Annotated in this window: 51 protein-coding genes (1 of these 51 running past the window's edge); 19 read left to right on the top strand and 32 right to left on the bottom strand. The window is 61.0% G+C overall.

All coding sequences use genetic code 11. From position 1 onward, the window contains the following. From BN1134_RS18860 to BN1134_RS07295, 5 genes are all read right to left on the bottom strand, one after another. On the bottom strand, positions 1–464 hold a 464-nt coding region (locus BN1134_RS18860), incomplete at its 3' end, for a hypothetical protein (RefSeq protein ID WP_198133151.1). Next, complete coding sequence (kwaA, locus tag BN1134_RS07280) at positions 457–1065, bottom strand: anti-phage protein KwaA (protein WP_042046264.1); 609 nt, start codon at positions 1063–1065, stop codon at positions 457–459. The genes BN1134_RS18860 and kwaA, both read right to left, overlap by 8 nt. Before the next feature lie 582 nt (positions 1066–1647). Then, positions 1648–2715 (bottom strand): lipocalin-like domain-containing protein, encoded by a 1068-nt coding sequence (locus tag BN1134_RS07285; protein ID WP_042046266.1) that lies wholly within the window; start codon positions 2713–2715, stop codon positions 1648–1650. Next, positions 2712–5138, bottom strand: coding sequence for an ABC transporter permease (locus BN1134_RS07290; RefSeq protein WP_042046267.1), 2427 nt, complete (start codon positions 5136–5138; stop codon positions 2712–2714). The genes BN1134_RS07285 and BN1134_RS07290 overlap by 4 nt, the downstream gene beginning before the upstream one ends. A gap of 21 nt (positions 5139–5159) precedes the next feature. Continuing rightward, positions 5160–5840 (bottom strand): ABC transporter ATP-binding protein, encoded by a 681-nt coding sequence (locus BN1134_RS07295; RefSeq protein WP_042046268.1) that lies wholly within the window; start codon positions 5838–5840, stop codon positions 5160–5162. 193 nt (positions 5841–6033) lie between these two features. Between BN1134_RS07295 and BN1134_RS07300 the strand changes: the two genes are divergently transcribed. Then, positions 6034–6501, top strand: a complete 468-nt coding sequence (locus tag BN1134_RS07300) for a DUF4357 domain-containing protein (protein WP_042046270.1) — start codon at positions 6034–6036, stop codon at positions 6499–6501. A gap of 64 nt (positions 6502–6565) precedes the next feature. Here BN1134_RS07300 and BN1134_RS07305 read toward each other — a convergent pair whose 3' ends face one another. The 8 genes from BN1134_RS07305 to BN1134_RS07340 form a co-directional block, all read right to left on the bottom strand. Further along, on the bottom strand, positions 6566–7741 hold the full coding sequence (locus BN1134_RS07305) for a Bcr/CflA family multidrug efflux MFS transporter (RefSeq protein WP_042046271.1): 1176 nt from the start codon (positions 7739–7741) through the stop codon (positions 6566–6568). A gap of 18 nt (positions 7742–7759) precedes the next feature. Further along, positions 7760–9106: a hypothetical protein gene (locus BN1134_RS07310; protein WP_198133152.1), complete on the bottom strand. Its 1347-nt coding sequence runs from the start codon at positions 9104–9106 to the stop codon at positions 7760–7762. Then, the gene (locus BN1134_RS07315; protein ID WP_042046272.1) at positions 9103–9657 is read right to left on the bottom strand and encodes a hypothetical protein; all 555 of its coding nucleotides are present in this window, start codon (positions 9655–9657) and stop codon (positions 9103–9105) included. Before BN1134_RS07315 ends, BN1134_RS07310 begins: the two co-directional genes overlap by 4 nt. Positions 9658–9679: 22 nt before the next feature. Beyond that, on the bottom strand, positions 9680–11104 hold the full coding sequence (locus BN1134_RS07320) for an FAD-dependent oxidoreductase (protein WP_042046274.1): 1425 nt from the start codon (positions 11102–11104) through the stop codon (positions 9680–9682). A 10-nt stretch (positions 11105–11114) separates the two neighbouring features. After that, positions 11115–11948: an FTR1 family iron permease gene (locus BN1134_RS07325; protein ID WP_042046275.1), complete on the bottom strand. Its 834-nt coding sequence runs from the start codon at positions 11946–11948 to the stop codon at positions 11115–11117. Further along, positions 11948–14842 carry an NHL repeat-containing protein gene (locus tag BN1134_RS07330; RefSeq protein WP_042046276.1) on the bottom strand — a complete coding sequence of 965 codons (2895 nt, stop codon included), beginning with the start codon at positions 14840–14842 and terminating at the stop codon, positions 11948–11950. The genes BN1134_RS07325 and BN1134_RS07330 overlap by 1 nt, the downstream gene beginning before the upstream one ends. A 3-nt stretch (positions 14843–14845) precedes the next feature. Continuing rightward, a complete protein-coding gene (locus tag BN1134_RS07335; RefSeq protein ID WP_042046277.1) occupies positions 14846–15295 on the bottom strand; it encodes a hypothetical protein in 450 nt (149 codons plus the stop codon). A gap of 109 nt (positions 15296–15404) precedes the next feature. After that, positions 15405–15914, bottom strand: coding sequence for a YqhA family protein (locus BN1134_RS07340; protein ID WP_042046278.1), 510 nt, complete (start codon positions 15912–15914; stop codon positions 15405–15407). A gap of 149 nt (positions 15915–16063) precedes the next feature. Between BN1134_RS07340 and BN1134_RS07345 the strand changes: the two genes are divergently transcribed. Beyond that, the gene (locus BN1134_RS07345) at positions 16064–17407 is read left to right on the top strand and encodes a potassium channel family protein (RefSeq protein WP_042046280.1); all 1344 of its coding nucleotides are present in this window, start codon (positions 16064–16066) and stop codon (positions 17405–17407) included. Between the two features lie 88 nt (positions 17408–17495). On the opposite strand, the gene rnt is transcribed toward BN1134_RS07345, so the two are convergent. Continuing rightward, on the bottom strand, positions 17496–18149 hold the full coding sequence (rnt, locus tag BN1134_RS07350) for a ribonuclease T (protein WP_042046281.1): 654 nt from the start codon (positions 18147–18149) through the stop codon (positions 17496–17498). A 141-nt stretch (positions 18150–18290) separates the two neighbouring features. On the opposite strand from rnt, the gene BN1134_RS07355 reads away from it, so the two are divergent. From BN1134_RS07355 to ylqF, 4 genes are all read left to right on the top strand, one after another. Further along, on the top strand, positions 18291–19160 hold the full coding sequence (locus tag BN1134_RS07355; protein WP_042046344.1) for a flagellar protein MotY: 870 nt from the start codon (positions 18291–18293) through the stop codon (positions 19158–19160). Positions 19161–19295: 135 nt separating this feature from the next. After that, positions 19296–20624: a polyamine export protein PaeA gene (gene paeA, locus BN1134_RS07360; protein WP_042046282.1), complete on the top strand. Its 1329-nt coding sequence runs from the start codon at positions 19296–19298 to the stop codon at positions 20622–20624. Then, positions 20625–21158, top strand: coding sequence for a hypothetical protein (locus tag BN1134_RS07365; protein ID WP_042046283.1), 534 nt, complete (start codon positions 20625–20627; stop codon positions 21156–21158). It abuts the gene before it with no gap. Positions 21159–21265: 107 nt separating this feature from the next. After that, positions 21266–22204 carry a ribosome biogenesis GTPase YlqF gene (ylqF, locus tag BN1134_RS07370; protein ID WP_042046284.1) on the top strand — a complete coding sequence of 313 codons (939 nt, stop codon included), beginning with the start codon at positions 21266–21268 and terminating at the stop codon, positions 22202–22204. A gap of 35 nt (positions 22205–22239) precedes the next feature. Here ylqF and BN1134_RS07375 read toward each other — a convergent pair whose 3' ends face one another. The 3 genes from BN1134_RS07375 to dinG form a co-directional block, all read right to left on the bottom strand. Continuing rightward, positions 22240–23148 carry a histone deacetylase family protein gene (locus BN1134_RS07375; protein WP_042046285.1) on the bottom strand — a complete coding sequence of 303 codons (909 nt, stop codon included), beginning with the start codon at positions 23146–23148 and terminating at the stop codon, positions 22240–22242. Positions 23149–23187: 39 nt separating this feature from the next. Continuing rightward, entirely contained in the window at positions 23188–23853 is a 666-nt protein-coding gene (locus BN1134_RS07380) for a YccT family protein (RefSeq protein WP_042046287.1), read from the bottom strand. 103 nt (positions 23854–23956) lie between these two features. Beyond that, positions 23957–26032, bottom strand: a complete 2076-nt coding sequence (gene dinG, locus BN1134_RS07385; RefSeq protein ID WP_042046289.1) for an ATP-dependent DNA helicase DinG — start codon at positions 26030–26032, stop codon at positions 23957–23959. A gap of 381 nt (positions 26033–26413) precedes the next feature. Here dinG and BN1134_RS07390 point away from each other — a divergent pair, with 381 nt between their 5' ends. Both BN1134_RS07390 and nfo read left to right on the top strand, forming a co-directional pair. Further along, positions 26414–27493, top strand: coding sequence for a porin (locus BN1134_RS07390; protein WP_042046290.1), 1080 nt, complete (start codon positions 26414–26416; stop codon positions 27491–27493). Between the two features lie 157 nt (positions 27494–27650). Next, on the top strand, positions 27651–28493 hold the full coding sequence (gene nfo, locus BN1134_RS07395; RefSeq protein ID WP_042046291.1) for a deoxyribonuclease IV: 843 nt from the start codon (positions 27651–27653) through the stop codon (positions 28491–28493). Between the two features lie 66 nt (positions 28494–28559). On the opposite strand, the gene mfd is transcribed toward nfo, so the two are convergent. Beyond that, the gene (gene mfd / locus BN1134_RS07400; protein ID WP_042046292.1) at positions 28560–32012 is read right to left on the bottom strand and encodes a transcription-repair coupling factor; all 3453 of its coding nucleotides are present in this window, start codon (positions 32010–32012) and stop codon (positions 28560–28562) included. Between the two features lie 9 nt (positions 32013–32021). Then, on the bottom strand, positions 32022–32603 hold the full coding sequence (locus BN1134_RS07405) for a PilZ domain-containing protein (protein ID WP_042046293.1): 582 nt from the start codon (positions 32601–32603) through the stop codon (positions 32022–32024). A gap of 75 nt (positions 32604–32678) precedes the next feature. Here BN1134_RS07405 and BN1134_RS07410 point away from each other — a divergent pair, with 75 nt between their 5' ends. Genes BN1134_RS07410 through lolE form a run of 3 tightly spaced genes read left to right on the top strand, consistent with a single transcriptional unit; the run spans position 32679 to position 35852 of the window. Then, complete coding sequence (locus BN1134_RS07410; protein WP_042046295.1) at positions 32679–33914, top strand: lipoprotein-releasing ABC transporter permease subunit; 1236 nt, start codon at positions 32679–32681, stop codon at positions 33912–33914. Further along, a complete protein-coding gene (gene lolD / locus BN1134_RS07415; RefSeq protein WP_042046296.1) occupies positions 33907–34611 on the top strand; it encodes a lipoprotein-releasing ABC transporter ATP-binding protein LolD in 705 nt (234 codons plus the stop codon). The genes BN1134_RS07410 and lolD overlap by 8 nt, the downstream gene beginning before the upstream one ends. Then, positions 34611–35852 carry a lipoprotein-releasing ABC transporter permease subunit LolE gene (gene lolE, locus BN1134_RS07420; protein ID WP_042046297.1) on the top strand — a complete coding sequence of 414 codons (1242 nt, stop codon included), beginning with the start codon at positions 34611–34613 and terminating at the stop codon, positions 35850–35852. The genes lolD and lolE overlap by 1 nt, the downstream gene beginning before the upstream one ends. 66 nt (positions 35853–35918) lie before the next feature. Here the strand turns inward: lolE and yfbR are convergent, their stop codons facing one another. From yfbR to minC, 5 genes are all read right to left on the bottom strand, one after another. Next, entirely contained in the window at positions 35919–36509 is a 591-nt protein-coding gene (gene yfbR / locus BN1134_RS07425) for a 5'-deoxynucleotidase (RefSeq protein WP_042046298.1), read from the bottom strand. 98 nt (positions 36510–36607) lie between these two features. Further along, the gene (locus BN1134_RS07430; protein ID WP_042046300.1) at positions 36608–37042 is read right to left on the bottom strand and encodes a YccF domain-containing protein; all 435 of its coding nucleotides are present in this window, start codon (positions 37040–37042) and stop codon (positions 36608–36610) included. Between the two features lie 146 nt (positions 37043–37188). After that, complete coding sequence (minE, locus tag BN1134_RS07435; protein WP_042046301.1) at positions 37189–37452, bottom strand: cell division topological specificity factor MinE; 264 nt, start codon at positions 37450–37452, stop codon at positions 37189–37191. 2 nt (positions 37453–37454) lie between these two features. Next, positions 37455–38267, bottom strand: a complete 813-nt coding sequence (minD, locus tag BN1134_RS07440) for a septum site-determining protein MinD (RefSeq protein WP_042046302.1) — start codon at positions 38265–38267, stop codon at positions 37455–37457. Between the two features lie 18 nt (positions 38268–38285). Next, on the bottom strand, positions 38286–38981 hold the full coding sequence (minC, locus tag BN1134_RS07445) for a septum site-determining protein MinC (RefSeq protein WP_042046303.1): 696 nt from the start codon (positions 38979–38981) through the stop codon (positions 38286–38288). A 106-nt stretch (positions 38982–39087) separates the two neighbouring features. Here minC and BN1134_RS07450 point away from each other — a divergent pair, with 106 nt between their 5' ends. Then, the gene (locus BN1134_RS07450) at positions 39088–39366 is read left to right on the top strand and encodes a YcgL domain-containing protein (RefSeq protein WP_042046304.1); all 279 of its coding nucleotides are present in this window, start codon (positions 39088–39090) and stop codon (positions 39364–39366) included. An 83-nt stretch (positions 39367–39449) separates the two neighbouring features. Beyond that, positions 39450–39884, top strand: coding sequence for a YcgN family cysteine cluster protein (locus tag BN1134_RS07455; RefSeq protein WP_042046345.1), 435 nt, complete (start codon positions 39450–39452; stop codon positions 39882–39884). Between the two features lie 55 nt (positions 39885–39939). On the opposite strand, the gene dsbB is transcribed toward BN1134_RS07455, so the two are convergent. Both dsbB and nhaB read right to left on the bottom strand, forming a co-directional pair. Further along, the gene (dsbB, locus tag BN1134_RS07460; protein WP_042046306.1) at positions 39940–40461 is read right to left on the bottom strand and encodes a disulfide bond formation protein DsbB; all 522 of its coding nucleotides are present in this window, start codon (positions 40459–40461) and stop codon (positions 39940–39942) included. 86 nt (positions 40462–40547) lie between these two features. After that, complete coding sequence (gene nhaB / locus BN1134_RS07465; RefSeq protein WP_042046308.1) at positions 40548–42125, bottom strand: sodium/proton antiporter NhaB; 1578 nt, start codon at positions 42123–42125, stop codon at positions 40548–40550. Between the two features lie 265 nt (positions 42126–42390). On the opposite strand from nhaB, the gene fadR reads away from it, so the two are divergent. Then, positions 42391–43104 carry a fatty acid metabolism transcriptional regulator FadR gene (gene fadR / locus BN1134_RS07470; RefSeq protein ID WP_042046347.1) on the top strand — a complete coding sequence of 238 codons (714 nt, stop codon included), beginning with the start codon at positions 42391–42393 and terminating at the stop codon, positions 43102–43104. A gap of 58 nt (positions 43105–43162) precedes the next feature. Here the strand turns inward: fadR and BN1134_RS07475 are convergent, their stop codons facing one another. The 3 genes from BN1134_RS07475 to BN1134_RS07485 are packed head-to-tail and all read right to left on the bottom strand — an operon-like array spanning position 43163 to position 47914. Continuing rightward, positions 43163–44686 (bottom strand): SpoVR family protein, encoded by a 1524-nt coding sequence (locus BN1134_RS07475; protein ID WP_042046310.1) that lies wholly within the window; start codon positions 44684–44686, stop codon positions 43163–43165. Between the two features lie 10 nt (positions 44687–44696). Next, positions 44697–45968: a YeaH/YhbH family protein gene (locus BN1134_RS07480; protein ID WP_042046311.1), complete on the bottom strand. Its 1272-nt coding sequence runs from the start codon at positions 45966–45968 to the stop codon at positions 44697–44699. Between the two features lie 23 nt (positions 45969–45991). Continuing rightward, a complete protein-coding gene (locus BN1134_RS07485; protein ID WP_042046312.1) occupies positions 45992–47914 on the bottom strand; it encodes a PrkA family serine protein kinase in 1923 nt (640 codons plus the stop codon). Between the two features lie 576 nt (positions 47915–48490). Here BN1134_RS07485 and BN1134_RS07490 point away from each other — a divergent pair. From BN1134_RS07490 to rplT, 5 genes are all read left to right on the top strand, one after another. Then, positions 48491–49078 carry a tetratricopeptide repeat protein gene (locus tag BN1134_RS07490; protein ID WP_042046313.1) on the top strand — a complete coding sequence of 196 codons (588 nt, stop codon included), beginning with the start codon at positions 48491–48493 and terminating at the stop codon, positions 49076–49078. 238 nt (positions 49079–49316) lie between these two features. Then, on the top strand, positions 49317–51245 hold the full coding sequence (thrS, locus tag BN1134_RS07495; RefSeq protein WP_042046315.1) for a threonine--tRNA ligase: 1929 nt from the start codon (positions 49317–49319) through the stop codon (positions 51243–51245). A gap of 21 nt (positions 51246–51266) precedes the next feature. Continuing rightward, complete coding sequence (gene infC / locus BN1134_RS07500; RefSeq protein ID WP_269746957.1) at positions 51267–51794, top strand: translation initiation factor IF-3; 528 nt, start codon at positions 51267–51269, stop codon at positions 51792–51794. A gap of 90 nt (positions 51795–51884) precedes the next feature. Next, positions 51885–52082, top strand: a complete 198-nt coding sequence (gene rpmI / locus BN1134_RS07505; RefSeq protein WP_042046318.1) for a 50S ribosomal protein L35 — start codon at positions 51885–51887, stop codon at positions 52080–52082. A 16-nt stretch (positions 52083–52098) separates the two neighbouring features. Continuing rightward, complete coding sequence (rplT, locus tag BN1134_RS07510; protein WP_042046320.1) at positions 52099–52455, top strand: 50S ribosomal protein L20; 357 nt, start codon at positions 52099–52101, stop codon at positions 52453–52455. 117 nt (positions 52456–52572) lie between these two features. Here the strand turns inward: rplT and BN1134_RS07515 are convergent, their stop codons facing one another. The 3 genes from BN1134_RS07515 to BN1134_RS07525 all read right to left on the bottom strand — a co-directional run. Then, positions 52573–54165, bottom strand: a complete 1593-nt coding sequence (locus tag BN1134_RS07515) for an ABC-F family ATPase (RefSeq protein ID WP_042046321.1) — start codon at positions 54163–54165, stop codon at positions 52573–52575. Positions 54166–54319: 154 nt separating this feature from the next. Continuing rightward, the gene (locus BN1134_RS07520; RefSeq protein WP_042046322.1) at positions 54320–55819 is read right to left on the bottom strand and encodes a sensor domain-containing diguanylate cyclase; all 1500 of its coding nucleotides are present in this window, start codon (positions 55817–55819) and stop codon (positions 54320–54322) included. 146 nt (positions 55820–55965) lie between these two features. Further along, positions 55966–57521, bottom strand: partial view of a cation acetate symporter gene (locus BN1134_RS07525; protein ID WP_156991703.1) — the 3' portion only. The gene runs 100 nt beyond the window's last position; 1556 of the gene's 1656 nt are visible here — the last part of the coding sequence; the start codon falls outside the window, past its right edge — the gene reads right to left on this strand; it ends in the stop codon at positions 55966–55968.

Genomic DNA, 57521 nt, shown 5'->3' on the forward strand with positions numbered 1-57521 from the left:
GGGTCATGGGTAATCAGGTTCCCCGAAGTCCATAGAGCTGTTCTATGTATGTACTGATAAAATGAAATTACGTCCCCATCATTTCCTTTCAGTCTTATGACGACAGCTTTAATACTTGACAGACCTTTGCTTTTAACTTGGTATTTGCCAATAATTTTATTGGCTTGCATGTCATTAACTTTGTCTAAATAATTGAACTCATGAATTCTCTCATCAAAATCAAAATAATAAAGTGCATTCTTTCGATCATCGGCATTAGATAGGTTTGGAATTGAAAGTTTCTCGTTGTCAGTGAATCTGCTTTTCAGATCATTGACAAAGCCAATCATAAATTCATCCAACCCTTCACTTTCAATATCTGAATCATATAGTTCGTTATTATCATCATCAATAAAGAAAACTTTAATCCCTGTACATGCGTCCAGAATTTTCTTCATGTCAACTTTAATGTCGTCTCTAGTCATTATTTATTTTCCTAGCAAAGCATACATCTTCTGAGATAAACTTATAGGCAATGTTCTGCCCTTTTTTTAAATCATGTTTTGTTATTACGATTACAGAATGGTAATGGCTTACATGATCGGCCAAGGTGGCCCTGTATAACTTGTATCCATAAATAGATAGTGTGGGGTTTGTATAATACTTATCAGTCCTAACAAAGATTATACCTATCACAACCAATAAGAATAAATAAGCAAGCAGCTTAAGTGGAGAATCAAAATTGAGCCCTGCAAATGGAACAATATATGTGGCTAAGAAGCTTAAATGCTCATAGTTTTCACTTTTGCAATTAATGACCAATAAACTGTCACTAGCACTGCCATTAAGTTCAAAGTCAAATTCACGCCTTATAAATTCACAATATATGATGGCGAAAAGCATCAATATAGGAAGCCAATTATATAATATATAATATATAATATATAATATATAATATATGGCGATGTTATATTTAAGTTCACTATCTGAAGGCGGAGGTTCTATATTCATGGATAAAAAAATCACCATAACAAATAGGAACATAAGTGAAAGAATATAAAGCTTTATCTTCTCCTTAGTATTCATATCCAGCCTCTTACTTATTCCTTAACATAATGTCACTATATTTAATAATAAATTTGCCATCAAATTGGATTGCTGCCGTACAATTTTCAGCACCCAACGAGTTGTTTCTAAGCGGATTGAAGAGATGTAAACCATCGCTATATCTTGGCTTCCTTTGGGGCTCTAAGGGCTGGATGGGTAGCCTATCAAACGCTGACTAGTCTTGTTGAGTAAAAACACAGCCGAACCGTGGGATTTGAATGAAATCTTGATGGCGGTCAGATTTTGACGTGAAACGGTCGAGAGAAACGGGAGGAGGGAAGGTGGCCTCTCTTCTTGTTGCTGCACCGCCCGGTCAAGCAAGTCATGTGTTATCTCTTGCTCATCAATGCCTTGTAACAGCTGGTTACAGATCTTGCGTCGACCGGCGAACCCTTCCTCCAGTAAATTCAGCGGCGATTGAATGCACCACAAAACCATGCTTGCCGCCGCCCTGTCCGCCTGTGACAGTTAGAAGGTGGCTATCTGCATCGCCAAGCACTCGCCAAAGCTGACATCTATGAGTCGAACCTGCTCAGCCGCGATGGCGGTCAGGGGTAAGGCTCAGTAGCCGGTCATCTCCAGATAGCCGACGCCCTTGGCGTCTCCCGAGACTAAGACCGCCCCCTCCCAGTAGTCAAAGCGCCCCGTCATGGCCTGATTAGGCTGTCGAGCCTGAATGCGGAGGTTGAGAGCCCCGGCCTTAAGCTGCCACTCGACGGGGTAGGGCTGCCCCTTGGGGCCGCGCCAGGTCTTGCCGGGGGTGAGGCGGATCTGCTCAGAATTCAGCACCCGGTTGCTGCCGTCCTGCTCAATCAGGATGCCGTAGCGGTTCTCAGGCTCAGTACGTCCCGATTTGGTGCGCAGGCGAAACAGCATCAGCTCGCGGCCATCGTCAAACTGGAGCGAAAACCAGTCCCAGCCCGATTGCCACTGGGCCAATACCGAGCTGCTCCACTCGTGATCAAACCACCCCTCACCGCTGACGTTGCGGGTCTCCCCATCCAGGGTCAGGGTGCCACTGATGGTCAGGCGCGGGTAGGAGTAGTAAAACGAGGCGTTGCCCGGGCTCTTCTCGCTGTAACCCGCTTTGCCTTGCAGCACCGCGGGCTTGGCGGCGCTCACCTTTACATCAAGATCCCCCGCCTTGCTCTGCACCTTGAGGGTGGCGGGAAAAAGCGATTCTCCTTGGGAGGCCAGCACCCACTCTTTGAGCCAATACTGACCACCGCCGGCACCGGCGAGCCCCGGCCCCTGGCGGCTGGAGCGCTCGTCCTGCTGGTGGCTGCCTTTGCTCACATCCGTGATGGCGAACTGGGCCAGCCAGAGCTGGGGGGTGAGCCAGGGGTTATCCGACTTGACGGTTTGCTCGATACCTTGGCGAAACAGGGTCCACTGCATGCCGTAGTCGCGTCCCTGCTCGTCTTTGAGGTTGCCGGTGAGATACCACCACTCGGAGCGGTAGTCGGGGTGGGCGCCGTGATCCGCGGGCAGGTTGATGGGCTGGCCCGGCAGGGCCTTTTTGAAGTGATCGTTGCCGCCGCCAAGGATGGCGCCCAGATCGTTGGCACCGATCCCGGTGCCATACAGGGTGCAGATCAGTGCCAGCGACCAGATATTAAATGTTTTCATACCACTCTCCTTGCGGCGTACCAGGAGGCGAGCGCGCCACAGACCGGCGCCAGCAGGAGCGCCGTGACGGCGTGCAGGGGGGCGGCCTCGAAGGCCAGCCGCCAGCCAAAGGCGCGGGGGTTGACCACCTCAATCAGTACCCAGGCAAGGCCATAGCCCACCGGCAGGGCCAACAATGCGGTGAGCAGCCCCAAGCCCGCCCCCTGCCACACCAGCAGGCGGCGGCAGTGGCGTGGGCTCAGGCCAAGGCTTTGCAGGGTCTGCAACTCGCCGCGCCGGGCCAGCCCCAGCACCATAAAGGCCGAGCCGATGCCGACGAAGGCGATCCCCAGGATCAGCAGTTTCAATAGCTCGGTCACCACGAAGGTCTGATCGAACACCCTAAGCGCCGCGGCGTGGATGGCGGGGGCGGGCAACAGGTTCACCTGCTCGCCCAACTGCCCCCTGAGCCTGTCGCCAAGGCGCTCGGGATCTGGGCTGAAGAGGGCGAGGGATTGCACGGCGCCCCCTTCGAAGGCGTGCAGTATCTGCCCCTTGTCGCTGCCGTAATCCTGATAGACGCCGGTAACGGTAAGCCGCCTCGGCCCCTGCTCGCCGGTTACATTGAGACGCTGGCCCACCCTGACCCCGAGGCGCACCGTGAGCGGTTCGCTCGCCAGCACCTCGTCGGGAGCGGCGGGCCAGCGCCCGGCCAGCAGGGGATAGGCGGCGTTGAGCTCGGGGATAAAGTCCATCTGCGCCCACTCGATGGGCTGCCCCTGCCAGCGGGCGGGGAGCACGGCGCGGCGGGAGGCGGCGCTCACCTCCGGCGCGGTGAGGATGGCGGTCAGCGTCTGCTCGCTCAAGGCGCCCTTGCGGCCCGCCACCCCCTTGGGGGCGGTGACATAGAGATCGGCAGCCAGACGCTGGCCGAGCCAGAGCTCCACGCTTGAGCGAAAGCTCGACACCATGACCCCGATACCGATGGCAGCCGCAATGGCCAGTTGCAGCGCCATCACCGCGATGGCGGTGCGATCTAAGTGATAGAGGGTTTCGGCCACCCCGAGCCGGGCGGTGAGGGGGCCGCGTGCGCGCAGCCGCCTCAGCAAGGAGCGAAGGGCATCGGGCAGGAGGAGGGCCATGGCGAGCAGCCAGCCGCCGGCCACGAAGAGGGCGCCGCCAAGCCCCGTTTCAGGCCGCCACAGACAGAGCGTGCACAGCAGCAAGATGGCGAGGGCGAGCCCCCGGCGTTGCCAGGGGTGAGCCGATGGGCGGCTGTTGCCCTCTCGCAGCTCAAGGGGGGATTGGCGCAGCAGTTGCCACCAGCCGGGGAGGTTGGCGGCGAGCGTGCCAGCCAAGCCGAGCACCAGCGCCTTGGCAAGGCTCGCGGGGGAGAGGCGCAGCAGGTCGATGGGATTGGGGCCATACAGATCGGCCAGCGCCTGGGTGAGCTGCCCCATGAGGGTGAGGGCCAGCAGGCTCCCCAGCAGCAGCCCGAGCAGGGAGCCGAGGGTGGCGAGGAGAGAGAGCTCCACGATGAGCCAGCGCAGCACCCGGCGCGGCGCCATGCCGAGGATGATGAGCTGGGCGAGCAGGGGGCGGCGCACGCTCTGCACGAAGCGCTGGGCGTTGAACACCAAAAACAATCCCACCGCCATGGCGAGCAGGGAAAGCGCCGTGAGGTTCAGCGCCAGCGCATCCCCGAGCTGGCTGGCATCGAGGGCCGGGCTGATGGGCTCAAGCCACAAGGGGTGAGCGGCGAGCCCGGCTCCCTGCGCGGCCTGCAAGGCGCGTTGCACGGCGGTGGCCTCTTGCTCGCTGAGTTTAAAGACGATGCGATCGAGCCTTCCTGCCTTGCCAAGCAGGGGCTGGGCGAGGCCGATGTCGGTCACCAGCAGCCGCTCCATGGGGACGGCGCCGGGCTCGAAGGTGCCCGCCAGAGTGAGGGTGAGAGGGCGCGGCTTCTCATCGCCCAATACAAAGGTTCGCGACTGGCCCGCTTGCCAGCCAAGGCGCTTGGCCTCGGGGGCGGTCAGCCAGACGCTGTCGGTGCGACTGAGGGAAAAATCGGGCTCGCTCTCTCGAGTGGCACCAAACAGCCGGCGCAGGGGGCCGGGGTTGAACAGATCCATTCCCAAGAGCTGGAAGCTGCGCCCCTGCTCGTCTTTGAGCCAGGCGTGCAGCTCTGGCATGGCGTCAAGGTTCGGCTGACTGCGCACCAGCTGCACATAGAGCCGTTCATCCAGCCCGCCTTGGGGGGCCAGCCGGTAGTTGGCCTCCCCGGCGAGCTGGCTGCGGGCGGCGACAAAGTTGGTGCGGGCGCTGTGGTTTAAGAGCTCGATGGCCACTACCAGGGTGACCCCCAGGGTCAGTCCGGCCAGGCTCATCAACAGCAGCCAGGGGTGGGCGCGATAGAGGCGCAGCAGCGCCTTGAGCGGCAGCATCAGCGGGCCCCCCGGCGGGCGTCAGCCATGGCGGCGCCCCTTGAGCTCGACCAGCTGTCCCCCTTCAAGGCGCAGCACCCGATCTGCCAGGTCGCTGTAGCCCGGGTTGTGGCTCACCAGCAAAAGGCCAGCGCCAGTACCCCGCACCGCCGCCATCATCAGGGCCATCACCTGCTCGGCGTTGTGTTCATCGAGGCTCCCGGTGGGCTCGTCAGCCAAGAGCCACGTCGGTTGGTGGATGAGGGCGCGGGCCAGCGCCACCCGCTGTCGCTGGCCGCCAGAGAGCTGCTCCGGCCAGGCGTGGCGCTTGTGGCTCATGCCAAGGCGCGCGAGCAGGGCATCGAGGCGTGCGTCGTCTTGGGGCTGCTGGTTTATCTGAAGCGGCAGGGCGAGGTTCTCGGCCACCGTCAGGGTCGGCAGCAGGTTGAAATCCTGATAGACGATGCCGAAATGGCGCCCGCGCAGCCGGGCCCGCTCGTCGGCTGGCTGGGTGTCGAGGCGGGTCTCGCCGAGCCAGATCTCCCCCTCGTCCGGGGCGATGAGGCCGGCGATGAGGCTGAGCAGGGTGGATTTGCCACAGCCGCTTTGCCCCAGCAGCAGGCAGGTTTCGCCGGCGTTGAGCGTGAGATCCAGCCCCTCAAACAGGGGGAGCGTCTCGCCGCCGTTGGCGAAGCGTTTACTGAGGTTGCGCAGGTTCAACATGAAGTAACCGCTTGATGGTCAATGATATTGTCCGGTGGTTTACGCTATCACGGCCAGCCATGATCAACACCTCTCGTCGTTGATCAAACAGGCCAGTTAGTGATCACGGCAGCAAAACGGGGCAGGATCCTGTCTGGAACCTGCTCGTCAAAGCTGGGTAGAATAGGGCATCGTGACACAGAGGATGGCAAGGATGTTACACAAGCAGGTCAATTTCATCGTCGATGGCAAGGGAAACAAGCAGGCAGCCGTGGTGCCCATCGACATCTACGAGGAGTTGATGGCGCTGCAAAGGGCCTTGTCCGATAGCCGTCCGGGGGAGCGCGAGATCTACCACTTCTCCGTCAAGGGCGCCGAGGCGCAAGGCTACCCGGTGGGCAAACGTCACAGCCCCGGCTTCATGGTGCTGGCGGGCTCTACCGCTAACGGCGAAGATGCCGCCTCACTGCGCGAGGCGGTGGTGGAGCTGCGCGCCGAGCTGCTCGGCAAAGAGGTGCTAGAGCGTCACGGCGAAGGGTATCGCTTTACCCAGGATCACCTCTTCAACAGCCCGAGCCTGGCCGCCAGCCTGGTGGCTGGTAACAACCGCAGCGGCCTCGATGCCTGGCACAACAGCAGCGGTCACACCCTGAAGCAGTCGGGGTTTGGCAAAAAAGAGTAGGGGTTAAGGCCTGAACATACACAAAAGGGGAGCATCGGCTCCCCTTTTTGCTGGCGATAACCGCTTAACGGCGGGCCAGCAGCCAGTAACTCAGGGCGGCCAGCAGGCCGCAGCCGGCGATGCTCAGCGCCATCGGCAGCGGTGAGGTGGGGGGCACCAGATTGACCAGCACGCCGACTATGGCCCCGACGCCAAAGCGCAAGGTGCCGGCCAGTGCCGAGGCGGTGCCGGCGGTCTGTGGGAAGTGGCCGAGCAGGCCGGTCATGGCGTTGGCCCCCACCAGGCTGATGTGACCCACGTAGAGCACCACAGGGATCACCACCCCCCACAGGCCGCCGACACCGCTCCAGCTGGTGTAGATGAGCAGCAAGCCAGCCAGCGGCAGCACGATGAGGCCGTAGCGCAGCATCCCCTCCGAGCCCACCCCCTTGACCAGCCGGCTGTTGACGAAGGTGACCACCATCATCAGCAGGATGTTGAGGCCAAACAGCCAGCCGTAGTGCTCGGTCGGCACGCCGAAATACTCGATGTAGACGTAGGGCGAGCCGCTTAAAAAGGCGAACATGCCGGAGCTGGCGAAGGCCCCCGAGAGCACGTACCCCATGGCGCGCGGGTTGGTCAGCACCCCAGCGTAGTTACTCAGCACCCGCCCCAGGCGCAGGGGCTGCTTGTGCTCGGGTTTGAGGGTTTCGGGGATGGTGCAACGCATCGCCAGGGCGATGGTGAGACTCACCGCCATCAGCAGCCAGAAGATGAGGCGCCAGCTGCCATGGGTGGTGATGTAGCCACCCAGGATGGGGGCGGCCAGCGGCGCCAGGGTCATCACCAGGATGACAAACGACATGGCGCGCGAGAAGGCCTCTTTCTCAAACAGATCCCGCAGCAGGGCGTTGACCACCACAGAGCCGGCGGCGCCGCCGGCGGCTTGCAGCATGCGAAAGGCGAGCAGCTCGGCCAGGGTATCGGCCTGGGCGCAGCCCACCGAGGCGATAGCAAACATGATAAGGCCGGTGAGGATCACCGGCCTGCGGCCGAAACTGTCGGCAAGCGGCCCGTAGAAGAGCTGACCGACGGCAAACCCGCCCAGAAACGCACTCACCGTGAGCTGGGCGCCGTCGATGCTGGTGGCGAGATCCCGCGCCAGCGAGGGGATGGCCGGCAGGTACATGTCGACCGCGAGCGGGGTGAGGCCGGCCAGGGCGCCGAGCAGCAGAAAGAGGTAACGATGAGAGGGGGTCATAAAACTCCAAATAGCCAATCAGGGAAGGGGGGCAGGGCGCCCTTGCAGTGTAACAGCGAAGGGACTTGGCGCCGCCTGCTTTTGTGACGAGGGTAACACGCTGAGCCAGAGTGCGGGCTCGGCCGGCAGGCGTGAGAAGTGCCATACCTGCCCCTTGCCGGGGCGGGGCGCCGAGCGGCTGAGGCGGCAGGCGCCGCGTGCCAGCGCCCGCTCGGCATCGCCCTGATACCAGGCATCCACCACGGGCAGCGTGGTCTGCTCGCGGGCCAGCCGCACCCCCCAGTGGGTCACCAGCGTGTGACATTCACGGCTGGCCACGGTGAGCGCCTGCGCGCTGGGGCTGGGGGCCGGTTGGCGCCAGCTCATGCCCAGCACCAGCAGAGCGATGAGCCCCATGATGCGGGGCGGCGTAGCCGCGGCGATAAGCACGAGCGAGAGCAGGGCGAGCGGCGCCAGATGGCGGGCATTGTCCGGGTTTTGCGCCATGAGTGTCCAGCCGAGCAAGAGCAGCCAGCTTGCCGTGATCGGCAGGCGCAGCGCCGGGGCAAGCTGGCTGGCACCGCGCCACAGGGGCCACAGCAGCAGGGGCCAAAGCGGGGTGAACTCGTGATTGAAGCGTAAGTACCAGCTCACCAGCCGGCTGGCGTGGGCGCTGGCGGTGTTGCCCCACAAGGTGAAGTGGCCGCTGGTAAAGCGCGCCCCTTCGCTGAAGTAGGCGGCGCCGTCGGCCTGCCAGACAAAGGCGAGGCAGCCAAGGCCGACCAGAACAAAAGGCGGCAGGGCGCGGCGCCAAGGGGCTTGGCCCAGCCCCCACGCCGTGGGCGGCGCCCACAACAGCCACAGGGGCAGCGCCATGAGTGCGGCGTACGAGGGGCGAAGGGCCAGCAGCAGCCCGAGCAGCAGGCCGGCGAGCGCAGCGCGGCCATGGGTGAGGGCGAGGAGCGCCGCCAGCCAGGCGGCCAGTGCCGGCCCGTCCGAGAGGCCGGAGAGCGCCAGAGCCGGGGTCAGCGGCAGGGCCAGCAGGGCCAGCCAGAGCGGGGCCAGCAGGCGGGGCGCATCAAACAGGCGCACAGTGAGCCAGGCGCCGAGCGGCGCAATACCGGCGCTGCCAAGCAGGGCCGCCCACTGCACCGCCGCCTCGGGGGAGGGGGCAAACAGGTTGACTAAGCGCGCCAGGGCGATAAAGGCGGGGTAACCGGGGAAGTGGGGGGCGAACTCCAGCACGCTAAAGCGCACCACCCCGTGAGCAAAGTTGAGGGCATCGTCCGAATCAAGAGAGACGGGGTAGGTGAGTAACCACCCCGTCCAGAGCAGGTGCAGCAGGGCAAGTGGCAGCCAGGTGCGGCGCGTGACCCTTTCGCTCACAAGCCGGCGAGCGCCTGCATCAGGGCCGCCTCGGCCTGTTTGAAGGCGGCCTCGTCAGCTGGGGCGGCGCCCACCCCGAACACGCCGGGGTTGCCGATCGCCTTGAGGGCGTCACTGATCCCCTGATCGGCCGCCTTGCGCTCGGCCTCGCCCAGCGCCGGTAACACCAGATCGAGAAAGCGCTTGGATTTGACCACCAGCACCTTGGCGCTCTGGTAGTCACCGAGGTTTTGACGCGCCCCTTCCAGGCGGCGCTCGATCTCGGCGCGGTAGGCGCGGTTGAGCAGGGTGGTCACCTCGTCGCTGTTGCCTGCCGCCACGGCCGCCTTGAGCGGTGCGCGCAGGGCCACCTTGTGGTGCTCTTCGAGGTAGGCCAGCTCGTCGTCAATCTCATTGAGGCTCTGGGCGCCGTCGCTGCCCCCCTTGAGCAGCAGCTCGCGGGCGTCGATGAGTGGCTCCTTGCCGGCGGCGGCGTAGGAGTAGGCGAAAGCGGGGTGGCTGGCCAGCAGCACGCCGGCGAGCAGGGCTGCGCTGCGCAGTCGTCGTTGCATTGGGTCTCTCCTTGATAAGGGATCAGGCCACGCTCTGGGTCTCGATCACCGTGTTCTCGTTGCGATGATTGAAGATGGCGTGGCGCCTGTCTATCCCATCCACCACCATGTCGGCGGCCATCAGCCCCATCTCCATGGCGGTGTCGGTGAAGATGTAACGAAACGTCCCCTGCCGCCCGGCCATGATGAGGTTCTCTATCGGCATCAGGGCCTGGATGGCGCGATCGCGCCGCGCCTGGTAGCCGAGATCCATCAGGGGATAGGCGTATTCGCTGCGCGCCTCGAACGTCTCGTGGCCGAGGCGGGCCGTGTCGACGCCGAGGCTAGCCAGATCCTGGCTCACCCGCTGGCGCAGCGCCGGCAGGGGGGCATTCCAGGTCTCATCGCCCACGTTGCAGGGGATCTCCAGCATGACCGAACTCTTGCCGGCCGGGGCCATGAAGGGGCTGCGCCGGCGCGGCTCCTGCAAGCGGGTGGCGAGTATGTGCGGGTCCGAGAGGTATTGCCAGGTGTTGTCTGACAGGTTCTCTTGAGCCAGCGGCATGTTCACAAAGCGCAGGCTGCGGTAGTGCAGATCGCACGATACGCCAAGATGCGCGCAGGTGACCGGCAAGGGCAGGGTCGAGATGACCCAATCAAACGCCTGCTCGCAGGTGTTGCCGCCTTGCTCCCAGCGCACTTGGCTCAGGCGGTTGCCCGCTCGCACCAGCCCGGTGACCCTAGCCTGGGTGATGAGGGTACACCCTTCGGCGACGAGCCGCTCACCGAGGCGGGTGTAGATCTGGCCAAAGCCCAGCCGCGGGTAGCGGTACTTGCGGGCGTAGGTGCGCACCGACACGCGCCCTTGCCGGCGCGGCAGCAGGCGGCGTGCCACGTCTTTGAGATCGATAAGGCTGATGCGCTGCCCGGCCCAGTCGGCGGAGAGGCGCGCCGGATCTATGCCCCACAGCTTGCCGGTGTAGCCTTCGAAAAACTGGCGATAGAGGGTGCGGCCGAAGTGGGCCTGGATCCACTCGGCAAAGCTGGCCTTGGCAAAATCGGTGGGTTTCTTGGCAAAGGGGAGCAGCAGCAGATCTTTTAGCGCCCCGGCCATCAGTGGCAGCGGCGCGGTGCGTAGCAGGTTGCCAAGGCTCAGGGGGTAGTCATAGGTGCGCCCGCCAAAGCGGATCACGCTCTTTCGCTCGGCGTGCAGCAGATCATCGCCCATCAGCTCGTCGATAAAGGCGAGCAGCTCGGGGTTTTTGGTGATGAAGCGGTGGCCGCCGTAATCGAAGCGGTACTCCCCCTCCTGACCCTGAAAGGTCTGGGTGGCGCACATGCCGCCCACGGCGGCCTCCTGCTCGAGCAAGGTGACGTGAAAACCGGCCTGTAGCAGGCGCCAGGCGGCCATCAGGCCGGCCGGGCCGCCGCCGAGGACGGCGACCCGCTTGGGGGTGTGTGATTGCATGAAACGATACTCAGGCGCCGAGCCGGCGCGCGTGTTGACGATAACCCCGATGCCACAGGGTGATGAAGATGAGCAGATACGCGCCCCACACCGTCAGCTGCAAGCCGGCCGGCGAGGCGTTGTAACCAAACAGGGCGCGCAGGAAGGTGCCGAACACCCCCTGATCGTCGAGCACGTGGCTGATGTTAAACACCGGCTCGCGCCAAAAATCGATCACCCCGGCCGCTTGCAGCATGTTGATGGCCGATGAGAGCAGCCCGGCGGCGATGATGATGATAAGTAGCCCGCTCCAGCGAAAGAAGGGGGCCAGCGCCACCTTGCGGGTGGAGCGCAGCAGCAGCCACACCAGCGCCACCGAGAGCAGCAGGCCGGCCAGGGCGCCGGCAAGCCCGGAGCCCAGCTCCACCCCTTGCCCCGAATAGAGCAGGGCCGAGAAGAAGAGCACGGTCTCGAACCCCTCGCGCATCACGGCCAGGAAGGCCAGAAAGGCGAGGCCAAACACGTCGCCGCTGCTCACAGCCGCGTCGATGCGGGCGGTCATGGCCCCCACCTGTTGTTTGGCCTGTTTTTGCATCCAGATGGCCATGTAGGTGAGCACCAGGGTGGCAAAGAGCAAGATCCCCGCCATCAGCAGGTGGTTGTAGCGCTCGCTCTCGAACTGGCTCACCACCACCTGAAACAGAAACGCCACCACCAGCGAGGCGATCAGCCCCACCGCGACCCCCAGATAGACGAAGTGGTTGTAGCGGCTGGCCCCCAGCTTGGCGAGGTAAGAGAGGCAGATGCCCACCAGCAGAAAGGCTTCGAGCCCTTCGCGCAATGTGATGAGAAAACTTGCAAACATCAGGACTCCAGTGTCAGTTGCAGGCGGTTCAGGGTCACGATCGGCGGCTCGGGCAGGGCCGGCTCGGCCGCGCGCACCGCATCGCTCACCCACTTCGGGTAGGTGCGAAAGTTAAGTTTGATCTCGACGTGCAAGGGGCCCGTCACGGCCGCCGGCAGCGGATAGCGCTCGTCGCGCCACCCCTTGGCGGGGATGCGGGTATCGTCCAGCAGCGTGGCGTAGCGCCAGAACTTCAGCCCCACCGGCTTGCCATCGGCATCCCCGAACACCTTGCGAAACATGTGGGCCTCCTCTGGCACGGCCCCATCGACCGGTTGGCCGCTGGCAAGCACGATCTGGCCGGCTGCATCTTTGACGGTCAACTCGAGCCACAGCTCGCGAAAATCGGCGACCCCGGTCGGCAGGGCGTGGCCGGCGCCGACGTTACTGACCCGCACCACCAGATTGCCCGCTTCCAGATGGGCGCTGAGCGCCGCGCTGGATTTGAGCAGGGCCAGGCTTTCGGCCTCGAGCTGGCCATTGCGCAGCCCCACCAGCTGGTGCTGGGCGCCGGTAAAGTTGTGGCGGTAGAGACGCGCCTTTTGCGGCCCATTCTCGGTGGAGCGACCGGGCACCGCCGCCCCGCCGTTGCCGGGCTCGGGGCTCATGTGGCAGTCGATGCAGGTGCGCCGCTCCTCCATTTGAGTGCTGGTGGCATAGGGGGAGCTGGCCCACTCCTCCCAGGTGTTGACGATGTTGGCGCCGCTGCCGGGGGCGAACTCGTTGTGGCAGCTCTTGCACAGGGCGGCATCGCGATAGAAATCCTGCTGGTACGACGCCTTGTGGGCCGCCGGGCGGGCGTTGATCTGCCGCTCGGCCAGCCAGTGGCGCACGCTCCCGCCCGGGGCATCTTCAAAGACGTAGCGCTCGCGATCGTCGAGATTCACCGTGACGGCGGCGTTGCCGCCGGCGTCTTCGAGCCGGGTGATGCGGTGGCAGAAAAGACACCCAGTGCCCTCTTCCACCACGCTCTCGCCCGCTTGATGGGCGGCGATGAGCGAGGCTCCCCCCTTCTCTAACATGTGGCTGGTGGCGGGCAGCGCTTTTTGCCCGGTCAGCACCTGCTGGGGCATGTGGCAGCCCTGGCACCACTGACCAAACTCCTCGCCCTCACTCTCGCGCGCCAGCGCCTGCACCACCTTGTAGTAGGGGTGGGAGTTGCCCATCAGGCGGTGGTTGGAGTCGCTCCAGTCGGCGAAGGCCTCGGCGTGGCAGTGTTGGCAGGAGGCGGAGTTGAGCCACTGTGTCGGGTGGCTCAGCGGGGCTTTGTCCGGGTGGGTGCGCGGCGCGTCGAGGCGCAGCCAGGTAGCCAGATAGGGCAGGTTGCCGTCGTGGGTAACGAAGGCGTGCAGATCTTCCATCATGGCCTTGACCTCGGGCTGCGGGCGGGCCGGGTCGACCGGCTCGGCCCCATCGCGGGGATCGTGGCCCATGCCCCCCTGGGTCTGCTGGCTCATGCGCAGGTATTCGCCCACCACATCCCCGGCCACCATGTTCATCAGGTTGGCATGACCGTTCACCGCATTGGTCGCGCTGCGCTGGCGGTGCGCCGCCATCAGCGCGCGGTTGGTGAAGTTGAACCCGTCGAGGTGGCAGGAGTTGCAGCTCATCCAGTTATCCCCCGCCATGGGAAAGCGCGGGTTGGCGGCGGTGTTGCCCAGATGAAAGAGCCGCTCGCCGCGCACCAGCGCCGCCGGGCGCGGATCGTGCGTGACCAGCTTGGCGAAGTGGGGCACATCCACCGTGACCCGGGCAAACGGGGCTCCGCCACCGGTGGCAAGCCGGGTGAGATCCTGGCCCATGGCATTGTGCACATAAATGTGCTCGCCATCGAGCAGCAGATCGCGCGGGTTCTGCCCTGGCAGGTGGCGCAGCAGCTGGGTTGCCTTGGCGCCGCCCTGGAATTTCTTGCGCCGGTGGCGGTTGCTGTTTTGCTTGCCGCTGCGCGAGAGATCAAACACCAGCAGATCCTCCGAGCCCGCCAGGGTCACGAACACCTTGCGCCCATCCTGAGCGAAGCGGGCCGCGTAGGGGTTGGAGACAATCTGGCTGCGGTTGCCCACATTGGGCAGATTGATCTGCAAGAAGAGCTGCTTGCGCTCCTCCACCCGCTCGCGTTGGGTGTCGAGATCGACGATGGAGATGGCCGGAAAGACGCTGCTTTGGAACTGGAACGGGTGGTTAAAGCTCCACAGCACGTGGGGCAGCCAGGCCTCGCGGCCATCCGGTGAGAGCGCAATCGAGTCGATCAGGCGCGGCAGCCCTTGCGAGTCGGTGGCGGTGTCGCTGCGGGTCTCGGCCAGGGTGATGACGGTTGGGGTCGGCAGCGCGGTGATGGGGTGGGGGCCGAGGGCGTAGATGGAGAGCTGCCCCGTCATGGCGTGGGTCACCAGCAGGCGGCCATCGTCGGTCAGCGCCAGCCCGCGCGGGGTCTCCAGCGTGGGGGCATCGAGCACCCGCTCCCCCGCTTGGTCATAGGCTTGCAGCCGGCCCGCCTCGAACAGGGTGACCCAGTACCAGTTGCGCTGCGGGTCAAACAGCACCCCGTAGGGGCGATGATCGGTGTGGATGGTGCGCTTGAGGGTCAGATCGCTTCCCAGCAGCAGCAGGCGATCGCCGCTGTGATCGGAGACCAGCAGCCGGCCATCGCGCCCCTGGGCGAGCTGGCGCAGATCGCCGCCCAAGGTGGTCTCGGCCAAGAGGCGCCCGTCGGCCTTGGCCACCCGGCTCACCGAGCCGGCCGCCAGGTTGGCGCTATAGAGGGTGTCGGCATCCCCAATCAGGCCGGCGCTCATGGTCTGGGCGCAAAGGGAGGAGGCAAACAGCAGGGTTAGCAGGGAAAGCAGCATTCGCATGGATCAGGCTCGCAGACGCAGCACGGTCCAGCGCCAGGCGTGGCGCAGCACCAGAGGAGTGAGGGCCAGGGTGCTGGCCCAGTGCAGCCAGCTGGCGACGGCGCCGAGCCGATCGCCCGGCGTGCCGTGTAGCACCAGCAGCAGGCCGCTGCCCACGCACAGCAGCAACAGCAGCTCGATGGTGCGGCCCGTGGTGCGCAAAAACGGTTTGTGGCTGCGCAGCAGCAGGCGGCGGTGCGACAGCCAGAAGGCACCAAACCAGAGGGGAAACAGGGAGAGGGAGAGCAGCAGGTGCAGCAGCAGGTTCCAGCGCGCCACGCCCCAGACCGGGGTGAGAGGCTCCCACAATAGCAGGCCGGAGAAGAACATGAGATAGAGCAGCGCCTCGGCCGTCTTATGGTGCCAGGCGAGCCAGTTCCAGAAGTTGCGGGGGGAGAAGGTCTGCACGTCCATCAAAAGCTCCAGCCCGGTCAGGTACCGGGTGGGCGCAGTTTACAAGGGGGAAAGCTCAATGAAAAGTATTATCACTTACAAATAAATGAATCCGAGCTGAATATCGAGCTCAGTGGGACTCCTCTTTGGTGTCGCTCTTGTGCTCGGCCAGCCGCTCGGTGACGGCATAGATGAGGGCGGCGGTGGAGAAGGCGAGAAAGACGATCACCGACCACTTCATCTCGGTCTGGTTCATGGTGCCCTCTTCGAGAAAGGCCTTGAGCACTTCGATGCCGGCGATGGTCACCAGCGAGTTGATGACGATGAGCTTTAATGACGCGAAGTTGATGTGATAGAGCCAGTTGTCGCCCAGTGAAGCGCGCTCCTGCGGACTCTTGATAAATTGCACGTAACCGCACAGGGCCACCAGGATCAACATCTGGGCCACCAGCACAAAATCCACCAGGGTCAGCACGCCGATCAGCAGATCCAGAAAGGGGAGGGTGACGATGTTGACGCACAGCTCAAAGAGCTTGATGCCGAACTTGACCATCAGCAGGGCCACGCACAGCAGCATGGAGAGGTAAAAGGGGAACATCATCAGGCGGCTGCCGTTAAGGATGAGGTTGAAGCGACGCATGGGGACTCTCTTTGTGTGACGACATGAGGTGGCGGCGGGCCGCACTCGATGGGCGGTGGTGCGGCGCTGGGCCGTTTACCAGTATACGCATTTGGCTATCATGAGTATCCTGTCCGGCGCCTTGCCGCCACATCGCCTCGAGAGGAAACATGAACGCACAAGATTTGTGGGAGTTGACGCCGGAGCAGTTCAACGAATGGCGCCGTCAGCACGACTACCCGGTGATCTGGGGCTTGCTCGAGAGCTCGCTGCCCTATTTCTCCGATTGGCTCTCCCAGCAGCAGCTTGAGAAAGAGATCATCTTCCGGCTGGGGATCGCCCGCTTCATCAGCGCCACCGATCCGCTGAGCCTGTGTCTTTACAAGAGCGACGATCGCTGGCGCTTGCACGGCACGGGCTCGACCATGCTGGCCTCCTTGCGTAAAAGCGGCCTCATCGCCAGCGAGCGCACCTTTCTGCCCTATCTGCTCTGGTTTCGTGGTCAACATGGTGACAAGGCCGCCAACCAGATCCGCCAGCTGCTGACCATTACCACCAACGGGCGCGGTGAGGCGCTGGTGCTCGGCCAGCACCCCTTGCTCAATATCGGCGGCGTCGAGCTGAGCGAGCCGGTGGTGTCGGGGCGACTGCTCGATTTTACCTCCATGGACGATCTGGTGCTGCGCGGCGCCATCAACAATTCGCCCATCTATCTCTGGCACTGCTCGGCCAAGGGGACGCAGATCCATGGCGGCGTGTCGGGGCTCGATTTTTTCGACACCTTCTTGTGGGATCATCGCAACGGCTCGCAAAAACGTGAGTTGGCCCTGATCGATGGTATCTTTCAAGATTGCCGTTTCGAGTGCAGGGACTTGCGTTTTCACTCTTCGCGCGCGGTGCTCAAGTACTTCGAGGTGTATGGGGAGTTTTTTGACGCGACACTCGAGCACACCAGCTTGGAGGAGATCGCCATCCAGTACCGCCCCCATGGCAAGCCCAACTACAGCGATGCCAGCCGCTATTACCGCAATGCCAAGCGGCTGCTCTCAAGCGTCGGCAACGTGGTGGAGGCAGGGGAGTATTACTACCTGGAGAAGCAGTGCGAAATGAAGGCTTATCGCACCCCCGGCGCCCTTTACAAGGAGACCTGGCTGCGTCAGAGCCTGCCCCGCAAGTGGCTGACCTCAAGCTACTGCTGGCTGCGCTATCTGGCCAAACTGACCAGCTATGTCACCTGGGGCTTTGGCGAGCGACCGGAGCGCAGCCTGTTTATCTCGCTGGGCGTGATCTTGGCGGCGACTCTGGCCTATTTTGCCTCCCCCTCATCGACCACCTATCTGCATGCGGGGCGCTCGCTCTATTTCAGCATCGTCACCTTTGTCACCCTGGGGTATGGCGACATCTCCCAGACATCGACCTGGCTCGAGCTATTGTCGGCCTGTGAAGCCTTAAGCGGCATGGTGCTGATGGGGCTGTTTCTGGCGGGCTTTGCCTCCAAGACCAAGCAGTATTGAGGCTGGCGCGGACGCCGCCTGGCGCGTCGGGCAAGACGCACGGCGCTGACATGGTGGAGATAACAACGGGAGCCTTGGCTCCCGTTTTTTATTCCTCGTCTGCGTCTGTCTTGCAGGGGGCCGGTGGCCAGCCGCCGAGCGCCTTCCAGCGGTTGACGATGTGGCAGAACAGCTCGGTGGTGCGATCCGTGTCATACAGGGCCGAGTGCGCCTCTTTATTGTCGAAGGGGATGCGGGCGCTCTGGCACGCCTTGGCCAGCACGGTCTGACCCAGCGCCAACCCGGAGAGGGCGGCGGTGTCGAAGGTGGCGAAGGGGTGGAATGGATTGCGCTTGAGCCCGGCGCGCTCGGCTGCGGCCATCACGAAGCCATGATCAAAGGTGGCGTTGTGGGCCACCACGATGGCGCGGCCACAGTCACTCTCCTTCATGCCTTTGCGGATCCCCTTGAAGATCTCGGTCAGCGCCTCTTTCTCGCTGACTGCGCCGCGCAGGGGATTGAACGGATCGATGCCGGTGAAATCGAGCGCCGCCTTCTCGAGGTTGGCCCCCTCGAAGGGTTCAACGTGGAAGTGAAACATCTGATCCGGCAGCAACCAGCCGTCGGCATCCATCTTGAGGGTGCAAGCGGCAATCTCCAGCAGGGCATCGGTACGGGCATTGAAACCGGCGGTCTCCACGTCGATGACGACGGGATAGAAGCCGCGAAAGCGTCCCTTGAGGGTGTGAACTGGCTCGGTCATGGGATCTCAGCTGGCAGAAAACGAGGCGGCATTATGGCAAAAACGGCGCAGCTTGTCGCGCCGGATAGCCGGCAGAGAAAGGCTAAAGAAGTGACCGGTGGCGCCGATACAGCGTGAGGAACGGCAGTGGGAGCGCATCAGGTGAAATACGCGGGTTGGTTGATAGTGCTGGCGGCAGGGCCGCTACAGGCCGGGGTGACCGAATTCGGTGCCGGTCTGGATCAATCCGTCTGGCGCCTCACCTCGGATACCCAGGTGGAGTGCCGCCTTGAGCACCCGATCCCGAGCTGGGGCACCGGCATGTTCGTGGCCCGCGCGGGCAATCGCATCAACCTCGATTTCGAGCTGCATGGCCAGCGCCCTCAGGCGCGCACCCAGGCGGTGACGCTGGGCTCCATGCCGCCAACATGGCGCCCAGGGGTGGCCGGGCGTGAGATAGCCCAGCTGCGCTTTTATCAGCAGTTCAACGGCCTGGTTAACGGCCAGACGGCATGGACCATGCTCGATGAGCTGGAGGGGGGGCGCATGCCGACCTTCCAGTACCGCGACTGGTATCGCCAGGACAGGGCGGTGCGGGTCTCCCTCTCCTCGGTCAACTTCCGGGTCAAGTACCAGGCCTTCATGGATTGCATGAGCAGCCTGCTGCCCTACAGCTTTAGTGACATCGCGTTTAGCATGCTCACTTATGAGAAGAACAGCGATCGCCTCTCGGCGGCCTCGCGCCGCCGTCTCGCCATGATTGGCGATTACCTCAAGGCCGATCCCAGCATCGATGTGGTGGTCATCAATGCCTACAGCGATAGCTATGGGGGACGCTGGACCAACCAGAAGTTATCGGAAAAGCGGGCTGAGGCGATCAAGACCTTCTTTACCGGTCTGGGGCTGGAGCCGGGCAAGATAGCGGTGGAGGGGCATGGCGAGAAGCAGCATGTGGCCTCGAATGACACGGAGAAGGGGCGCGCCAAGAACCGCCGAGTGGTCATCTCCCTCGATCGCAGCAGCAACATCTGATCCCCTCTCTCCCCTGTTTTTGCCTCCTCTGTCCAATCTGTCATCTCTTTCTGCTACTATATCGCCTCCGGGGCGCTTGCCGCGTCGGTGCCGTCAGGCACCCATGCGGTTCGCCTCTTACTCAATAGGTAGATCATGAGTTTTGTTGACGGTCTTTTTATGCTGGCGTTGCTGATCATCGGCAGCGTGTTCTTCTCCCTTTCTGAAATATCCCTTGCGGCTTCACGCAAGATCAAATTGCAGGTCATGGCCGATGAGGGCCACCGCAACGCCCAGAAGGTGTTGGATCTGCAAGCCCAGCCGGGTAACTTTTTCACCGTGGTGCAGATTGGTCTCAACACAGTGGCTATTTTGGCCGGTGTGCTGGGCGAGTCGGCCCTCAATCCTGCCTTTCGCGAACTGGTCTTCGAGTTTTACCAAGGGCCCTGGCTCGGCGAGCTGAGCTCGATACTCTCGTTCGTGTTCGTGACCGGCAGCTTCATCCTGATCGCGGATCTGATGCCCAAGCGGCTGGCGATGAGCTTCCCCGAGCAGATCGCGGTGCGCATCGTCAAGCCGATGATCTTCATGGTGGTGCTGCTGCGCCCCCTGGTGTGGATCTTCAACGGGGTTGCCAACTCCCTGTTCAAGCTGCTGCACATCTCCACCGTGCGCAACGATGAGATCACCTCGGACGACATCTTCGCCCTGGTCGATGCAGGGGCCGAGGCCGGTGTGTTGCAGCGCGAGGAGCAGCAGCTCATCGAGAATGTGTTTGAGCTGCAATCTCTTTCGGTGACTTCGGCCATGACGGCGCGCGAGAGCCTCATCTACTTCACCCTGCAAGAGAGTGAAGAGAGCATCAAGGCCAAGATTGCCGAGCATCCCCATAACAAGTTCCTGGTGTGTGACAAGAACCTCGACAGCATCAAGGGGGTGGTGGATGCCAAGGAGCTGCTGATCCGCGTCATCAACAACAAGAGCATCGAGTTCAAGGGTGACTCCCTGGTGCATAACGTGCTGATCATCCCCGACACCCTGACCCTGTATGAGGCGATGGAGTACTTCAAGAACCATCGTGGTGACTTTGCCGTGGTGATGAACGAGTACGCCCTGGTGGTCGGGATCGTCACCATGAACGATCTGATGAGCACCGTCATGGGCGAGTGGGCGACCCACGTGGTGGAGGAGCAGATAGTCCAGCGTGACGATCACTCCTGGCTGGTCGATGGGGTCACCCCGATTTCGGACGTGATGCGCTCGTTTGACATCGAGGAGTTCCCCGATTCCCAAAATTACGAAACCATCGCCGGTTTCATCATGTTTATGCTGCGCAAGATCCCGAAGCGAACCGACTCGGTGACCTATGCCGGCTACAAGTTTGAAGTGGTGGACATCGACAGCTACAAGGTGGATCAGCTGTTGGTGACCCGGGTTGAACCTCTCTCCCCCGCCAGTAACGGGGAGCAAGGAGAACAAGAGTAAATGCACGTCACGCTCTCCAAAGGGCAGCGCCTGCTGCTTATCGCCACCGGCCTGCTCGTCACCGCTTGCAGCCAGAAACCGGCCACGGCGCCGGCCAAACCTGTCGCCAAGGCCGAGCCGGCGCCGGTCGTCAGTCGCCCCGACCCCAATGCCAAGGTGCAAACCGAGGCGGTGGAGCGCTTTAGCTTCGACGAGCAATATCAGGGGCCGGCAGAGGGCTCGCTGGCGTCGGCCAAGGCCCTGTTTGCCCGCGGCTATGTAGACTCGGCGCTGCGTGAGACCATGCTGGGGGCGGTACACAACGACTACCCCATGCTGGGGCTGCGCGATGTGCGCCTGACCGACCCGGTGGCGCGCTTTCTCACCTCGGGGCGTGCCATCAGCACCGCCCAGCAATACCTGCGAACTGGCCTCGAGGCCCGGATGGGCGCCATGAGCGACGCCCGTTTCCAGCAGATCTGGCAGAGCCTGCCGCAACATGGCCAGGTGCGGCACTGGAGTGCGCGCATCAAGCAGGTCATGGCGGGTCGCTGATCCGACAGGGGGCTGCGGCCCCCTTCGTTATTTAGGTCGCCGGACTCCACAGCCGGCTATAAACTCGGGTAGAATGCGCGCCCTTGGCTCTACTGGAGAGGAAGAGAATGTCAATTAACTGGTTCCCGGGTCACATGCACAAGGCGAGAAAAGAGATCGCCGAGGTGATGCCGCAGGTGGATGTCATCATCGAGATGATCGATGCGCGCATCCCCTTCTCCAGCGAAAACCCGCTCGTGCCTGAGCTGCGCGGTGATACGCCGGTGATCAAGGTGCTCAACAAGGCTGATCTGGCCGATCCGGCCATCACGGCCCTGTGGGTCGCCCATCTGGAGCAGCAAAAGGGGATCCGCGCCCTGCCGCTGACCCAGCAAAAGCCCGAAGAGATCAAGAGCCTGCTGAGCCTGTGCCACGAGATGCTGCCGGAGCGGGAGAAGGCGGTGCGCGGGGTGCGCGCCATGATCATGGGGATCCCCAACGTCGGCAAGTCGACCCTCATCAATACCCTGGCTGGGCGCATTATCGCCAAGACAGGTAACGAGGCGGGGGTGACCAAGTCCCAGCAGCGCATCAAGCTCGATGGCAACATCATCCTGACCGATACCCCGGGGTTTCTCTGGCCCAAGCTGAGCCCGGCGTCCTGTGGTTATCGTCTGGCCGTCACGGGTGCCATCAAAGATACCGTGATCGATTATGCCGACATCGCCCTGTTTGCCGCCGAATACCTGCTCAAGGCCTATCCGGAGCGGTTGATGGAGCGCTACCAGCTGAGCGCATTGCCGGCCAACGACATCGAGCTGATGGATGCCATCGCCGAGCGCCGTGGCTGCATGCGCAAGGGTGGGGTATCGGATCTGCACAAGGTGTCGGAGATCCTGATCCACGAGCTGCGTCTGGGCCAACTTGGCCCGCTGACCCTGGAGACCCCCGAGATGGTGAGCCAGGAGCTGGTCGAGGCCAAAGAGGAGGAGGCGCGCAAGGCCAAGGAGAAGGCCGATCGCGATAAGGCGCGCCAGGCCAAGGCCCGCAAGCGCTACGGCAAATAACATCAGCACCAGAGGCGGCCTGCGGGCCGCCTTTTTCATAGGCGCGAGGGGGCAAACCGGGTCAGCGCTTCTTCGAACAGTCCCGCATGCAGCGCAATCAGTGGCTGCCAATCACGGCGGTAGCCGCCACCGGGTACGGCTGCGATGGGAATGCCGTGACGAGCGGCCTCGCCGAGCACCCAGCGATCGCGCAGGCGCACGCCTTGGCTGCTGACCGCCAGGTGGCCCAGCTCGTCATCCACATGAATGTCGACCCCTGCCTGATAGAGGATGAGATCCGGGGAGTAGAGGCGCAGCGCCATGGCCAGTGCCTGCTCCAGCGTCTCAAGATAGGCCTCGTCCCCGGTGCCGTCTGGCAGGGGGAAATCGAGATGGGAGGGGGGCTTGCGGCTGGGAAAGTTGCGCTCGGCGTGCAGCGAGAGGGTGATGATATCGCGGCGCCCCGAGCACAGGGCGGCAGAGCCATCCCCTTGGTGCACATCGAGATCGCAGATGAGCACCCGATCGATGCCAGGGTGGGCCAGCACCTGCTCGGCCGCTAACACCAGATCGTTGAACAGGCAAAAGCCGCTGCCCATCGCTCGGTGGGCGTGGTGGTAGCCGCCGGAGATCTGCATGGTGCAGCCGTACTTAAGTGCCGCTTCGGCCGCCGCGACCGTGGCCCCCACCGAGTAGAGGGTTCGCTGGATCAATGCCGGGCTCCAGGGAAAGCCGATGCGCCGCAGCGCGGCCGCAGGCAGGCTACCGGTGAGGGCGCCCTCCACGTAGGCGGGATCATGAACGCGGCGAAGCAGCGCCGGGTCGACAACCCTGGCTTGGCAAAAATCGAGGGGCAGTGACTGGAGCCGGTCAAAGAGGGCCTGATATTTGGCCAGCGGAAAGCGGTGGCCGGGCGGCAGCGAGAGCGCCGAATAGAGCGGATGGTAGAAAACCGGGAAGCACATGATAGAGAAGGGGGAGCGCCAGCTCCCCCTGTTCATCATTTATTGCTGCTGCTGGATGATCCAGATCTGGAACGCCTTGCGGGTCTCCGCGTCAGCCTTGTTGTACCACTCCTGCAGCTGGGTGAGCGCTTCCGGGCTGGATTGAGCCTTGGTCGGCGCCACTTGCAGCGGCTCGTTGTTGCTGGCTGCCATCACGGCCGCGGTCGGCACGGCGACGGTCTTGGGCTGGTTGAATGCCTTGCCCATGGCCAGCAGCTCTTGCTGGTAGTCGCGGGTCAGCTGGAAGCCTTCCACCTTGGGCATGACGAAGCGATCGCTCTGGATCTGTTGGCCGCTGACCTTGTCCTTGAGCTGCACGTCTTGCACCTTGGTGAACTCGCGCGCTTCGCTTTCACTGCGCGGCTTTTTATAGTCGAGGGTCAGCTTCTGCCCATTGCAGGATTCAAAGTTGAACACCAGCGGCTCAGCGGTGACCAGTTTGGTCTCGTTACGGGTGGAGTAGTTCCCCTCGAAGGAGACCACCAACTGGTGCTTGCCGTCTTGCAGGCGGACGTTGTGGCTCTTCTCGAGCAGTTTGGCGTTGACACCATGGCCGTCGAGCAGCTGAAGCACATAAGGCGGCATCACCTCCAGGGTGGCGTCGGCAAGCGCTACATTACCCCAGACCATGCCCGCCAGGGCCGGCAACAGAACCGTCAGTTTCATCATATCTCCTTGAAGCATCGGCGAGAGCACCGAAAAACCGTGTGGCATTTTTACAGGTTTACCGCGAGCCAGCAAGAACTCGTAGGGTGGTCGGTGCTGTGACTTATTCGATACGGCGGCGAAACGGGGGCAGGGCGTCGAGCAGTGGCTTGCCGTAACGTTTGGTGACGATGCGCCGATCCAAAATGGTGACGCGTCCGGCATCGGCCTCCTTACGAATGAGGCGGCCGCAGGCCTGGATCAGCTTGCGGGAGGCCTCCGGTACGGTCACTTGCAAGAAGGGGTTGCCGCCGCGTTTTTCGATCCACTCGGCGGTGGCCTCCTCCACCGGTGAAGTGGGGACGGCAAAGGGCAGCTTGGTGATGATGAGGTTGGTGAGGTAGTGACCGGGCAAGTCCAGCCCTTCTGAAAAGCTGCCGGTACCGAGCAGCACGCTGGGGGTGCTGCCATCGCAGCGCTGGCGGTGCAGGGTGAGCAGAGCGCTGCGTGACGCCTCCCCCTGCACCAGCAGCGTCAGGCCATGGGCGCGCAGCCCTTCGGCCACCTCATTCATCTGGCGGTAAGAGGAGAACAGCACCAGGCTGGCCTGCTGATCCGCCAGCAGGCCCGGCAGCCGCTCGATCAGCTCTTGGGTGAACTGGGGGTCATTGGGCTCGCAGCGCATCTTGGGCAGGTAGAGTTCGGCCTTGTCGTAATCAAAGGGCGAGCGCAGGCGCAGGTAGCGGGTGCCATCGTGGGGCTTGAGCCCGGCCTGGTGGCGGAAGTAATCGAAGTTGGAGAGGGCGGTCAGGGTCGCCGACACCAGCACGGCGCCGAGGCACTTAGACCAGAGCCACTCTTCGAGCAGGTACCCCACTTCAATCGGCGAGGCGTGCACCAGCACATCCTGGCCATCCTCGGTGCGGCTGAGCCAGCGGGCCAGCGGGGTCTTGCCCGGCGCCACCTCGCGGCTCATCAGCTCCCACAACTGGTTGAAGTTCTCCAGCCGTTGCAGGAAAAAGCCCGCCTCGGCCAGCAGCGGCTCGGCGTCTCGGCGCTTGAGATCCCCCTCGCGCAGCGCCTCGGCCACGCCACCTTGCAGCCGGTCGAGGGCGCGCAGCGCCTGTTTGCTGCTCTCTCTTAAGTTGAGCGCCAGCAAGGGGAGCGGCTCGGGAAGATCCCCATCGGGGAAGCGGTGCTGGCGCTCGCTGCCAAAGAGCTGCGGGTGTTGGCCTATCCACTGCTCGGCGGCCTTGAGATCGGGCAAGATGGCGGCCAGGGCGTCTTGCAACTTGAGCTGGGCATCGAGCAGGCTTTCGCCCGGCAGGGCGCGCCCTATCTTGCCGGCGCTCTGGGCCAGCTTTTCCAGCCAGCGGCGCGAGCCGCCCAGATGAATGAAGGCAGCCCCGTGATCGCGCGCCACCGTCGGCAGGTGGTGGGCTTCGTCGAGCACGTAGAAGCACTCGTCCGGCGGCGGCAATATGATGCCGCCCCCCATGGTGAGATCCGACAGTAGCAGGGCGTGGTTGACCACCAGCACATCGCTCTCATCCATCTTGTCGCGGGCCCGGTGAAACGGGCAGTGCTGGTGGTGGGTCAGCGCCTTGTTGCAGGTGTGGCGGTCGGCGGCGATCCGCTCCCAGGCCATATCCTTGATGGGGGAGGGCCAGTTATCCCGATCGCCATCCCATTTGCCAGCGGTGTAGTGATCCCACAGCTTCTTATAAAGGCTCTTGTCATCCTCGCTCGGCCGGGTGGTCGAGAGCTGCTCGAAGGCAAATTCCAGATTGCTGCCCCCATCGCCCATGGCCGCCTGCTCCAGCAGGTGCTCGCAGCAGTAACGCTGACGCCCCTTGACCAGCATGAAACGAAACGGGACGGCGCTGTGGCGCAGGAAGAAGGGGAGATCCTTGTGGATGAGCTGCTCTTGCAGCGCCACGGTGGCGGTGGAGATGATCAGCTTCTTTTGCTGCAACCGGGCCAGCGGGATGGCGCCCTGAGCATAGGAGAGGGATTTGCCGATCCCGGTGCCGGCTTCGGCGACCAGGATGCGTCGTGAACGCTCATAGTCACCGCTCAGGGTCTTGGCAATTTCGGCCACCAGGAAGTTTTGCTCCCGGCGCGGTACAAAGCCCGGCAGCGCCTCGGCAAGCTGTCGATAGGTGGTGCGAATGGCGTCTTTGAGGCGGTCTGAGAGCATACGGGCAGCCGGTTTTAGCAAGCGGTGCAACAGAATACCCAACATGGGGGAAGGGTGCGACCCCATTCGCCCCGAGAGGGGCTCGATGTTGTCGTGGGAGGAATCTGTCGCAGGGGCGCGGCGTACTATAAGGAAGGGGACGCCAAGGCTCATTTGAACAGCAGTTTTAATCGAAAAACGTTTTATTCACCGGATTTTATGCAATGAGATCTGGCTCACGTTTTGGCGCGTATGACTATCGATACAACAAAAAGTTCCAAGTTTTTTTATTGCGGATTGGCAACCCCGATGCTAGTCTCGCCAGCATAGTAACGCATAGAACGTTACTAACACAGGGAATAACAAAGACTTAGTGTTTAATTACAGTAGGCATTGGAAACTATGAAAAAGACAATTCTGGCTATCGCCATCCCGGCACTGTTCGCTTCTGCTGCCAACGCTGCCGTGATCTATGACAAGGACGGCACCACTTTTGACGTATACGGTCGTGTGCACGCCCAGTATTACGGTGAGTACGACTCCTACGACGCCAACACCGATACCTCCACCAAGAACGACGGTGAGCTGAAGACTTACGCTCGTCTGGGTTGGTCCGGTCGTATGGCGCTGGACAGCATCTGGTCCGGTATCGCTAAGACCGAGTGGCAGATCGCTTCCGAAAACTCCTACGATGCCGATGCTCGCGAAGTGAAGGCTCGTCACATCTACGCCGGTTTTGACGGCTCCCAGTACGGTCAAGTCCTGTTCGGTCAAACCGAAACTGCCTTCTACAACGCCACCGTTGCTAAGACCGATATCTTCGAAGACTACGGCGATCTGGCCAACGTCTACGACGGTCGTCAAGAAGGTCAGGCCATCTATAAGGGCCAGTGGGGCGGTTTTGGCTTCCAGACCGGTTACATCACCAACAACGGCAGCTACGACTCCAACTACACCGGTTGGTCCGCTGTTGAAGGTCACATGGACAAGGGTTACACCGTTGGTGCTACCTATGACTTCGACTTCGGTCTGGGTCTGGCCGCCGGTTACGAAACCAAGAGCTTCGAAGACGGTGACAAGTCCAAGCTGGGCATCACTACCGAAGTGGGCACCTTCACTCAGACCAACCTGACCGACAAGGATGACTGGGCCCTGGCTGCCAGCTATACCTACGCCGGTTTCTACTTCGCTGGTCTGTACAACGAGTCCAAGTTCAAGTTCGACGGTTTCAACGATGTTAAGGTTCGTGGCTATGAACTGGCTGCCTCCTACAACGTAGACGCCTGGACCCTGCTGGCCGGTTACAACCGTTCCGAAGCCAAGATCAAGAACGTCTCCAGCTACGAAGACACCACCAACCACGGTGTGCTGGGTGTTCAGTACGCTTTCAACACCAAGCTGAAGGCTTACACCGAGTACAAGATCCAAGGTCTGGATCACCAAGACGACGAGTGGACCGCTGGTATGCAGTACAACTTCTAATCGAAGTTGTCCAAGCGAGACACAAGACCGGGGCGCAAGCCCCGGTTTTCTTTTTGGCGCCGCTGACCTATCGGCTCGCTCGCTTGCCGCCATCGCCCACGCCGGTTTGGCGCGGTCGCGCTGGGCAGGCATAATGGCGTCTCAACAAGGAGACCCCATGAAATACATCGGAGCCCACGTCAGCGCCGCGGGCGGCGTGGAGAACACCATCGACCGCGCCCTGGCCATCGGTGCCAACGCCTTCGCCCTCTTTACCAAGAATCAGCGCCAGTGGCAGGCCGCCCCCCTCACCCCTTCCTCCATCGATGGGTTCAAGAAGGCCATGGCCCGGGCCGGCTTTCTGCCCGAGCAGGTGCTGCCCCACGACAGCTACCTCATCAACTTAGGTCACCCCGAGCCCGAAGCGCTGGCCAAGTCCCGCGATGCCTTCTTAGACGAGATGCGCCGCTGCGAGCAGCTGGGGCTCTGTTATCTCAACTTCCACCCCGGCAGCCACCTTGGCAAGATCCCGGAGCGGGTCAGTCTCAAGCTGGTGAGTGAGTCCATCAACTGGACCCTGGAGCAGACGCAAGGGGTGACGGCGGTGATTGAAAACACCGCCGGGCAGGGCACCAACCTCGGGTGGTCGTTCGAGCAGTTGGCCACCATCATCGACGGGGTGGAGGATAAGTCCCGGGTCGGGGTCTGCCTCGATACCTGCCACGCCTTTGCCGCCGGCTATGATCTGCGCACCCAGGAAGGGTGCGAGCAGGTGTTCGATGAATTTGAACGCCAAGTCGGCTTTGCGTATCTGAAAGGGATGCACATCAACGGCGCCAAGAGCACCTTCGGCAGCCGGGTCGATCGCCACCACAGCCTGCGCGAGGGCAACCTCGGCGAGGCGGTGTTTCGCTATCTGATGCCCGATCCGCGCTTTGATCGCATTCCGCTGATCCTCGAGACCATCGACGAGAGCATCTGGCGCGAGGAGATCGCCTGGTTGCGCACCCTGGCTGGCTAGGGTGTGATAACAATGAACAAGGGCAGCCATGGCTGCCCTTGTTCGTTTCCATTGTCGGGTATGGCCTTACACCGTGTGGCGGGCCAGCTCGCCGAGCAGATCGCCGACCAGCTTGAGGCGCGCCTCGCGGCCGCTGCTCGGCACGTTGAAGCGCAGCCGGCTCGGCCCCTCCATCTTGTAGATGCGCGGCTGCTCGGTGAGCAGGCGCACCAGAAAGGCCGGGTCGACCGCGGTCTTCTCGGAAAAATCGAGGTGGCCGCCGCGCTCGGTCATCTCGAGGCGCTTGATGCCAAGGCGAGTGGCCATGAGGCGGAAGGCGGCGATGTCGAGCAGGGTCTTGGCCGCCTCGGGCAACAGGCCGAAGCGGTCGATCAGCTCCACCTTCAGCTCGTCGAGCTCCTCTTGCGAGGCGCTGCTGGCGATGCGCTTGTACATCGAAAGACGCATGTTCACATCCGGCAGGTAGTCATCGGGTAGCAGGGCCGGCAGGCGCAGCTCCACCTCGGTGTGATCGGCGAGCAGGGTGTCGAGGGCCGGCTCCTTGCCGCTTTTGAGCGCCTCCACCGCTTGCTCGAGCATCTCCATGTAGAGGGTGAAGCCGACCGACTGGATCTGGCCGCTCTGCTCGTCGCCGAGCAGCTCGCCGGCCCCGCGGATTTCCAGATCATGGGTGGCCAGCGCGAAGCCGGCACCGAGATCCTCGAGCGAGGCGATGGCCTCGAGCCGCTTGGCCGCATCCTTGGTCATCAGCTTGGGATGCGGGGTGAGCAGGTAGGCATAGGCCTGGTGGTGGGAGCGCCCGACCCGGCCGCGCAGTTGGTGCAGCTGGGCCAATCCTAGGTGATCGGCCCTGTCCATGATGATGGTGTTGGCGCTCGGCACGTCGATGCCGGTCTCGATGATGGTGGTGCACACCAGCAGGTTGAAGCGCTGGTGGTAGAAATCCGACATGATCCGCTCGAGCTCGCGCTCGCGCATCTGGCCGTGGGCCACGCCGATGCGCGCCTCCGGCACCAGCTCGGCGAGATCGGCTGCGCATTTCTCGATGCTCTCGACGTCGTTGTGCAGGTAGTAGATCTGGCCGCCGCGTTTGAGCTCCCGCAGCATCGCCTCGCGCACCACGGCCGGATCGTGTTGACGCACGAAGGTCTTGATGGCCAGCCGCTTGGCGGGCGGGGTGGCGATGATCGAGAGATCGCGCATTCCCGACATGGCCATGTTGAGGGTGCGCGGGATGGGGGTGGCGGTCAGGGTCAGGATGTCCACGTCGGCGCGCAGCGCCTTGATCTTCTCCTTCTGGCGTACCCCGAAGCGGTGCTCCTCATCGACGATGAGCAGCCCCAGATCCTTGAAGGTGAGATCGGAGCCGAGCAGCTTGTGGGTGCCGATGATGATGTCCACCTTGCCCTCTTTGAGGTCGGCCAGCACCGCGCTTTGCTCCTTGGCCGAGCGAAAACGGCTCAGTACCTCGACCCGCACCGGCCAGTTGGCGAAGCGATCGCGGAAGTTATCGTAGTGCTGCTGGGCCAGCAGGGTGGTGGGCACCAGCACCGCCACCTGCTTGCCGCCGTGCACCGCCACAAACGCCGCCCGCATCGCCACCTCGGTCTTGCCAAAGCCCACGTCACCGCACACCAGGCGGTCCATGCTCTTGGCCTGGCACATGTCGCCGAGCACCGCATTGATGGCATTGAGCTGATCGTCGGTCTCCTCGAACGGGAAACCGGCGGCGAACTGGCGATAGGCCTCCTTGTTGTGCCTAAAGGCAAAGCCGTCGCGGGCGGCGCGGTGGGCGTAGATGTCGAGCAGCTCGGCCGCCACGTCGCGCACCTTCTCGGCGGCCTTGCGCTTGGCGCGGCTCCAAGCCTCGCCGCCGAGCTTGTGGCTGGGCGGGTTGTCCGAGCCGGTGTAGCGGCTGATGAGGTGCAAGTTGGTGACCGGCACGAACAGCTTGTCGCCCCCGGCGTACTCCAGGGTGAGAAACTCGGTCGGCAGGCCGCCGGCGTTGAGGGTCTCAAGCCCGAGGTAGCGGCCGATGCCGTGATTGAGGTGCACCACGGGCTGGCCCTGGGTCAGCTCGCCCAGGTTGCGGATGATGGCGTCTGAACTGAGCTGCTTGGCGCGATCGCGCTGACGTGAGCGGCGCACCCGGCTGCCGAGCAGCTCGGTCTCGGTAATGAGAGCCAGGGCGCGCTCGGGCAGAATGAAGCCCCCCTCGAGCGGGCAGACCAGCACGCCGAGCGGATCGCCGGCGGCGAGGAACTCGGCCAGTGAGGCGTACTCGGCCGGGCGCAGGTCGATGCGGGCCAGCAGGTCGCGCAGCGCCTCGCGCCGCCCCTCGGTGGGCACCGCAAACAGGGTGCGGCCGCCAAAGCCAGCCAGAAACTGCTGCAAGGCGGCGAGCGGTTGCTCCTGGCTGTGATCCAGGGTCAGCTCTGGTAGCGGCTGGACCGGCAGATCGCTCTGGCCCGCATCACCGGCGGTGGGGCCCTCTTGCAGGCGCACATCGACGTACTGGCCGAGCCCGGCAAACAGCTGCTCGACCGGCAGGTAGAGCTCGCTGGGGGGCAGCAGCGGGCGACTCTGATCCCAGCGGCGATCCTCGTAGCGCTGCTGGATGTCGTTCCAAAAGCGCTGGGCGGCCGGGTAGATCTCGCCGACCGTCAGCAGCAGGGTGTCGGCCGGCAGGTAGTCAAACAGGCGTGCGGTCGCCTCGAAAAAGAGCGGCAGGTAGTACTCGATACCGGCCGGCCAGCGCCCCTTGCTCACCTCCTGATAGATGGCGCCATCGCTGCGCGAAATCTCGAAGCGCTCGCGGTAGTGGCCGCGAAAGCGCTCGATGGCGCTCTCGTCGGTGGGAAACTCCCGGGCTGGCAGCAGCTGCACCCGCTTGACCGGGTCGCTCGAGCGCTGGGTCTCCGGATCGAAGGGACGGATGGAGTCCACCTCGTCATCGAAAAAATCGATGCGATACGGGGTCTGGCTGCCCATGGGGAAGAGATCGAGCAAGGAGCCGCGGGCGGCGAACTCGCCGTGCTCGAGCACCTGCTCGACCGCCACGTAGCCGGCCTCGGCCAGCCGGGTGCGTAGCCCTTGCAGCGACAGGCGCTGGCCGGCCTCCAGCAGCAGGCTGAAGCGATCGAGGTAGCTGCGCGGGGCGCAGCGCAGCATCAGGGTCGAGACGGGCACGATCACCACGCCACGGGTCATCTGCGGCAGGTTATAGAGGGTCTCGAGCCGCTGGGAGAGGATGTCCTGGTGCGGCGAGAAGGTGTCGTAGGGTAGGGTCTCCCAGTCCGGGAACAGCAGCACGGGGCACTCGCTCCCCTCGAGCAGGAAGGTGAGCTCCTGCTCGAGGCGCAGCGCCGAGGGGGTGTCTGCGGTCACCAGCAGCAAGGGGCGCTGCTGTTCGCGGGCCAAGGTGGCGGCGGTCAGGGAGAGGGCGCTACCAACGAGGCCCCCCAGTGTTAGTTTGGCGCCGGCCTGCCGGGGCAGGGCCGGAAGGGTAAATGCGGTCATGAGTCTCGACTAAGGGTGGCGGTAACGATCGGCGGCGCGCTGCTTGAGCTGGCGGGATTGGACATGCAGGCTGGCGCGCACCAGCAGCTCCCGATCCTCTTCGCGGATGCGAGCGTATTCAAGCACGACGTGCAGGCCATGCTGGCCGGGGGTGACGGTCTTGACCCGGCCGTAGCAGTAAACGGCCGACGCCTCGTCACGCAAAAAGATCTTAAGGCGCTTGAGCTGGCCCGGTTGGGGGGACGGCCCATGCCCCTCGGGGGGAAACAGGTAGTGCAACTCGCCCGCGCCAAAGCGCACGGTGTGGAAGCGGTGCTCGACATGATCCTGGGCGGCCAGCACATAGCCCATGATGAGGTCTATCTTGCGCGACTGCTGGTTGATGATCTCGATCAGCTCCTGCAAGTGCTCACCGGCCTGGCTGCGCAGCAGGCGGCTGGTGCCGATGTCGATGGTGGAGATGGCCGAGGCAATGCGAAATGGCTCCGGCATCTCGGCCTCCAGCTCCTCGAGGGAGGGCAGATGGCCGCTCTCGACCGGGATCACGTTGACCGGCAGCGAGTGCACGACACTGAAGAACTCTTCCTGCATGGCGGCTATCCCTTGTTGTCATGGACGGTTTCCCTTTATTATCCGGTATCTTATTTTCTTGGCAACGGCAGATCCTTGAAGACCGGACTTTTTCAGCCACTTGCGCTGGCGATCGGCCTGCGATATGCGGGATCGCGACGCAGCAATCGTTTCGTCTCTTTTATCTCCCTGTTCTCGACCTTTGGCATCGCCATCGGGGTCGCCGCCCTGATGGTGGTGATCTCGGTCATGAACGGTTTCGAAGGGCAGCTCAAGGGACGTATTCTGGGTGTCATTCCCCATGTGGTGGTGACAGGGCCGGGGGATCGTCTCGTTCCGCCCGCCGACCTGGCGGCCGAGCTGGCAACTCGTCCCCATGTGCTGGCGGTGGCGCCCATGCTGGCGACCGAAGGCATGCTGCAAAGCCCGGGTCAGCTGACCGGGGTCAGTGTGCAGGGGATCGATCCGGCCCGCTGGCCGGCGGGGGATCTGCTGCACCAGCAGATGCAGGATGGGGCGCTCGATACCCTGGTTCCGGGGAGTTACCGCATCGTGTTGGGGCAGGGAATTGCCCGCACTCTCGCGGTGTCGGTCGGCGATCAGGTTCGCCTTATCCTGACGGAGGGGAGCCGCTACACCCCGCTTGGCCGGGTGCCGGCCCAGCGGATCTTCACCGTCTCCGGCATCTTCGGGGTCGGCGCCGATGTAGATAACCAGATAGCCCTGGTCAACCTCAATGACGCCAAACGCCTGCTGCGCCTGCCTGCCGATGAGGTGGGGGGGCTGCGCTTGTGGCTTGACGATGCGTTCGCGGTCGATCAGGTGGTGGCCAGCCCGCTGCCGGATGGGCTGAACTGGCAGGATTGGCGGCGCGAGCGCGGCGAGCTGTTCCAGGCGGTGGCCATGGAGAAGCGGATGATGGGGCTGATGCTGGTGCTGATCATCGCCGTGGCCACCTTCAACATTCTCTCGGCCCTGGTCATGGTGGTCTCCGACAAGGAGGGGGAGGTCGCCATCCTACGTACCATGGGCATGACCGAATCGGCGGTGGTGCGCATCTTCATGGTGCTTGGCGCCTCCAGCGGCGTCATCGGGGCCATCGTTGGCGGCCTGGCCGGACTGGTGCTCACCTTTGGCCTCAACCCCCTGCTCGATGCCATCGGTCTCAACCTCTACATGGCGGCGGGCGGCGGTGGTCTGCCGGTGATCGTCGAGCCGCTGCAAGTGGTCATCATTCTTCTCGGTGCCGTGCTGCTCAGTTTCAGTGCCACCCTCTATCCTGCCTTCCGGGCTGCCCGCGTGCGTCCGGCCCAGGCGCTGCGTTATGAATAAGGTAATCATGTCGATGAACAAGCCGCTGCTCGAATGTCAGGCCATCAGCCACGTCTATCAGGAAGGCAAGCTGGAGACCCCGGTGCTCAAGGGGGTCGATCTGTCCGTGGCCGAGGGGGAGATGCTGGCGGTGGTTGGCAGCTCGGGCTCGGGCAAGAGTACCCTGCTGCATCTGCTGGGGGCGCTGGATACCCCGACCACCGGCAGCGTGCTGTTTCGTGGCCAGAATATCCACGCCTGGAGCAGTCAGGAGCAGGCCCGTTTTCGCAACCGCGAGCTGGGCTTTGTCTACCAGTTCCACCACCTGCTCTCGGAATTCAGTGCGCTGGAAAACGCCGCCATGCCGCTGCTGATCGGCGGTGCCACGGTCAGCGAGGCGAGCGCCAAGGCGGCCGCTATGCTGGAGCGGGTGGGGCTCTCCCATCGTCTTAACCACCGCCCCTCCGAGCTCTCCGGCGGTGAGCGCCAGCGGGTGGCCATCGCCCGCGCCCTGGTCGGGCAGCCGAGCCTGGTGCTGGCCGACGAGCCGACCGGCAACCTGGATCACGGCAGCGCCACCGGCGTTTATGAGCTGCTCTGTGAGCTGAACCGCGAGTTCGGCACCGCCTTCGTGGTGGTGACCCATGATCTGGGGTTGGCGGCCAAGCTGCACCGCCGCGTGACCCTGGTGAGCGGGCAGATGGCGGAGGTAGCCTGATGTTCAAGCCGCTGCCCCTGTTTTTGGGCCTGCGTTACAGCCGCTCGCGTCAGCGTAACGGCTTTATCTCCTTCATTTCGGCCTCGTCACTCATCGGTATCGCCCTCGGGGTGATGGCCTTGATCCTCGGGCTGTCGGCCATGAACGGGTTTGAGCGCGAGCTCAAGAACCGGGTGCTCACCGTGATCCCTCAAGGGGAGCTGGACGCGGTCGAAGCGCCCATGCCCCACTGGCCCCAGCTGCGCGACTATCTGCTGGCCCAGCCCGGGATCACGGCGGTGAGCCCGGTGATCCGCATCAACGGCCTGCTCGAAAGCGGCAACCACCTCAAGGGGGTGCAGCTGCGCGCCATTTTGCCCGCGTTTGAAGATCAGATCTCCGAGGCGGACAAGTACATGACCGGCAAGGGGTTTGATGAACTCAAGGCCGGTGAGAATGGGGTGATCCTCGGCAAGGCGATCGCCGACAAGCTGGGGATCAAGGTGGGGGACTCGGTCAGCCTGCTGATGCCGGATGGCAACGGTGCCGACGGCATCAAGCAGCCGCGGCGCCAACTGCTAACCGTGGTGGGGATGCTCGAAATCGGGGGGCAGCTCGATGGTCTGCTCGGCTTCATGCACCTGCAAGATGCCCAGGCCATGACCGGCATGGGGGAGGCGGTCAGTGGTTTTAGCCTCAAGGTGGACGATGTGTTCAAGGCCCAGTCGATCACGGTCGAGGCGGCCCGTAAGTTCCCGCACCACGTCTATATCCGCAGCTGGATGAACACCCAGGGCTATCTCTATCAGGACATCCAGATGGTGCGCACCGTCATGGTGGTGGTGATGCTGATGGTGGTGGCGGTGGCTTGTTTCAACATCGTCTCGACCCTGGTGATGGCGGTCAACGAGAAGCGCGGCGAAATTGCCATTCTCAAGACCATGGGGGCGAGTGCGGCGCAGATCCGCCAGACTTTCGTCATTCAGGGGATGGTCAATGGGGTGCTCGGTGCGCTGCTCGGGGCCCTGCTGGGGGGCGTGCTCTCGGCCTACCTCACCCCCATCATGGCGGGGGTGGAGCAGCTCATCGGCCATCGTTTCCTCAACCCGGAGATCTACTTCATCGACTTCCTGCCGACCGAGCTGCACCTGCTCGATCTGGGGCTGGTGACCGGGGCGGCCATCCTGATGAGCTTTGTCGCCACCCTCTATCCGGCGTGGCGGGCCAGCGGTCTCATCCCGGCGCGGGAGCTGGGGCGCTAACTTGTCATCACCGATAAAAAAGAGGGAGGCCAGCTGGCCTCCCTCTTTTTTATCCGAACCGCGGCCCTAGTGGGCGTTGAGCTCATCGAGCGGTAGCGAGAAGCTCGGCACGAAGGTGTCGATGAAGTAGCGCATGGCCGGGTTCATGCGCTGCTCGAGCATCTCTTCGAGGCGTTTGCGGGCCGGTTCAAACTCACGGTTGCCGGCCGCCAGCTCCTCCAGACACTTGGTGTAGGCGCACAGGGTGTCGGCGTCCTTCACCAGCCGCGCCAGTTCGGGATCGGCGCAGCCTGAGTCGATCAAGGGGCGGTAGGCGGCCTTGAGGGGCTCGGGCAGCATGGCCAGCAACCGCTGCTCGGCGGCCAGCTCGATCTTCTTATATTCGCGGGCAATCTCGGGGTTGTAGTACTTGACCGGGGTGGGCAGATCGCCGGTTAGCACCTCGCTGGCATCGTGAAAGAGCGCCATGGTAGCGGCTTTCTCGGCGTCCAGCTGGCCACCAAACAGGGCATTCTCTATGGTGCCGAGGGCGTGGGCCACCATGGCCACCTGCAGGCTGTGCTCGGCGATATTTTCAGCCTGAATGTTGCGCATCAGCGGCCAGCGGTAGATGAGTTTCATGCGGGCCAGGTTAGCGAAGAAGTGGTTGGGAAGCATGATGAGTTCCTACAAGAGGTGATGGCACAAAAGTACACGGGTGTGACCGACGGGAAAAGCAAAAGGGCGGGAAAGCCCGCCCTGTTTTGCTACACCCTTTAGCGAATGTACTGCCCGGTTTCGGCTTCGTGCAAGGTGACAACGGTCTGCCCGACGGGGGCGAGGCTGGCCACGGCCAGCTTGAGGTGCTGGATACCGAAGGGGATGCCGATGAGGGTGATAAAGCAGGCCAGCGCCGAGGCGATGTGGCCGATGGCGAGCCAGACCCCGATCAGCAGGAACCAGATGATGTTGCCGATCACGCCCAGTGTTCCGGTGCCGATGTCGTCACGGCCGGTGATGAAGCGGCGGCTCACCGTGGTCTTGCCGAACGGGAAGAAGGTGAAGGTGCCTATCATGAAGCAGGCGCGTCCCCAGGGGATGCCAATCAGGGAGATGAAGCAGAGCAGCCCTGCCAGCCACCAGGCCAGTCCCATCAGGACGCCGCCGAGCAGGAACCACAGCAGGTTAAACAGAAAACGCAGCACACCCATGGATCACTCCTTTCCAATTTGAGGCGACACCATAACCAGCCTGCGAATGGCTGGCAATCAAAACCGGCGCTGCGGCGACATTCCTTGGCACAAAAACGACATGACCGGAGGCGGGGCTCCGGTCATGTGCGGGTGGGGCGACCCATTTACTTCTTGTCGTCAGAGAAGGTGATGTTGAGTTCCAGCACCGAGAGCTCGGCGCTCTTCTTGTCGAGCTGCACCGACACCTGATCCGGATCGATCTCCACATATTTGCGGATCACATCGAGAATGTCCTGCTTGAGTTGGGGCAGGTAGTCCGGCCCCCCCCGTGAGGTACGCTCATGAGCAACGATGATCTGCAGACGCTCCTTGGCCAGCTGTGCGGTGCTCTGTTTCTTGTTGGAACGGAAATAATCCAATAATGACATGCTTAACTCCCGAACAATCGGCTAAAGAAGCCTTTCTTTTCTTCTTCAATAAAACGTAGATCCTTGCTGTCACCCAGCAGACGCGAAACCGCATCGTCATAGGCCAGCCCGGCATCGGAATCCTTGTCGAGGATCACCGGCTCACCGGAGTTGGAGGCGCGCAGTACCGCCTGGGATTCCGGGATCACCCCGAGCAGGGGGATAGCCAGGATCTCCTGCACATCCTGCACGCTCAGCATATCGCCACGATTGACGCGGGAAGGGCAGTAGCGGGTCAGCAGCAGGTGCTCCTTGATCGGCTCTTCACCGCGCTCGGCCCGACGCGACTTGGCCGCCAGAATGCCGAGGATGCGGTCGGAGTCGCGCACCGAGGAGACTTCAGGGTTGGTGGTGACGATGGCCTCGTCGGCGAAGTAGAGGGCCATCAGCGCCCCGGCTTCAATACCGGCGGGGGAGTCGCAGACGATGTAGTCAAATCCCATCTCGCCGAGCTGATCGAGGATCTGCTCCACCCCTTCACGGGTGAGGGCATCTTTATCGCGGGTCTGGGAGGCCGGCAGGATGAAGAGGTTGTCGACCCGCTTGTCTTTGATCAGTGCCTGGTTGAGGTTCGCCTCGCCATTGATGACGTTGACGAAGTCATACACGACACGGCGCTCGCAGCCCATGATCAGGTCAAGATTACGTAGTCCGATATCGAAATCGATGACGACGGTTTTGTGACCACGCTGGGCCAGCCCGGTACTCAGCGCCGCACTGGTAGTGGTCTTGCCGACACCGCCTTTGCCTGACGTTACGACTATGATTCGCGCCATTCTCGCTTCCTTGTAACTCTATTTGATGCTGTCTATACGAAGTTGTTCGTTGTCGAACCGGACGTGGGCCGGTTTCTGGATCAGGCCTGCCGGCAAGGTATCGCTCAGCTGGAAGGTGCCGGCGATGGAGAGCAGCTCCGCTGCCAGTTGCTGGCAATAGATCCGTGCCTGAGTGTTGCCACGCGCGCCTGCAATGGCTCGGCCGCGCAGGGCGCCATACACATGGATACTGTCGTCGGCAATCACTTCGGCGCCCGGGCTCACCGAGCCCAGCACCACCAGTGATGCGCCGGCGGCATAAATTTGCTGGCCGGAGCGAACCGGCCCGACATGTACGCGGGTGGGCGTCAGAGGAGGCGGTTCCACCTTGGCCGGCTTGACCGTCTTGCTGTTATCGCTACCGCGTGAACGTCCCGCATTCATGACGGCAATACCGGCGGCCTTGGCCGCCGTTTTCATCGCCTCACTGCGGGCTCCCGTAATCCCCACAAGAATGAAAGATTCCGCTTCCACCAATTGTTTGATCGCACTGAAATCAGGAATGTTTTCCAATTTCTCCACGTTCATGACGATGGGGGCGCAATGGAAGAAGTGGGGGGCCTGGGCCACCTTGCTTTCCAGCAGAGCGCGGATTTTCCCCGGATGGGCATCGGTCACATGGAGCACCGACAGGGTAAAGGTGGCACCTTTTATTTCATTATCGCGTTCAGCCATGAAACATCCCCGAACCAGCAAGGCAATTCATTATTGTTATTGAGATTCCGATGTTATAGTTTGCCCCCACAAGAGGCAATCAACCGCACGGATTATACCAAGTTACATGTTGTGTGCAGTCTATAAAAGCCGCAAAAAAGCCGATACATATCTCTTTATTGAACGACGCGACGATTTCTCGCGTGTTCCGGAGATATTACTGACAACATTTGGCCCGCCCCAGCTGGTGATGGTGACCAAACTCAACCCTGTCAAACCCCTTGGTATGTCTGATATCGGTAAGGTGATGAACGCATTGCGGGAACAGGGTTACTACCTGCAATTGCCGCCGCCGGTCGAGAGCCTGCTGGAAGAGCACAAAGCCTTCGTTCGCACTCACTCCTGAGTCCTTGGTGTCGACAGTTTCGCTTGCCAGAAGGGCGGTGACCCTGTATACAGTGCGCCTTTTATGGCGAGTGGGTGAACATGATGCAAGGTGCCTTTTGGCAGGAAAAATCCCTGTCCGAGCTCAGTGAGCAGGAGTGGGAATCTCTCTGTGATGGTTGTGGCAAGTGCTGCCTCAATAAGCTCATCGATGAGGAGACCGACGAGTTGGTCTTTACCAACGTCGCTTGCAACCTGCTCAACACCAAGAGTTGCCAATGTTCCGACTACGCTAACCGTTTCAATCGCGAGCCGGACTGCCTGCAAATCACCCCTGACAAGATAGAAGAGTACCACTGGCTGCCTTCTACCTGTGCCTATCGGCTGTTGGCGGAAGGTAACCCGCTCCCCGAGTGGCATCCGCTGCTGACCGGCAGTACCTCTGCTATGCACAAGGCCGGCCAGTCGGTGCGGGGCAAGGTGGTGCATGAAGCCTTCGCCGGCGAGTGGGAAGATCACATCATTTTCTGGGCCAGTTGAGCTGGCGGACATAAAAAAACGGAGCCTTGGGCTCCGTTTTTTTATTGGGGCGGGCTTACTGGCAGCAGCGTCCCTTGACCAGATTACCGACGGCGACGATGACGCACACCAGCAGATAGGCGGCAAAGATGGCCACCAGCCACTGGGGCATGGAGAAGCCTAAGAACTGCCAGGTGATCTCGGAGCAATCACCATCCGGCATGAAGAGCCAGGGGATCCACTGATCGAGCGGCAGCCAGCTCGGGAAATCGGCATAAGGGCTGCAGACATTGAACGGGGAGGGATTGAGCTGATAATCCACGTGGCGCAGGGCCAGTTGCAACCCGGTAAAGGCGCTGTAACCCCACAGCAGGATGGCGCTCCAGCGAACCCATGGCCGCTTGGGATCTGTCATGCCGAGCAGCCCGGCCGCCAAGACACCCAGGGTGGCGATCCGCTCATAGATACACATGACACAGGGATGCAGCCCCAGCCCATGTTGAAAGAAGAGGGCACACACATCAAGAAACAGGGCCGAGCCGGCCAATAGCACCCAAGGCAAGCGCTGAGCCGCCAGAGCGCGAAGATATTCCACCATAGCAATCGCCTGAAACCAAAAAAAAGCCAATGGGCATTAGAGCAAACCATCGGAAGAAAGGAAAGGGGGCCTTGGCCCCCCTTGTTTTAAGGTGTGACGGCCGCAGGAACGTTCTCGACCGCGTTGCTTATCCAACCCCACTCGATAAATTGCTGGGTCATGCCCGGTAGCAGTAGCTCGACGCAGATCAGACCCGTGACACTGAGCACCAGGGTGTAGGGCAGGGCCATCCAAACCATGCGGCCATAGGAGAGGCGCAGCAGCGGTGCCAGAGCCGAGGTGAGCAGGAACAAGAAGGCGGCTTGTCCGTTCGGGGTGGCGACCGACGGCAGGTTGGTGCCGGTGTTGATGGCGACGGCCAGCAGCTCGAAGTGCTCGCGGCTGATCGCCTGCTCGGCCAGGGCGGCCTTGACTTCACTGATGTAGACGGTGCCGACGAAGACGTTGTCACTGATCATTGAGAGCAGCCCATTGGCGATGTAAAAGAGCGCCAGCTGATCTTCCGGTTTGGCGGCCAGCACCCAGTCGATGACGGGGCGAAATAGGTGCTGATCGATGATGACCGCCACCACGGTGAAGAACACCACCAGCAGTGAGGTGAAGGGCAGCGCCTCTTGGAATGCCTTGCCGATGGCGTGCTCATCGGTGACGCCGGTCATGGCGGTGGCCAGCACGATGACCGAGAGGCCGATGAGGCCGACGGCGGCCAGGTGCATGGCCAATCCTGCGATGAGCCACACGGCGATGAGCCCTTGTACCATCAGATTGACCTTGTCCTGACGGGTGCGGCGGGCATCTTCCTGGCGGTCATACTCCTCCATGATGTGGCGTACCCGCTCCGGCAGGGTGGCGCCGTAGCCAAACCAACCCAGCTTCTCGACCAGCAGGCAGGTGAGCAGACCGCAGAAGAATACCGGTATGCTGACTGGCGCCATACGCAGAGCAAACTCACCAAAGTGCCAGCCGGCCTGCTCACCGATGATGAGGTTCTGCGGCTCCCCAACCAGAGTACAGACGCCACCTAATGCCGTACCGATGGCCGCATGCATCAGCAGGCTGCGCAGAAAGGCGCGAAAATCGTTGAGATCCTGGCGCGCCCCGTCATTGAGGCCGTTGTCATCGAGATAATCGTGGCTCTGCGCCCCCTTCTGGCCGGACGCAACCTTGTGATAGATGGCGTAAAAACCCACCGCGACGCTGATCACCACGGCGATGACGGTGAGGGCGTCGAGGAAGGCGGAGAGAAAGGCGGCGGTCAGGCAGAACGCCAGCGAAAGCGCGCTCTTGGACTTGATATGGATGAGCAGCTTGGTGAAGACATAGAGCAGCAGCTGTTTCATGAAGTAGATGCCGGCCACCATGAACACCAGCAGCAACAGCACCTCGATATTGCCGATCAGCTCGTGCTTGACCTGCTCGGGGGAGGTCATGCCTATGAGGACCGCTTCAATGGCGAGCAGGCCACCCGGTTGCAGCGGATAGCACTTGAGGGCCATGGCCAGGGTAAAGATAAATTCGGCCACCAGCAGCCAGCCGGCAAAGAAGGGATCGAGGTAGAAGATGAGCGGATTGATGATAAGGAAGGTCAGAATGGCGCTCTTGTACCAGTTAGCGGTTTTCCCTAAGAAATTCTGTGCTAAGGCACGTCCGTAACTTACCTGCATGTTGTTCTCTCTAGGATTGACGTTTGACCCGCGGTGCCTGCCCGGGATCATGGGAAGGAGAGTGATGGTTTCGCAAAGCGGCATCGTTCCCCATGATATTAATCAAAGATTTGTGCGAAGAGACAGGGTCTAACAAAGGGCATGAGATAGCAATGGCTTCGATTGGTTCGTGCTCAGCAGAGGACTGACCTTTATGTTTGCCAGTGTCATCGGCTTTGCTATCATGCGGGAGTTTAACATTGTCATCACTTTACAGAGTCCGTTCATGGTCATTAAAGCGCAGAGCCCTGCTGGGTTTGCCGAAGAGTACATCATCGAATCCATCTGGAATAACCGCTTTCCCCCCGGCTCTATCCTGCCGGCTGAGCGCGAACTCTCCGAACTGATTGGGGTGACCCGCACCACGTTGCGTGAAGTATTGCAGCGTCTGGCCCGTGATGGATGGCTCACCATCCAGCATGGCAAGCCGACCAAGGTCAACAACTTCTGGGAGACCTCAGGGCTCAATATCCTCGAAACCCTGGCTCGTCTCGATCAGGACAAGGTGCCGGATCTGGTGGCCCAGCTGCTGTCGGCGCGCACCAATATCAGCACCATCTTCATCCGTGGTGCCGTGCGCAACAATCCGGAGCGTGCCGCCGAGATCCTGCGTGAGGCCACTGCGGTTGATGACAGTGCCGATGCGTATGCCGATTTTGACTACTACCTGCATCACCAGCTCTCGTTTGCCTCTGGCAACCCCATCTATGCGCTGATCCTCAATGGTTTCAAGGGGCTGTATGCCCGTGTCGGTCGCTACTACTTCTCTGACAAGCAGGCCAGGGCCAGTGCTGACGGTTACTACGCGGCGTTGCTCAAGCTGGCAGAGAGCAAGGATTATGAGTCGGTGTTTCAGTTGGTGCGCCAGTACGGCGTCGAATCGGGTAAGCACTGGGCTCGCCTGCGCGAGCACATGCCGAGCAACTTTTGCGATCACTGACCGCGGATGAGAAAAGCGCACCTTAGGGTGCGCTTTTTGTTGATGGGGAAGAGGCCGGTTAGTAGCTGCTCTTTTTCTCCGGACAGCGCCCGATGATCTCGGGACTGAGCTCGCCGTTATCCTGCTCGAGGATCACGTCAAATCCCCACAACTGATGCAGGTGGCGCAGCACCTCGTGGCGTGAGTCGGCCAGCGGGATCCGGTTGTGAGGGACATAGCGCAGGGTCAGTGAGCGGTCTCCTTTTACCGCCACGTTGTAGACCTGGATGTTCGGCTCCAGGTTACTTAGGTTGTACTGCGCCGACAGGGTGCTGCGCAGGCGACGGTACCCCTCCTCGTTGTGAATGGCCGAGACCTTGAGATAGTTCTTCATGTCATCGTCATCGATGGCAAACAGTTTGAGATCGCGCATCACCTTGGGGCTCAAGAACTGGCTGATGAAGCTCTCATCCTTGAAGTTCTGCATGGCAAAGTGCAGGGTCTGCACCCAGTCAGTGCCGGCGTAATCCGGGAACCAGTACCTGTCCTCGTCGGTCGGGTGCTCGCAGATCCGGCGCAAGTCCGTGAACATGGCAAAACCCAGGGCATAGGGGTTGATCCCCGAGTAGTAGCGGCTGTTATAAGGGGGCTGATAGACCACATTGGTGTGGCTGTGCAGCACCTCCATCATGAAGCGATCGGTCAGTTTTCCCTCGTCATAGAGGTGGTTGAGGATGGTGTAGTGCCAGAAGGTGGCCCACCCCTCGTTCATCACCTGGGTCTGTTTCTGCGGGTAGAAATATTGGCTGATCTTGCGCACGATGCGCACCACTTCCCGTTGCCATGGCTCGAGCAGGGGGGCGTTCTTCTCGATGAAGTAGAGGAGATTCTCCTGCGGCTCGGGGGGATAGCGCAGCTCCTCGGCCCCTTCACTGCGCGCCTGCTTGGGCAGGGTGCGCCACAGCTCGTTGACCTGGGTCTGCAGATAATCTTCCCGCGCTTTCTGGCGCCGCTTCTCTTCGGCCAGCGATAGTTTCTGCGGTCGTTTATAGCGGTCGACCCCAAAGTTCATCAAGGAGTGGCAGGCGTCGAGCAGCCGCTCGACGGCGTCGATGCCGTGCTTCTCTTCGCATTCGCCGAGGTATTTCTTGGCAAACAGCAGGTAGTCGATGATGGACGAGGCATCGGTCCACGTTTTGAACAGATAGTTGTTCTTGAAAAAGGAGTTATGGCCATAGCTGGCATGGGCGATCACCAGCGCCTGCATCGGCATGGTGTTCTCCTCCATCAGGTAGGCGATGCAGGGATCGGAGTTGATGACGATCTCATAGGCCAGTCCCATCTGACCACGCTTGTAGTTACGCTCGGTCTGAATGAAGTGCTTACCATAGGACCAGTGATGGTAACCAATCGGCATGCCGATGCTGGAATAGGCATCCATCATCTGCTCGGCGGTGATCACTTCGATCTGGTTGGGATAGGTGTCGAGCTTGTAATGGGCGGCAACCCGGGCGATCTCCTTGTGGTAGATCTCCAGCAGTTCGAAGGTCCAGTCTGGCCCGTCGTCAAGCGGGGCATACACTCTAGTCTGTGTCTCACTCATAGCGTCCCCCTCATGCGGCTTGCTTCTTGAACAGTTCGCGAAACACCGGGTAGATATCGTCGAGCTTACGGATGTGCTCCATGGCGAAGTGGGGGAACTGGCTGGCGACCGACTCATACTCGTGCCACAGGGTCTGGTGGGCCCGGGTGGTGATCTCGATGTAGGAGTAGTAGCGCACCCAGGGCATGATCTCTTTGATGAGCAACTCCTTGCACAGGGGAGAGTCATCGGCCCAGTTGTCTCCGTCAGAGGCTTGGGCGGCGTAAATGTTCCACTGATTTGCCGGGTAACGTTCGCTCATGATCTCGCTCATCATCTTGAGCGCACTTGAGACTATGGTGCCGCCGGTCTCCTGGGAGTAGAAGAACTCGTGCTCATCGACCTCCTTGGCCTGGGTGTGGTGACGGATATAGACCACCTCCACGTTCTTGTAGGTGCGGGTCAGAAACAGGTAGAGCAGGATGTAAAAGCGCTTGGCCATATCCTTGGTCGCCTGATCCATGGAGCCGGAGACGTCCATCAGGCAGAACATCACTGCCTGGCTGGAGGGGACCGGCCGCTTCACATAGTTGTTGAACTTGAGATCGAAGGTGTCGATGAAGGGCACGGCGTCGATCTTCTTGCGCAGATCTCGGATCTCCCGCTCGAGCGATGCAATTTCGGCATGATGCTCATTGGGGTCTTGCATCAGCAGCGCCAGCCGGGCTTCCAGCTCACGCAGCTGTCGTTTCTTGCCGGCCTGCAGTGCAACCCGCCGCGCCAGAGAGTTTTGCAGCGAACGCACCACGTTGATGTTGGTCGGTACCCCGTTCGAGGTGTAGCCCGCCCGGTAGGTCTTCACTTCCATCAGTTGGTTAAGCTGGGTTTTCTGCAAGTTGGGCAGCTCGAGATCCTCAAACAGAAGATCTAAGTACTCATCCTTGGAGATCTGGAACACAAAATCATCCGCGCCTTCCCCCTGGTTTGAGGCCTGCCCTTCACCGCTTCCCCCGCCACCGCCCCCTCCCTGCGGGCGGTCAATCTTGTCCCCGGTGACGAACTGATCATTGCCTGGGTGCACCATCTCCCGCTTGCCGCCACGTCCCTGATGGAAAATGGATTCGGTGATGTCGCGGGTGGGAATGCTGATGTTCTCGCCCTTGTCCACGTCCTGGATGCTGCGTTTGGCCACAGCATCGGAGACCGCCTGTTTGATCTGTTTCTTATAACGGCGGATGAAGCGCTGCCGGTTGACAGCGCTCTTGTTCTTGCCGTTCAGTCTGCGATCGATGAAATGCGCCATATTCCCCTCCTTGGCCATCAGGCTCAGGATGATTTACGCACCCTCAAGTACCACTCAGAGAGCAGGCGCACCTGTTTGCGGGTATACCCTTTCTCCATCATCCGCGCGACGAAGTTATCGTGTTTCTTCTGCTCTTCGGCCGAGGTCTTGCTGTTGAACGAGATGACCGGCAACAGCTCCTCGGTGTTGGAGAACATCTTCTTCTCGATCACGGTGCGCAGCTTCTCGTAACTGGTCCAGGTCGGGTTGCGGCCGGCGTTATTGGCGCGGGCACGCAGCACGAAGTTGACTATCTCGTTGCGAAAATCCTTCGGGTTGCTGATCCCGGCCGGTTTCTCGATCTTCTCCAGCTCGCTGTTGAGCGCGGCGCGGTCAAACAGTTGGCCGGTCTCCGGATCGCGGTACTCCTGATCCTGGATCCAGAAGTCGGCATAGGTGACGTAGCGATCGAAGATGTTTTGGCCGTACTCGGAGTAGGACTCGAGATAGGCGGTCTGGATCTCCTTGCCGATGAATTCAACATAACGCGGGATCAGGTATCCCTTGATGAACTCGAGGTAACGGTCGTGCAGCTCTTGCGGGAACTGTTCTCGCTCAATCTGCTGCTCCAGCACATAGAAGAGGTGCACTGGATTGGCCGCCACCTCGGCGTGGTCGAAGTTAAATACCCGCGACAGGATCTTGAACGCAAAACGGGTGGAAAGGCCGTTCATCCCTTCGTCGACGCCGGCATAGTCGCGGTACTCCTGGTAACTCTTGGCCTTGGGATCGGTATCTTTGAGGCTTTCGCCGTCATAGACCCGCATCTTGGAGTAGAGGCTGGAGTTCTCCGGCTCCTTGAGGCGCGAGAGCACCGAGAACTGGCCGAGCAGCTCGAGGGTGCCTGGAGCGCACTTGGCTTCGGTCAACTGGCTGTTTTGCAACAATTTCTCGTAGATCTTCACCTCTTCCGAGACGCGCAGGCAATAAGGCACCTTGACGATGTAAACCCGGTCGAGGAAGGCCTCGTTGTTCTTGTTGTTCTTAAACTGCTGCCATTCGGATTCATTGGAGTGGGCCAGAATGATCCCCTCAAACGGCATGGCCGAGATCCCCTCGGTGCCGTTGTAGTTCCCCTCCTGGGTAGCGGTCAGCAGCGGGTGCAGTACCTTGATGGGAGCCTTGAACATCTCGACAAACTCCATCATCCCCTGGTTGGCCTTGCACAGGGCACCGGAGTAGGAGTAGGCGTCGGCATCATCCTGTGCATAGTGCTCCAACATGCGGATGTCGACCTTGCCCACCAGAGAAGAGATGTCCTGATTGTTCTCATCGCCGGGTTCGGTCTTGGCGATGGCAATTTGATCGAGGATGGAGGGATTGACCTTCTCCACCTTGAATTGAGTAATATCGCCGCCAAATTCGTGCAGGCGTTTGACGACCCAGGGGGACATGATGGGACGCAGGTAACGGCGCGGGATACCATATTCACGCTCAAGCAGGTCGCCATCCTCTTCCATGTCGAAGAGGCAGAAGGGGTGATCGTTGACCGGTGACCCTTTGATGCGATAGACAGGCACTTTCTGCATCAGGGCCTTGAGCTTCTCGGCCAAAGAGGATTTTCCGCCCCCCACCGGCCCCAGCAGATAGAGGATCTGTTTCTTCTCTTCCAGGCCCTGGGCGGCATGCTTGAGGTAGGAGACAATCTGCTCGATGGCCTCTTCCATGCCATAGAAGTCCCGGAAGGCGGGATAGCGGGCGATAACCCGATTGGAGAAGAGTCGGCTCAAGCGCGGATTGGTGGATGTGTCGATCATCTCAGGCTCACCGATGGCGGCCAGCAGTCGTTCGGCGGCGGAGGCGTAGCAGGACTTGTCCTGTTTGCACATATCCAGAAACTCCTGGATGGTGTACTCCTCTTCCCTGGCTTTTTCGTAGCGTTGTTGGTAATGCTCGAAGATGCCCATAACCTTACCCCCGTTATAGATAGACGCTTACCCTAAAAGAACCATCGCCATCGAATTGTCACATTGTCTTATCTAAGTTAAGCCTACCCGCTACCTCACCGCGTATTGCTGTTGCAGAATCTGTTCCCGGTTGCCTATCCCTGTTTGCCCAAGGCCAACAGAGTCGATGGCGGCGGTCATCTACACGCATATGTTACTGACTGTTAAATTATTTCTGCCACGTTCCCCGATCGCTGTCAAAGGCTTCGAAGAGAAAATATACAGAGAGACGTTCGGGTCTCAAAAGGGCGCTGGGTTTGTCGCGAGGGGGGAACAGAAATAGCCGTCTCGTTTGGTGTTGCAGCTCTAATTTTTACATTGACGTAACATTGTGTGCCGGCTAGATTGAACTCGTACTTCGCCAGATGGCCAGATCAGGTTGCTTGAACTGGTTGATTTAGCAGGTGCAAAGCTCTGTTTAAGCACGTTTCCGTTGGCTTGGCCCTCGCATCGCGAGGGCCTTATTTTTTTACATTTGCTATGATGTTGGCCTTTTTGTTAGCCGTGAGCCGGGGACGCTTACAAGAGCAGGGAGTGATGAACATTACCATTCGACGTTTGGCTTTTATGGCATTGATCATGGCTGTGTTATGGCGCATCGAAGGTGATGAACAGACGGCTCATCAGGCGGACAGAGCGTGGCGCAGTGGCGAGCATCAGACCGCCGTGGCCATTTGGCGCATCCTTGTTGATGAAGGGGATCTCAGATCGCAGGTGCGTCTGGCCCAGGCGTATGAATGGGGGCTGGGCGTTGCCCAGGATCAGACGTTGTCATGGCAGTTGTACCAACATGCGGCTGAGCGTGGTGAAGCGGCCAGTCAATATCGGCTTGCAGAGGCCTATCTCAGAGGCGGTCATGTAAAGCGGGATCTGAATGCCGCCTATCACTGGTTCGAGCTGGCCGCGCAAGGGGGCAATGTCATGGCTCAACTCAAGTTCGGGGCCTTGTGCCTGCTTGGTATCAAGGGGCAACCTGAATGGGAGAAGGGGCGCCGCTACCTGCTCCGGGCGGCCTCCGCCGGTAACGAGACCGCTCTGCTGGTCTTAAAAGAGCTGGTCAACCGGGAGCGGGGGGAGGGGACATTCACCTTTGATGAACTGGAACGCCTGGTGGCTGGAAGTTAGAAAAATGCGTGAAAAATCACCATGTAGGTGGTGCATTTTTGTTACCCCCTGTTCGATGTCATCTGTTACCATGGCGCCTTGCCTGATTTGTCGTGAGGGAGAGAAGGCTTGTCCTCCGCTCGCTGGCGCGTTTGCAGAGTAGAGTGAACAGTCAGGCAAAATCGTGTCGTCCATTTAACCGACTTAACTCTTTGCATGTGGCCTTTGGTGTGGGTCACCACTGTATAAGGATTTCAAGATGCCAATCATTACCCTGCCTGACGGCAGCCAGCGTCAATTCTCCCAACCGGTTTCCGTTCTGGATGTCGCTGCCGACATCGGCCCTGGCCTGGCCAAGGCGTGTGTTGCCGGCCGCGTCAATGGCGAGCTGGTCGATGCCTGTGAGCTGATCGAGAACGATGCTCAGCTCTCCATTATTACCGCCAAGGATGAAGAGGGGCTGGAGATCATTCGCCACTCTTGTGCGCACCTGCTCGGTCATGCCATTAAGCAGCTGTGGCCGCAGACCAAGATGGCCATCGGCCCGGTCATCGACAACGGTTTTTACTACGACGTAGATCTCGATCGCGCCCTGACCGACGAGGATTTGGCGGCTCTGGAAGCACGCATGCTTGAGCTGGCATCCAAAGACTACGACGTGGTCAAGAAGAAGGTCTCCTGGCAGGAGGCTCGTGATACTTTCGAGTCCCGTGGTGAGACCTACAAGATGGAGATCCTGGATCAGAACGTCGCACGCGACGATCGCCCGGGTCTGTACCATCACGAAGAGTACATCGACATGTGCCGTGGCCCGCACGTTCCCAACATGCGCCACTGCCACCATTTCAAGCTGCAGAAGATCTCCGGCGCCTACTGGCGTGGTGACTCCAACAACAAGATGTTGCAGCGCATTTACGGTACCGCCTGGGCAGACAAGAAGCAGCTCAAGGCTTATTTGCAGCGCCTCGAAGAGGCTGCCAAGCGCGATCACCGTAAAATCGGCAAACAGCTCGACCTGTATCACATGCAGGAAGAGGCGCCGGGCATGGTGTTCTGGCACAACGATGGCTGGACTATCTTCCGCGAGCTGGAAACCTTCATCCGCGGCAAGCTCAAGGAGTACGACTATCAGGAGGTCAAAGGACCTTTCATGATGGATCGCGTCCTGTGGGAACGGTCCGGCCACTGGGATAAGTACGCCCAGGCCATGTTCACCACCCAGTCGGAGAACCGCGAGTACGCCATCAAGCCGATGAACTGCCCGGGTCACGTGCAGATCTTCAATCAGGGCCTCAAGTCCTACCGCGATCTGCCGCTGCGCATGGCCGAGTTTGGCTCTTGCCACCGCAACGAGCCCTCCGGCTCCTTGCATGGTCTGATGCGGGTGCGTGGCTTTACCCAAGATGATGCCCATATCTTCTGTACCGAAGAGCAGGTGATGGAAGAGGTCTCCTCTTGCATCCGCATGGTGTATGACGTCTACGGTACCTTCGGTTTCGAAAATATCGTGGTCAAGCTCTCTACTCGTCCGGAACAACGTATCGGCACCGACGAGATGTGGGATCGCGCCGAAGCGGCTCTGGCCGAGGCCTTGGTCAAAAATGGTCTCAAGTATGACCTGCAGCCGGGTGAAGGGGCCTTCTATGGCCCGAAGATTGAGTTCACCCTGCACGACTGCCTGGATCGCGCCTGGCAGTGTGGTACGGTCCAGCTTGACTTCGCCCTGCCGGGTCGCCTCGGGGCTACCTATGTGGGTGAAGACAACGAGCGTCACGTGCCGGTCATGATTCACCGTGCCATTCTGGGCTCCATTGAGCGCTTTATCGGTATTTTGACTGAAGAGTACGCCGGTTTCTTCCCGGCATGGTTGGCGCCGACTCAAGCTGTTGTCATGAATATCACTGACAATCAGGCAGATTATGCGCTCAAGGTAGCCAAGGCATTGAATGATGCGGGTCTGCGTGCGAAGGCGGACTTGAGAAATGAGAAGATTGGCTTTAAAATCCGCGAGCATACTTTGAAGCGAGTGCCCTATATGCTGGTTTGCGGCGACAAAGAAGTCGAATCCGGCAAAATTGCTGTTCGCACTCGCAAGGGGGCTGACTTGGGAACCTATCCGGTTGAAGAGCTGATTACACTGCTCACCCAAGAAGTTCAGACCCGCGGACAAAAGAGAGTGGAGGAATAAGCTATAAAAGGCGGAAAAAAACTGGGCAAGCAACCGCAAGCCCGCGCTCACCGGATCAATACCGAGATTCGTCTGAAAGAAGTTCGTTTGACTGGTGTTGAGGGAGAGCCTCTGGGCATCGTCTCGATCCAGGATGCATTGAACTTAGCCGTTGAAGCTGGAGTTGATCTGGTTGAGATCAGTCCCAACGCCGAGCCGCCCGTTTGCCGGATCATGGATTACGGCAAATTCCTCTACGAAAAGAGCAAGACTGCTAAAGAGCAGAAGAAGAAGCAGAAAGTCGTCCAGGTGAAGGAAATCAAATTCCGTCCTGGCACCGACGAAGGCGACTATCAGGTAAAACTGCGCAACCTGATTCGCTTTCTCGAGGAAGGTGACAAGGCCAAGGTTACCTTGCGCTTCCGCGGTCGTGAAATGGCCCACCAGGAACTTGGTATCAAGGTACTGGAGCGCGTCAAGAACGATCTGGAAGAGCTGGCCGTGGTCGAGTCCTTCCCCAAAGTCGAAGGCCGTCAAGCAGTGATGGTCCTCGCGCCTAAGAAGAAATAATCAGGCCCACAAGAAATCGGCTCGTGGGGGAATACTCCACGAGCCTGTTCGCCTGATTGTTTTGTTGTTACTCACAATGCGGAGTTCGAAATGCCGAAAATCAAAACCAACCGGGGCGCCGCCAAGCGCTTCAAGAAGACTGGCTCTGGTGGCTTCAAGTGCAAGCACGCCCACCTGCGTCACATCCTGACCAAGAAGAGCAGCAAGCGTAAGCGTCAGCTCGGCCCGAAGACCATGGTCTCTGCCGCTGACCAAAAACGTGTTGTTGCCTGCCTGCCGTACGCATAAGAGAGGGGTGTGAGAAATGCCGAGAGTAAAACGTGGTGTGACCGCTCGCGCTCGTCACAAGAAAGTTCTGAAGGCTGCCAAGGGTTACTACGGTGCCCGTTCCCGCGTCTACCGCGTAGCGGTACAAGCGGTAACCAAGGCTGGTCAGTACGCCTACCGTGACCGTCGTCAGAAGAAGCGTCAGTTCCGTCAACTGTGGATCGCCCGTATCAACGCGGCTTCCCGTCAGAACGGTCTGTCCTACAGCCGTCTGATCAACGGTCTGAAGAAGGCTTCCATCGAGATCGATCGTAAGATCCTCGCTGACATCGCCGTTCACGACAAGGTCGCTTTCACCGCTCTGGTTGAAAAGGCAAAGGCAGCTCTGGCTTAATCGCTGGAAATGTCATGATATAAAAAGGAGGCTTCGGCCTCCTTTTTGTTGTCTTCATGGTGAGGCGACATAAAAAAGGCCCCGCGATGCGGGGCCTTTCCATGTCGTTGATCCGGGTTAAACGATGCCCTGGCTGCGCAGGTAGTCATCGTAGCTACCGCTAAAGTCGCGGATCCCCTCTTCGGTCAGCTCCAGGATCCGGGTCGCAAGCGACGAGACGAATTCCCGGTCGTGGGAGACGAAGATCAGGGTACCCTTATACATCTCGAGTGCCAGGTTCAGCGATTCGATCGATTCCATGTCCAGGTGGTTGGTCGGCTCATCCATGATCAGGATGTTGGGGCGCTGCATGATGAGCTTGCCAAAGATCATGCGGCCCTGTTCGCCACCGGACAGCACGCGAACCGGCTTTCTGATGTCATCTTGCGAGAACAGCAGGCGGCCGAGCACGGAGCGCACCGCTTGCTCGTCATCCCCTTCCTTCTTCCACTGGGCCATCCAGTCGAACACGTTGAGATCGGTGTCGAACTCCTCGGCGTGATCCTGGGCGTAGTAGCCGATCTGGGCGTTCTCGGACCACTTGATGGTGCCGGCATCCGGGGCCAGCTCACCGACCAGGGTCTTGATCAGGGTGGACTTACCGATGCCGTTGGTCCCCAGAATGGCGACCTTCTCACCCACTTCCAGCAGCATGTTGAGCCCTTTGAACAGGGGGGTGTCGCCGTAGCCCTTGGCCACGCCTTCCACTTCCAGGATGTTGCGATAGAGCTGCTTGTCCTGATCGAAGCGGATGAAGGGGTTCTGCCGGCTGGAGGCCTTGACCTCTTCGATCTTGATCTTGTCGATCTGCTTGAGGCGCGAGGTGGCCTGCCGTGACTTGGAGGCGTTGGCGCTAAAGCGCGACACGAACGATTGCAGATCGGCGATCTGCGCCTTCTTCTTGGCGTTGTCGGCCAGCAGACGCTCGCGGGCCTGGGTGGCGGCCAGCATGTAGTCGTCGTAGTTGCCCGGGTAGACGCGCAGCTCGCCGTAGTCCAGATCCGCCATGTGGGTGCAGACCATGTTCAGGAAGTGGCGGTCGTGGGAGATGATGATCATGGTGCAGTCACGATCGTTGAGCACCCCCTCCAGCCAGCGGATGGTGTTGATGTCCAGGTTGTTGGTCGGCTCGTCCAGCAGCAGGATGTCCGGGTTGGAGAAGAGCGCCTGGGCCAGCAGCACCCGCAGTTTCCAGCCTGGAGCCACTTCGCTCATGGGGCCGTTGTGCTGCTCCAGCGGAATACCGGCCCCGAGCAGCAGCTCACCGGCACGGGCTTCGGCGGTGTAGCCGTCATACTCGGCCACCTTGCCCTCAAGTTCGGCGGCGCGCATGTAGTCGTCGTCGCTCGCCTCGAGGTTGGCGTAGATGGCATCCCGCTCCTGCATGGCGGCCCACATTTCGGCATGGCCCATCATGACCACGTCCAGCACGCGCATCTCTTCGTAAGCAAACTGATCCTGGCGCAGCTTACCGATGCGCTCGTTAACGTCCAGGCTGACGTTACCGCCGGACGGCTCGAGATCGCCGCCGAGGATCTTCATGAAGGTGGATTTGCCGCAACCGTTGGCACCGATAAGGCCATAGCGGTTGCCATCGCCAAACTTGACGCTGATGTTTTCAAACAGTGGCTTGGCGCCGAACTGCATGGTGATGTTGTTGGAGGAGAGCATAAAAAACCTAATGGGGGGTTGTGGAAACGGAGCGAACGGCGCAAGCGAGCCAATGTGGCCACTCCGTTTCGCTCAAGGGGACGTGCGCCCCCTGTTATTGAACACGGCATGATACCAGCTGGGCCGGTCATGGCAACCGGCCCGAGGAAGGGGATCAGGCCCCCAGGGTTCGATTGCGCCCCTCTTCCTTGGCGCAATAGAGCAGTGCGTCAACCCGTTGGAGGATGTCGTCATCCTTTTGACCATTCTGGGTGGTGACCCCGGCACTGAAGGTCACCTTCAGATCTTGCTCCCGCCACTCACGGGCTTCCAGGGCGCAGCGCCAGCGCTCAATGTGTGCCACGGCGGAGTCCAGATCGCTGCGCGGGAACAGCACGGCGATCTCTTCCCCCCCGTAGCGGTAGATCTGGGCGCTCTTGTCCAGGATCTCGCCTCCCAGTTTGGCGATGGCCTTGAGCACCTCATCCCCCAGCAGGTGACCGTAGGTATCGTTGACCTGCTTGAAGTGGTCGATATCGACCAGCGCCAGGGCAAAGGGCACCTGATGCTCACACAAGGAGTGCAGATCGGCATCGAGACGACCGCGGTTCCACAGCCCGGTCAACTGATCCCGGTTGGCCTTTTCACTTTCACTTTGCAGGGCTTGCTGCTGCTCGGCGATCTCCCGCTGCACATTCTCCAGGGTCCCCTTGGTGTTCTCGCGGCCAAAGCGCAGGCTGGAGATGATCTCTGACAGCATGCGGTACTGGGTTTTATGGGTGATGAACCACATCATGATGACCACGAAGCTGCACATGATAAACAGCATCAAGGTGGGCAGCATGGAGATCAGGATGTTCTGGGTGATCTCTTTGAGCGGGACGGCATACACCACGAACCAGTCGGGGTTGGTATAGGAGTGGTAGAAGATCTGCAGCTCTCGATACCTGTCCGTGATGGTGCCGGAGCTGTTGTTCATTTTGGCGACCAGATGAGGATTGACCCCGAGCTGGGCGATCCGGGCCGTGTCTCCCTTGAGCAGGATGTGCCCACTTCTATCGATCACCATGAGGGCGCCGCCAAGGGGCAGGATCATGCTGCGGTAGGGGTAGCTCAGCTCGATCAGGTTGAGATCGGCGGCCAGCGAGCCGGTGTAGCTGTGGGCATCGAAGATGGGCTTGGCAATGGAGAGCACCATCGAATGATCGAAGAAGTCCGGATAGAGCGGGGTATAGAAGACGAAGGCACTACGGATGCTCTTGGTGTTGAACCAGGGACGCTCGCGGGCATCATCGATGTGACCCAGTTGCGGAATGGCAGAGAAGTGTCCCTCCTTGCTGCTATAACTGAGGTTCATCAGGCCTCGGCTGACATTGAGCAGGGCGCCCGCCTTGGCGCGTGTGACCGGATCGGTGAACGGATACTCCCCTTTGGCCTCAACGAGGCTGGCGATCTCATTGAGCGAGTGCTCAAGGGGCTTGATCACCTCTTCATAGGTGACACTGGCGGTATTGGAGACAAAGTCAGCGGCGCTCTCTTGCGCGGCATGCTTGCGTTCATGAAAGGAGTAGAGCGCATAAGCAGAAAAGGCGAGGGTCTGAAACACCAAGATGATGACAAAAGCAATATGGGTGCTGTTATCAAGTTTCAGGTCGCGTTTTACATGTGAGTTCACGGTATCACCCGAATAGTGGATTCGGTGCACATTATGGGAATCCCACCTTGCGTGAACCTTGATACACGTCAAACCGGCAAAAAATTGTTAACTGAGTCACATATTGTGCAATGCGCCGGCAGAGGCCGGCGCTCTTATTTCTGCACTCAGTGGGAACTCGCCTTGGCCGCGCCAATCCCGGTCTGGGAGCGCACGAACTGCGGGAAGAACTTGGCGTGCTCCTCGCCGGCGGCGGCGGATTTGTCGGTGACCGAGAAGAACCAGATCCCCGCAAATGCCAGCAGCATGGAGAAGAGGGCCGGGTACTCGTAGGGGAAGATGGCCTGGGCGTGGCCAAGCACCTTCACCCACACGGTCGGCCCCAGCACCATCAGGGTCACCGCAGAGCCGAGCCCCAGCCAGCCGCCGTAGACGGCGCCACGGGTGGTCAGGCGAGACCAGAACATGGAGAGGAACAGCACCGGGAAGTTGCAGCTGGCGGCGATGGAGAAGGCCAAGCCCACCATGAAGGCGATGTTCTGTTTCTCAAACAGGATGCCAAGGCCGATGGCTACGACGCCGAGCACCACAGTGGTCATCTTGGAGACGCGCAGCTCGTCGGTCTCATTGGCCTTGCCGTGCTTGAGCACGCTGGCATAGAGGTCATGGGAGACGGCCGAGGCGCCAGCCAGGGTCAACCCGGCCACCACCGCCAGTATGGTGGCAAAGGCCACGGCGCTGATGAAGCCGAGGAACAGGCTGCCGCCCACCGCGTTGGCCAGGTGCACGGCCGCCATGTTGTTACCGCCGATCAGGGCGCCGGCGGCATCCTTGAAGGCCGGGTTAGTACTCACCAGCAAGATGGCACCAAAGCCGATGATGAAGGTAAGGATGTAGAAGTAGCCGATGAAGCCGGTGGCGTAGAAGACCGACTTGCGGGCTTCCTTGGCGTCACCCACGGTGAAAAAGCGCATCAGGATGTGGGGCAGGCCGGCGGTGCCGAACATCAGGGCGAGACCGAGTGAGATCGCCGAAATAGGGTCGGAGACCAGTCCCCCCGGGCTCATGATGGCCACGCCATTGGCATGAACCTTGACCGCTTCGGAGAAGAGGGTACCCACATCGAAGTTGACCGACTTCATCACCATTAGCGCCATGAAGCTGGCCCCCGAGAGCAGCAGCACCGCCTTGATGATCTGCACCCAGGTGGTGGCGAGCATGCCGCCGAACAGCACGTAGAGCACCATCAGGATCCCGACCAGCACTACGGCGACGTGATAGTTGAGGCCAAACAGCAGCTCGATGAGCTTGCCGGCCCCCACCATCTGGGCGATGAGGTAGAGCGCCACCACCACCAGCGAGCCGCAGGCCGAGAGGGTGCGCACCTCAGTCTGCTTCAGGCGGTAGGAGGCCACATCGGCGAAGGTGTACTTACCAAGGTTGCGCAGCCGCTCGGCGATCAGAAACAGGATGATGGGCCAGCCCACCAGAAAGCCGATGGAGTAGATGAGGCCGTCATAGCCCGAGGTGTAGACCAGGGCGGAGATCCCGAGAAAGGAGGCGGCTGACATGTAGTCACCGGCGATGGCCAGGCCGTTCTGAAAGCCGGTGATGCGCCCGCCGGCGGCGTAGTAGTCGGCGGCCGAGCGGTTACGCTTGGCCGCCCACCAGGTGATCATCAAGGTGCCGGCCACGAAGAGCAGGAACATGACAATGGCCGAGA

The sequence above is a fragment of the Aeromonas simiae genome (assembly GCF_000820125.1).
GTDB classification, from domain to species: Bacteria; Pseudomonadota; Gammaproteobacteria; order Enterobacterales; family Aeromonadaceae; genus Aeromonas; species Aeromonas simiae.

Excerpts from the sequence above, each read along its gene's own strand:
- BN1134_RS07290 (WP_042046267.1), bottom strand. The coding sequence starts at position 5,138 with ATGCTGCCGCTCAAGGCGCTGCTGCGCCTCTATCGCGCCCACCCCTGG.
- BN1134_RS07285 (WP_042046266.1), bottom strand. The coding sequence starts at position 2,715 with ATGAAAACATTTAATATCTGGTCGCTGGCACTGATCTGCACCCTGTAT.
- BN1134_RS07365 (WP_042046283.1), top strand. The coding sequence starts at position 20,625 with ATGCACGTCACGCTCTCCAAAGGGCAGCGCCTGCTGCTTATCGCCACC.
- BN1134_RS07295 (WP_042046268.1), bottom strand. The coding sequence starts at position 5,840 with ATGTTGAACCTGCGCAACCTCAGTAAACGCTTCGCCAACGGCGGCGAG.
- BN1134_RS07340 (WP_042046278.1), bottom strand. The coding sequence starts at position 15,914 with ATGCGTCGCTTCAACCTCATCCTTAACGGCAGCCGCCTGATGATGTTC.
- thrS (WP_042046315.1), top strand. The coding sequence starts at position 49,317 with ATGCCAATCATTACCCTGCCTGACGGCAGCCAGCGTCAATTCTCCCAA.
- ylqF (WP_042046284.1), top strand. The coding sequence starts at position 21,266 with ATGTCAATTAACTGGTTCCCGGGTCACATGCACAAGGCGAGAAAAGAG.
- rnt (WP_042046281.1), bottom strand. The coding sequence starts at position 18,149 with ATGACCGAGCCAGTTCACACCCTCAAGGGACGCTTTCGCGGCTTCTAT.
- nhaB (WP_042046308.1), bottom strand. The coding sequence starts at position 42,125 with ATGCAGGTAAGTTACGGACGTGCCTTAGCACAGAATTTCTTAGGGAAA.
- BN1134_RS07515 (WP_042046321.1), bottom strand. The coding sequence starts at position 54,165 with ATGCTCTCCTCCAACAACATCACCATGCAGTTCGGCGCCAAGCCACTG.
- dinG (WP_042046289.1), bottom strand. The coding sequence starts at position 26,032 with ATGCTCTCAGACCGCCTCAAAGACGCCATTCGCACCACCTATCGACAG.
- BN1134_RS07345 (WP_042046280.1), top strand. The coding sequence starts at position 16,064 with ATGAACGCACAAGATTTGTGGGAGTTGACGCCGGAGCAGTTCAACGAA.
- BN1134_RS07330 (WP_042046276.1), bottom strand. The coding sequence starts at position 14,842 with ATGCGAATGCTGCTTTCCCTGCTAACCCTGCTGTTTGCCTCCTCCCTT.
- yfbR (WP_042046298.1), bottom strand. The coding sequence starts at position 36,509 with ATGCTTCCCAACCACTTCTTCGCTAACCTGGCCCGCATGAAACTCATC.
- dsbB (WP_042046306.1), bottom strand. The coding sequence starts at position 40,461 with ATGGTGGAATATCTTCGCGCTCTGGCGGCTCAGCGCTTGCCTTGGGTG.
- BN1134_RS07450 (WP_042046304.1), top strand. The coding sequence starts at position 39,088 with ATGTTGTGTGCAGTCTATAAAAGCCGCAAAAAAGCCGATACATATCTC.
- BN1134_RS07475 (WP_042046310.1), bottom strand. The coding sequence starts at position 44,686 with ATGAGTGAGACACAGACTAGAGTGTATGCCCCGCTTGACGACGGGCCA.
- nfo (WP_042046291.1), top strand. The coding sequence starts at position 27,651 with ATGAAATACATCGGAGCCCACGTCAGCGCCGCGGGCGGCGTGGAGAAC.
- BN1134_RS07405 (WP_042046293.1), bottom strand. The coding sequence starts at position 32,603 with ATGCAGGAAGAGTTCTTCAGTGTCGTGCACTCGCTGCCGGTCAACGTG.
- kwaA (WP_042046264.1), bottom strand. The coding sequence starts at position 1,065 with ATGAATACTAAGGAGAAGATAAAGCTTTATATTCTTTCACTTATGTTC.
- BN1134_RS07380 (WP_042046287.1), bottom strand. The coding sequence starts at position 23,853 with ATGAAACTGACGGTTCTGTTGCCGGCCCTGGCGGGCATGGTCTGGGGT.
- lolD (WP_042046296.1), top strand. The coding sequence starts at position 33,907 with ATGAATAAGGTAATCATGTCGATGAACAAGCCGCTGCTCGAATGTCAG.
- minE (WP_042046301.1), bottom strand. The coding sequence starts at position 37,452 with ATGTCATTATTGGATTATTTCCGTTCCAACAAGAAACAGAGCACCGCA.
- BN1134_RS07335 (WP_042046277.1), bottom strand. The coding sequence starts at position 15,295 with ATGGACGTGCAGACCTTCTCCCCCCGCAACTTCTGGAACTGGCTCGCC.
- BN1134_RS07300 (WP_042046270.1), top strand. The coding sequence starts at position 6,034 with ATGTTACACAAGCAGGTCAATTTCATCGTCGATGGCAAGGGAAACAAG.
- BN1134_RS07430 (WP_042046300.1), bottom strand. The coding sequence starts at position 37,042 with ATGGGTGTGCTGCGTTTTCTGTTTAACCTGCTGTGGTTCCTGCTCGGC.
- fadR (WP_042046347.1), top strand. The coding sequence starts at position 42,391 with ATGGTCATTAAAGCGCAGAGCCCTGCTGGGTTTGCCGAAGAGTACATC.
- paeA (WP_042046282.1), top strand. The coding sequence starts at position 19,296 with ATGAGTTTTGTTGACGGTCTTTTTATGCTGGCGTTGCTGATCATCGGC.
- mfd (WP_042046292.1), bottom strand. The coding sequence starts at position 32,012 with ATGACCGCATTTACCCTTCCGGCCCTGCCCCGGCAGGCCGGCGCCAAA.
- BN1134_RS07320 (WP_042046274.1), bottom strand. The coding sequence starts at position 11,104 with ATGCAATCACACACCCCCAAGCGGGTCGCCGTCCTCGGCGGCGGCCCG.
- BN1134_RS07375 (WP_042046285.1), bottom strand. The coding sequence starts at position 23,148 with ATGTGCTTCCCGGTTTTCTACCATCCGCTCTATTCGGCGCTCTCGCTG.
- minD (WP_042046302.1), bottom strand. The coding sequence starts at position 38,267 with ATGGCGCGAATCATAGTCGTAACGTCAGGCAAAGGCGGTGTCGGCAAG.
- BN1134_RS07390 (WP_042046290.1), top strand. The coding sequence starts at position 26,414 with ATGAAAAAGACAATTCTGGCTATCGCCATCCCGGCACTGTTCGCTTCT.
- BN1134_RS07485 (WP_042046312.1), bottom strand. The coding sequence starts at position 47,914 with ATGGGCATCTTCGAGCATTACCAACAACGCTACGAAAAAGCCAGGGAA.
- rplT (WP_042046320.1), top strand. The coding sequence starts at position 52,099 with ATGCCGAGAGTAAAACGTGGTGTGACCGCTCGCGCTCGTCACAAGAAA.
- BN1134_RS07325 (WP_042046275.1), bottom strand. The coding sequence starts at position 11,948 with ATGTTTGCAAGTTTTCTCATCACATTGCGCGAAGGGCTCGAAGCCTTT.
- rpmI (WP_042046318.1), top strand. The coding sequence starts at position 51,885 with ATGCCGAAAATCAAAACCAACCGGGGCGCCGCCAAGCGCTTCAAGAAG.
- BN1134_RS07305 (WP_042046271.1), bottom strand. The coding sequence starts at position 7,741 with ATGACCCCCTCTCATCGTTACCTCTTTCTGCTGCTCGGCGCCCTGGCC.
- minC (WP_042046303.1), bottom strand. The coding sequence starts at position 38,981 with ATGGCTGAACGCGATAATGAAATAAAAGGTGCCACCTTTACCCTGTCG.
- lolE (WP_042046297.1), top strand. The coding sequence starts at position 34,611 with ATGTTCAAGCCGCTGCCCCTGTTTTTGGGCCTGCGTTACAGCCGCTCG.
- BN1134_RS07315 (WP_042046272.1), bottom strand. The coding sequence starts at position 9,657 with ATGCAACGACGACTGCGCAGCGCAGCCCTGCTCGCCGGCGTGCTGCTG.
- BN1134_RS07490 (WP_042046313.1), top strand. The coding sequence starts at position 48,491 with ATGAACATTACCATTCGACGTTTGGCTTTTATGGCATTGATCATGGCT.
- BN1134_RS07480 (WP_042046311.1), bottom strand. The coding sequence starts at position 45,968 with ATGGCGCATTTCATCGATCGCAGACTGAACGGCAAGAACAAGAGCGCT.
- BN1134_RS07455 (WP_042046345.1), top strand. The coding sequence starts at position 39,450 with ATGCAAGGTGCCTTTTGGCAGGAAAAATCCCTGTCCGAGCTCAGTGAG.